General features: G+C 63.6%; 34 protein-coding genes (2 of these 34 running past the window's edge). 10 read left to right on the top strand and 24 right to left on the bottom strand.

The genetic code is table 11. The features are described 5' to 3' along the window. The 7 genes from lpdA to sdhC form a co-directional block, all read right to left on the bottom strand. Positions 1 to 498: the 5' end (the start) of a dihydrolipoyl dehydrogenase gene (gene lpdA / locus HU737_RS04830; RefSeq protein ID WP_186555706.1), read on the bottom strand. 939 nt of this gene lie to the left of the window's left edge; 498 of the gene's 1437 nt are visible here — the first part of the coding sequence; its start codon is at positions 496 to 498; its stop codon lies beyond the left edge, outside the window. Between the two features lie 92 nt (positions 499 to 590). Next, positions 591 to 1811 carry a 2-oxoglutarate dehydrogenase complex dihydrolipoyllysine-residue succinyltransferase gene (gene odhB / locus HU737_RS04825; RefSeq protein ID WP_186555705.1) on the bottom strand — a complete coding sequence of 407 codons (1221 nt, stop codon included), beginning with the start codon at positions 1809 to 1811 and terminating at the stop codon, positions 591 to 593. A 42-nt stretch (positions 1812 to 1853) separates the two neighbouring features. Next, positions 1854 to 4685: a 2-oxoglutarate dehydrogenase E1 component gene (locus HU737_RS04820; protein ID WP_186555704.1), complete on the bottom strand. Its 2832-nt coding sequence runs from the start codon at positions 4683 to 4685 to the stop codon at positions 1854 to 1856. Positions 4686 to 4931: 246 nt separating this feature from the next. Further along, a complete protein-coding gene (locus HU737_RS04815) occupies positions 4932 to 5636 on the bottom strand; it encodes a succinate dehydrogenase iron-sulfur subunit (RefSeq protein ID WP_172231853.1) in 705 nt (234 codons plus the stop codon). An 11-nt stretch (positions 5637 to 5647) separates the two neighbouring features. Beyond that, positions 5648 to 7420, bottom strand: coding sequence for a succinate dehydrogenase flavoprotein subunit (sdhA, locus tag HU737_RS04810; RefSeq protein WP_186555703.1), 1773 nt, complete (start codon positions 7418 to 7420; stop codon positions 5648 to 5650). Positions 7421 to 7423: 3 nt separating this feature from the next. Further along, positions 7424 to 7792, bottom strand: a complete 369-nt coding sequence (gene sdhD / locus HU737_RS04805) for a succinate dehydrogenase, hydrophobic membrane anchor protein (protein WP_186555702.1) — start codon at positions 7790 to 7792, stop codon at positions 7424 to 7426. Further along, positions 7786 to 8172, bottom strand: a complete 387-nt coding sequence (sdhC, locus tag HU737_RS04800) for a succinate dehydrogenase, cytochrome b556 subunit (RefSeq protein WP_186555701.1) — start codon at positions 8170 to 8172, stop codon at positions 7786 to 7788. Before sdhC ends, sdhD begins: the two co-directional genes overlap by 7 nt. Before the next feature lie 351 nt (positions 8173 to 8523). Here sdhC and gltA point away from each other — a divergent pair, with 351 nt between their 5' ends. Next, a complete protein-coding gene (gene gltA, locus HU737_RS04795) occupies positions 8524 to 9813 on the top strand; it encodes a citrate synthase (RefSeq protein ID WP_186555700.1) in 1290 nt (429 codons plus the stop codon). Between the two features lie 71 nt (positions 9814 to 9884). On the opposite strand, the gene HU737_RS04790 is transcribed toward gltA, so the two are convergent. The 9 genes from HU737_RS04790 to HU737_RS04750 all read right to left on the bottom strand — a co-directional run bounded on the left by HU737_RS04790 (position 9885) and on the right by HU737_RS04750 (position 16931). Beyond that, positions 9885 to 10490: an START domain-containing protein gene (locus tag HU737_RS04790; protein WP_186555789.1), complete on the bottom strand. Its 606-nt coding sequence runs from the start codon at positions 10488 to 10490 to the stop codon at positions 9885 to 9887. 33 nt (positions 10491 to 10523) lie between these two features. After that, positions 10524 to 10778: a YkgJ family cysteine cluster protein gene (locus HU737_RS04785; protein ID WP_186555699.1), complete on the bottom strand. Its 255-nt coding sequence runs from the start codon at positions 10776 to 10778 to the stop codon at positions 10524 to 10526. Between the two features lie 116 nt (positions 10779 to 10894). Next, the gene (locus HU737_RS04780) at positions 10895 to 11401 is read right to left on the bottom strand and encodes a hypothetical protein (protein ID WP_186555698.1); all 507 of its coding nucleotides are present in this window, start codon (positions 11399 to 11401) and stop codon (positions 10895 to 10897) included. A 107-nt stretch (positions 11402 to 11508) separates the two neighbouring features. Continuing rightward, on the bottom strand, positions 11509 to 12951 hold the full coding sequence (locus HU737_RS04775; RefSeq protein WP_186555697.1) for an aminotransferase-like domain-containing protein: 1443 nt from the start codon (positions 12949 to 12951) through the stop codon (positions 11509 to 11511). A gap of 232 nt (positions 12952 to 13183) precedes the next feature. Further along, positions 13184 to 13993, bottom strand: a complete 810-nt coding sequence (locus tag HU737_RS04770; RefSeq protein ID WP_186555696.1) for an OmpA family protein — start codon at positions 13991 to 13993, stop codon at positions 13184 to 13186. After that, positions 13990 to 14343, bottom strand: coding sequence for a DUF4398 domain-containing protein (locus HU737_RS04765; protein WP_186555695.1), 354 nt, complete (start codon positions 14341 to 14343; stop codon positions 13990 to 13992). Before HU737_RS04765 ends, HU737_RS04770 begins: the two co-directional genes overlap by 4 nt. A 10-nt stretch (positions 14344 to 14353) precedes the next feature. Beyond that, on the bottom strand, positions 14354 to 15175 hold the full coding sequence (locus HU737_RS04760) for a substrate-binding periplasmic protein (protein ID WP_186555694.1): 822 nt from the start codon (positions 15173 to 15175) through the stop codon (positions 14354 to 14356). A gap of 76 nt (positions 15176 to 15251) precedes the next feature. Further along, positions 15252 to 16181: an electron transfer flavoprotein subunit alpha/FixB family protein gene (locus tag HU737_RS04755; protein ID WP_186555693.1), complete on the bottom strand. Its 930-nt coding sequence runs from the start codon at positions 16179 to 16181 to the stop codon at positions 15252 to 15254. Next, complete coding sequence (locus HU737_RS04750) at positions 16182 to 16931, bottom strand: electron transfer flavoprotein subunit beta/FixA family protein (protein WP_186555692.1); 750 nt, start codon at positions 16929 to 16931, stop codon at positions 16182 to 16184. Positions 16932 to 17474: 543 nt separating this feature from the next. On the opposite strand from HU737_RS04750, the gene HU737_RS04745 reads away from it, so the two are divergent. After that, positions 17475 to 19139: an electron transfer flavoprotein-ubiquinone oxidoreductase gene (locus tag HU737_RS04745; protein ID WP_186555691.1), complete on the top strand. Its 1665-nt coding sequence runs from the start codon at positions 17475 to 17477 to the stop codon at positions 19137 to 19139. 120 nt (positions 19140 to 19259) lie between these two features. On the opposite strand, the gene HU737_RS04740 is transcribed toward HU737_RS04745, so the two are convergent. The 3 genes from HU737_RS04740 to HU737_RS04730 form a co-directional block, all read right to left on the bottom strand. Next, a complete protein-coding gene (locus HU737_RS04740) occupies positions 19260 to 20585 on the bottom strand; it encodes an MFS transporter (protein WP_186555690.1) in 1326 nt (441 codons plus the stop codon). 69 nt (positions 20586 to 20654) lie between these two features. Next, positions 20655 to 21140, bottom strand: a complete 486-nt coding sequence (locus HU737_RS04735; protein ID WP_186555689.1) for a histidine kinase — start codon at positions 21138 to 21140, stop codon at positions 20655 to 20657. Between the two features lie 167 nt (positions 21141 to 21307). After that, a complete protein-coding gene (locus tag HU737_RS04730; RefSeq protein ID WP_186555688.1) occupies positions 21308 to 21784 on the bottom strand; it encodes a sigma-70 family RNA polymerase sigma factor in 477 nt (158 codons plus the stop codon). Between the two features lie 208 nt (positions 21785 to 21992). On the opposite strand from HU737_RS04730, the gene HU737_RS04725 reads away from it, so the two are divergent. The 3 genes from HU737_RS04725 to HU737_RS04715 are packed head-to-tail and all read left to right on the top strand — an operon-like array spanning position 21993 to position 26552. Continuing rightward, complete coding sequence (locus HU737_RS04725; protein ID WP_186555687.1) at positions 21993 to 23171, top strand: efflux RND transporter periplasmic adaptor subunit; 1179 nt, start codon at positions 21993 to 21995, stop codon at positions 23169 to 23171. Next, positions 23172 to 25136: a MacB family efflux pump subunit gene (locus HU737_RS04720; RefSeq protein ID WP_186555686.1), complete on the top strand. Its 1965-nt coding sequence runs from the start codon at positions 23172 to 23174 to the stop codon at positions 25134 to 25136. A 3-nt stretch (positions 25137 to 25139) separates the two neighbouring features. Then, positions 25140 to 26552 (top strand): efflux transporter outer membrane subunit, encoded by a 1413-nt coding sequence (locus HU737_RS04715; RefSeq protein WP_186555685.1) that lies wholly within the window; start codon positions 25140 to 25142, stop codon positions 26550 to 26552. Between the two features lie 27 nt (positions 26553 to 26579). Here HU737_RS04715 and pvdP read toward each other — a convergent pair whose 3' ends face one another. Next, the gene (pvdP, locus tag HU737_RS04710) at positions 26580 to 28208 is read right to left on the bottom strand and encodes a pyoverdine maturation tyrosinase PvdP (protein ID WP_186555684.1); all 1629 of its coding nucleotides are present in this window, start codon (positions 28206 to 28208) and stop codon (positions 26580 to 26582) included. 222 nt (positions 28209 to 28430) lie between these two features. Between pvdP and pvdM the strand changes: the two genes are divergently transcribed. The 5 genes from pvdM to HU737_RS04685 all read left to right on the top strand — a co-directional run bounded on the left by pvdM (position 28431) and on the right by HU737_RS04685 (position 36252). Continuing rightward, complete coding sequence (gene pvdM, locus HU737_RS04705; protein ID WP_186555683.1) at positions 28431 to 29774, top strand: pyoverdine-tailoring dipeptidase-like protein PvdM; 1344 nt, start codon at positions 28431 to 28433, stop codon at positions 29772 to 29774. Positions 29775 to 29788: 14 nt separating this feature from the next. Beyond that, positions 29789 to 31075, top strand: a complete 1287-nt coding sequence (gene pvdN, locus HU737_RS04700; protein WP_186555682.1) for a pyoverdine-tailoring periplasmic protein PvdN — start codon at positions 29789 to 29791, stop codon at positions 31073 to 31075. A 47-nt stretch (positions 31076 to 31122) separates the two neighbouring features. Then, positions 31123 to 32022, top strand: a complete 900-nt coding sequence (gene pvdO / locus HU737_RS04695; protein ID WP_186555681.1) for a dihydropyoverdine dehydrogenase — start codon at positions 31123 to 31125, stop codon at positions 32020 to 32022. A 34-nt stretch (positions 32023 to 32056) separates the two neighbouring features. Beyond that, positions 32057 to 33715, top strand: a complete 1659-nt coding sequence (locus tag HU737_RS04690) for a cyclic peptide export ABC transporter (protein ID WP_186555680.1) — start codon at positions 32057 to 32059, stop codon at positions 33713 to 33715. An 89-nt stretch (positions 33716 to 33804) separates the two neighbouring features. Then, a complete protein-coding gene (locus HU737_RS04685; protein ID WP_186555679.1) occupies positions 33805 to 36252 on the top strand; it encodes a TonB-dependent siderophore receptor in 2448 nt (815 codons plus the stop codon). Between the two features lie 73 nt (positions 36253 to 36325). Here HU737_RS04685 and HU737_RS04680 read toward each other — a convergent pair whose 3' ends face one another. The 4 genes from HU737_RS04680 to HU737_RS04665 all read right to left on the bottom strand — a co-directional run. Further along, complete coding sequence (locus HU737_RS04680; RefSeq protein WP_186555678.1) at positions 36326 to 37282, bottom strand: alpha/beta hydrolase; 957 nt, start codon at positions 37280 to 37282, stop codon at positions 36326 to 36328. Positions 37283 to 37342: 60 nt separating this feature from the next. Continuing rightward, positions 37343 to 47746, bottom strand: a complete 10404-nt coding sequence (locus tag HU737_RS04675) for a non-ribosomal peptide synthetase (protein WP_186555677.1) — start codon at positions 47744 to 47746, stop codon at positions 37343 to 37345. Between the two features lie 170 nt (positions 47747 to 47916). Then, entirely contained in the window at positions 47917 to 55803 is a 7887-nt protein-coding gene (locus HU737_RS04670; RefSeq protein ID WP_186555676.1) for a non-ribosomal peptide synthetase, read from the bottom strand. A gap of 2 nt (positions 55804 to 55805) precedes the next feature. Further along, positions 55806 to 57671, bottom strand: the 3' end of a protein-coding gene (locus HU737_RS04665; protein ID WP_186555675.1) for a non-ribosomal peptide synthetase. Its footprint extends 4671 nt past the window's final position; the window shows 1866 of its 6537 coding nt (coding positions 4672-6537); the start codon falls outside the window, past its right edge; its stop codon occupies positions 55806 to 55808.

Below are 57671 nucleotides of genomic sequence, written 5' to 3'. Positions count from 1 at the left end.
GTTCTGGTCGACCGGAGCCGGCGGAATGTCGATCGGGCGCGAGCCGGAAGCGAGAATGACGTTCTCGGCTTCGATGACTTCGGTGCTGCCGTCAGGCTTGGTGACTTCGACTTTCTTGCCCGCCAGCAGTTTGCCGTGGCCTTGGATCGAAGTAACGCCGTTGGCCTTGAACAGGGTGGCAACGCCACCGGTCAGGTTCTTGACGATGCCAGCCTTGCGGCCAACCATCGCAGCCACGTCCATCTTCACTTCACCAGTGGAGATACCGTGAACGTTGAAGCTCTCTTTGGCTTCCTTGTACTTCCAGGAGCTGTCCAGCAGAGCCTTGGAAGGAATGCAACCCACGTTCAAGCAGGTACCGCCCAGGGCCAGTTTGCCCTCGGCGTCGGTATATTTCTCGATGCAGGCGGTGCTCAGGCCAAGCTGAGCGGCCTTGATCGCGGCTACATAGCCGCCAGGGCCTGCACCAATCACTACCACGTCGAATTTCTGGGTCATAAAAGATTCCTTTTAAGCTTCAAGCGGCAAGCCTCAAGCGGCAAGTGGCGCACTCCCCCTGGAGCTTGCCACTTACCGCTTGCAGCTGCGTTTTAGATGTCCAGCAGCAGACGAGCCGGGTCTTCCAGCAGGTTCTTGATGGTCACCAGGAAGGTTACCGCTTCCTTACCGTCGATCAGGCGGTGATCGTAGGACAGCGCCAGGTACATCATCGGGCGAATGACCACTTGGCCATTGATCGCCATCGGACGCTGGATGATGTTGTGCATGCCCAGAATGGCCGCCTGCGGTGGGTTGACGATCGGGGTCGACATCATCGAGCCGAATGTACCACCGTTGGTGATGGTGAAGGTACCACCGGTCATTTCTTCGATGCCCAGCTTGCCGTCACGTGCCTTCTTGCCGAAGGTGGCGATGCCGTTCTCGATTTCCGCCAGGCTCATTTGCTCGGCGTTGCGCAGTACCGGTACCACCAGGCCACGGTCGCTGGAGACGGCGACGCCGACGTCAGCAAAGCCGTGGTAGACGATGTCGTTGCCGTCGATCGAGGCGTTGACTGCTGGGAAGCGCTTGAGGGCTTCGGTAGCGGCCTTGACGAAGAACGACATGAAGCCCAGGCGTACGCCGTTGTGGGACTTCTCGAACAGGTCCTTGTACTTCGAACGCAGGGCCATGACTTCGGTCATGTCGACTTCGTTGAAGGTGGTCAGCATGGCCATGTTCGACTGGGCTTCGACCAGACGCTCGGCGATCTTGGCGCGCAGGCGGGTCATCGGCACGCGCTTCTCGGTGCGATCGCCGGCGGCGGTCACAACTGGGGCGGCGGCGGCAGGCTTGGCAGCAGGTGCTGCGGCAGGTGCGGACTTCTTGTTGGCAACGGCTGCAACCACGTCTTCTTTAGTGACGCGACCGCCTTTGCCAGTGCCAGCGACCGACGCCAGGTCGATGCCGTTTTCTTCAGCCAGTTTGCGTGCGGCAGGCGCAGCAACTGGATCGTCTTCGCCAGCATCGGCAGCAGCGGCCGGAGCAGCGGCGCCGGCAGCCGGGGCGGCAGCAGGCGCAGCGGCAGCAGCGCCGCCTTCAACGATCGAGCCCAGGACTTCGTCGGACAGGACGGTGTCGCCCTCGCCCTTGACGATTGCGCCCAGCACGCCGTCAGCGGTAGCCAGCACTTCCAGAACGACTTTGTCGGTCTCGATGTCGACGATCAGCTCGTCACGCTTGACGGCTTCGCCCGGCTGTTTGTGCCAGGTGGCAACGGTGCCATCGGCAACCGATTCCGGGAAGGTTGGGGCTTTGATCTCGATAGCCATTATCAGTGTTTCCTTAAATTCGGTTTCAGGTGCGCGAAAGCATTAAACAGTGAAGGCGTCTTGCAGCAGTTTCTCTTGCTGCTCGGCGTGCTTCGATGCGTAACCACAGGCTGGCGCGGCGGAAGCGTCGCGGCCGGCGTATTCCAGGACCAGTGCCTTGTTGTGGCGGCCCAGGATACGGCGCATGTGGTGCTGGCTGCTGTACCAGGCGCCCTGGTTCATCGGCTCTTCCTGGCACCACACTGCAGCCTTGAGGTTGCTGTACGGGGCAAGGATTTCCACCAGGTCGTCCTCAGGGAACGGATACAGCTGCTCGATACGCACGATGGCGATGTCTTCGCGGCCTTCGGCACGGCGTTTTTCCAGCAGATCGTAGTAGACCTTGCCGCTGCACAGGACGATGCGTTCGACCTTGGCCGGATCGAGCGTGTCGATTTCCGGGATCACGGTCTGGAACGAGCCTTCGGCCAGGTCTTCCAACGTCGAGATGGCCAACTTGTGGCGCAGCAGCGACTTCGGCGTCAGGACCACCAGCGGCTTACGCAGCGGACGGATCACCTGGCGACGCAGCAGGTGGTAGATCTGGGCTGGGGTGGTCGGTACGCAGACCTGGATGTTGTGCTCAGCGCACAGCTGCAGGTAACGCTCCAGACGCGCCGAGGAGTGCTCAGGACCCTGGCCTTCGTAGCCGTGCGGCAGCAGCATGGTCAGACCGCACAGACGGCCCCACTTGTGCTCGCCACTGGTGATGAACTGGTCGATCACCACTTGCGCACCGTTGGCGAAGTCGCCGAACTGGGCTTCCCAGATCACCAGCGCGTTTGGCGTGGTGGTCGAGTAGCCGTATTCGAAGGCCAGTACCGCTTCTTCCGAGAGGAAGGAGTCGTACAGGTCAAAGCGCGGCTGGCCCGGGAACAGGTTCTGCAGCGGCACGTAGGTGCTGGCGTCCTTCTGGTTGTGCAGCACCGCGTGGCGGTGCGAGAAGGTGCCACGGCCGATGTCCTGGCCGGTCATGCGGATCGGGTGACCTTCGAACTGCAGGGTGGCGTAGGCCATGGTCTCTGCATAACCCCAGTTGATCGGCAAGCCACCGGCTTGCATCTTCTGGCGATCTTCGTAGATCTTCGCGACCTGACGCTGAACGACGAAGCCTTCCGGCAGCTCAAGCAGCTTGGCCGACAGGTCCTGCAGGGTCTTGAGGTCGAAACGGGTGTCGTGACGCGCGGTCCAGGCATGGCCCAGGTATGGACGCCAGTCGACGAACAGCTCGCGGTTCGGCTCCTTGACCAGGCTCTTGACCACATGCAGGCCGTTGTCCAGGGCGTTGCGGTACTCGTCGATCTTGGCCTGAGCGCGCTCGGCGTCGATGCGACCGGCCTGGATCAGCGCCTCGGCATACAGCTCACGGGTGGTGCGCTGCTTGCTGATCTGCTGATACATCAGCGGCTGGGTACCGTTGGGCTCGTCGGCCTCGTTGTGGCCGCGACGACGGTAGCAGACCAGGTCGATGACCACGTCACGCTTGAACTGCATGCGGTAATCGATGGCCAGCTGGGTCACGAACAGCACCGCTTCCGGATCGTCACCGTTGACGTGCAGGATTGGCGCTTGAATCATCTTGGCAACGTCGGTGGCGTACTCGGTGGAACGCGAGTCCAGCGGGTTGCTGATGGTGAAACCGACCTGGTTGTTGATCACGATGTGCACGGTACCGCCGGTCTTGAAACCGCGGGTCTGCGACATCTGGAAGGTTTCCATGACCACGCCTTGGCCGGCGAAGGCCGCGTCGCCGTGGATCGAGATCGGCAGCACCTTGTCGCCAACGGTGTCGTTGCGGCGGTCCTGACGGGCGCGCACCGAACCCTCGACCACTGGCGATACGATTTCCAGGTGGGACGGGTTGAACGCCATGGCCAGGTGAACTTCGCCACCGGTGGTCATCACGTTCGAGGAGAAGCCCTGGTGATACTTCACGTCACCGGAGCCCAGCTCGTTCATCTTCTTGCCTTCGAACTCGTCGAACAGCTCGCGCGGGTTCTTGCCGAAGGTGTTGACCAGCACGTTCAGGCGGCCGCGGTGGGCCATGCCAATCACGACCTCCTTGGTGCCGTAGGAGCCGGAGCGCTGGATCATTTCGTCCAGCATCGGGATCAGGCTTTCGCCGCCTTCAAGACCGAAGCGCTTGGTGCCTGGGTACTTGGTGCCCAGGTATTTTTCCAAGCCTTCGCCTGCGGTCACGCGCTCAAGCAGGTGCGTTTGCACATCAGCGGAAAATTCCGGACGCCCACGCACGCTTTCCAGACGCTGCTGGAACCAGCTGCGCTGCTCGGAATCGACGATGTGGGTGAACTCGGCGCCGATGGTGCGACAATATGTCTTCTGCAGCGCATCGAGGATTTCGCGTAGGCTCGCTTCCTCTTTGCCGATGAACAGGTCGCCGGCACGGAAGGTCGTATCAAGATCGGCATTGGTCAAGCCGTAGTGATTGATCGACAGGTCTACGGGCGCAGGACGCTGCCACAACCCCAAGGGGTCGAGCTTGGCAGCTTGATGGCCGCGCATACGATAGGCCTGGATCAGTCGCAGAACTTCAACCTGCTTCTTCTCGTGTTCACTGCTCACGCTCCCGGCGGAAACCGGTTGGGCGCGGCGCTGGTTCTTCGCCAGCAGTACGAAATGGTCGCGGATTGTCGAGTGCGATACATCGGTAGCGGTGCTGCCGTCGGCGGGCAACTTCTGGAAGTAGGTGCGCCACTCTTCTGGCACAGCGTTAGGGTCGTGCAGGTAGAGCTCGTAGAGCTCTTCCACATATGCAGCGTTACCACCTGAAAGGTGGGCGCTTTCCCACATGCGCTGCATCACGCTTTCTTGCATGCTTGGTCACCCTCGTTCGGGGACGGATCGGCAAGCGCCTCAGCACACATGAGAAAGCCCGAGAACAGCGACTAACCACGCCACCGAGGATCCTGCAGATTTTCCGGGTACCAGCCCGGAAAGCCCCTGCTGGTCTCATATCTTCATAGGTAATGAGCGCGGGCTTTGTGGGCCCTTGCTCGGGTTTCACCTCAGCGCGGGCTCACCACCCGCGCCTTGGTGTCTTGCACTTGCAACAGCTTTGAATCAGGTGCCGCTTTGCAGCAGCATGTTACGTACGTGACCGATTGCCTTGGTAGGGTTCAGACCTTTCGGGCAAACGTTTACGCAGTTCATGATCCCGCGGCAGCGGAATACGCTGAACGGGTCATCCAGGGACGCCAGGCGCTCCTGGGTTTTGGTGTCACGGCTGTCGGCCAGGAAGCGATAAGCCTGCAGCAGAGCAGCTGGACCGAGGAACTTGTCTGGGTTCCACCAGAACGACGGGCAGGAAGTCGAGCAGCAAGCGCACAGGATGCACTCGTACAGACCGTCCAGCTTGTCGCGATCTTCCGGCGACTGCAGACGCTCGATGGCCGGAGCCGGGGTGTCGTTCTGCAGGAATGGCTTCACCTTCTCGTACTGCTTGTAGAAGATGCTCATATCGACCACCAGGTCACGAATGACCGGCAAGCCTGGCAGCGGACGCAGAATCAGCTTGTTGCCCTTGACCACGCCCGACAGCGGGGTGATGCAGGCCAGGCCGTTCTTGCCGTTCATGTTCATGCCATCGGAACCGCACACGCCTTCACGGCAGGAGCGACGGTACGAGAAACCCTCGTCCTTTTCCTTGATCAGTGCCAACACGTCCAGCACCATCAGGTCTTTGCCGCCGGTATCGACGTCGAACGACTCCATCTTGGGCGCCGAGTCGGTGTCGGGGTTGTAACGATAAACTTCGACTTTCAACATAGCAGCCACCCTTAGTAAGTCCGGATTTTTGGCTCGAAGGCCGGAACGGTCTTCGGCGCAAAGTTGACGCCGCGCTTGGCAACGCGCTTCTCACCCGGGTAGTACAGGGTGTGGCACAGCCAGTTTTCGTCGTCACGGTCTTCGAAGTCTTCACGGGCGTGAGCGCCGCGCGACTCTTTACGGGCTTCGGCCGCGATGGCGGTAGCTTCGGCGACTTCCAGCAGGTTCTGCAGCTCCAGCGCTTCGATACGCGCGGTGTTGAAGGCCTGGGACTTGTCGTTGATCTTCACGTTGGCGATGCGGTCACGCAGGCCAGCCAGCTGCTCGATACCCTTCTGCATGTATTCGCCAGTACGGAATACACCGAAGTAGTTCTGCATGCAGCTCTGCAGCTCGCGCTTGAGGCTGGCAACGTCTTCGCCAGTGGAGCGCTCGTTGAGTTTGTTCAGGCGGTTCAGGGCAACTTCGATGTCGGTGTCGCTGGCGTCGAGATGCTCGATGCCGTCGCTCAGCGCCTTCTCCAGGTGCAGGCCGGCAGCACGACCGAACACCACCAGGTCGAGCAGCGAGTTGCCGCCCAGGCGGTTGGCACCGTGAACCGATACGCACGCCACTTCACCTACGGCGAACAGGCCTGGGATGATGTGATCCTTGCCTTCTTCGTCCATGGTGATGGCCTGGCCATGGATGTTGGTGGCAACGCCACCCATCATGTAGTGGCAGGTCGGGACAACCGGAACCGGAGCGACGACCGGGTCGACGTGGGCGAAGGTCTTGGACAGTTCGCAGATACCTGGCAGGCGGCTGTGCAGCACTTCCTCGCCCAGGTGGTCCAGCTTCAGCAGTACGTGGTCCTTGTTCGGGCCCACGCCGTTGCCGGCGATGATTTCCTTGACCATGGAACGGGCGACAACGTCGCGGCCGGCCAGGTCTTTCGCGTTCGGCGCGTAACGCTCCATGAAGCGCTCGCCGTGGGCGTTGATCAGGTAACCACCTTCACCGCGGCAACCTTCGGTGACCAGTACACCGGCGCCGGCGATGCCGGTCGGGTGGAACTGCCACATCTCGATGTCCTGCACCGGTACACCGGCACGCAGGGCCATGCCGATACCGTCACCGGTATTGATCAGGGCATTGGTGGTGGAGGCGTAGATACGGCCCGCACCGCCAGTGGCCAGAACGGTGGCCTTGGACTTGATGTACATGGTTTCGCCGGTTTCGATGCAGATTGCGATCACACCGACAAAGGCGCCTTCCTGATTCTTCACCAGGTCAACGGCGTAGTACTCGTTGAGGAAGGTGGTACCGGCTTTCAGGTTGCCCTGGTACAGGGTGTGCAGCAGCGCGTGACCAGTACGGTCGGAAGCAGCACAGGTACGGGCGGCCTGGCCACCTTTACCGAAGTCCTTGGACTGACCACCGAACGGACGCTGGTAGATACGGCCGGTTTCGGTACGCGAGAACGGCAGGCCCATGTGGTCGAGCTCGAAGACCGCAGCCGGGCCTTCCTGACACATGTATTCGATAGCGTCCTGGTCACCGATGTAGTCGGAACCCTTGACGGTATCGTACATGTGCCAGCGCCAGTCATCGTTCGGGTCGGCCGAAGCGATGGCGCAGGTGATGCCGCCCTGGGCGGATACAGTGTGCGAACGGGTCGGGAAGACCTTGGTCACGACGGCAGTCTTGTGACCGCCCTGGGCCAGCTGCAGCGCTGCGCGCATGCCGGCGCCGCCGCCACCGATGATGATGGCGTCGAAGGAAATGGTTGGAATGCTAGCCATGGATCAGATACCCCAGAGAATCTGCACACCCCAGACGAAGTACGCGAACATTGCAACGCCGCATACCGCCTGGAACAGGAAACGAATCGCAGTCGCCGACTTGCCGAACGCCATTGGCGTCAGGTAGTCAGTGGCGATGGTCCACATGCCGACCCAGGCGTGAGCGCCCAGGGCCACCAGGGCCAACAGACTGAAGATACGCATCGCGTTGTTGGAGAACAGGATGTGCCACTGGGCGTAATCAATGCCCGGGTGCACCACCAGGTAGCCGATCAGGAAAATGAAATAAGCCGCGAGAACGACCGCAGAAACGCGCTGCGCCATCCAGTCATAGAGGCCCGAACGCGACAGGTTCGTGACATTGGTTACCATACCCAAACTCCCGCCAGAACGATCACCACCACGGAGATGACAATCACGATTTTCGAGCCCAGCTTGCCGCCTTCCAGCGTCTCACCGATGCCCATGTCCATGATCAGGTGGCGCACGCCTGCCACCAGGTGATACAGCAGGGCGGATAGCAGGCCCCAGGTCACCAGCTTGGCCAGCGGGCTGGTCAGACACGCTTTCACCTCAGCGAAGCCTTCCTCGGATCCGAGCGACTTGCCCAATGCATAAAGCATGATGGCAATACCCACGAAGAGGATGACACCGGAGATACGGTGAAGAATGGACGTGTATGCGGTGACAGGGAGCTTGATGGTCCTTAGGTCTAGGTTTACAGGTCGTTGGCTTTTCACGGCTTTTTTCACACTGAAGAGCCCCTAGCTAACAGGGCAAAGTTGTTGGTAAGTGTACTGGTCAGGTACCCACCACCCAGAGAACGGCGACCCCCATCAGGTCGGGCTTGCAAGCCCCTGGCGGTCGGCTGCCGAGTATAGACAGTTAGGCTGCTTATGACAACGTGAGGGGCTAGCCCAAATAGCGCATTGCCTTTAGCGAGCAAAAGGCGTAAATGGGCGACAATTTCGTGAAAAATCAGGGCTTAGAGGGCATTTCAACCAGCCTTTAGGCAAATTGACATTCGAATTTATCCCTCTATAGTGGTGCGGGCCCTGCGTGGGGGGTCTGTCTGATGATTTCTAGCATTAATAGGAGGCCACATGGCTGACAAAAAAGCGCAGTTGGTCATCGAGGGCGCTGCCCCCGTCGAGCTGCCCATTTTAACCGGCACCGTTGGTCCCGATGTAATCGACGTCCGCGGGTTGGGGGCTACCGGTCACTTCACCTTCGACCCTGGTTTCATGGCGACTGCCTCGTGCGAGTCGAAGATCACCTATATCGACGGCGACAAGGGTGTCCTGCTGCACCGCGGCTACCCGATCGAACAACTCGCCGAGAAATCGGACTACCTCGAAACCTGCTACCTGCTGCTCAACGGCGAACTGCCGAACGCTGAGCAGAAGGCCCAGTTCGTCAGCACCGTGAAAAACCACACCATGGTCCACGAGCAGCTGAAGTCCTTCTTCAACGGTTTCCGCCGCGACGCTCACCCAATGGCGGTGATGTGCGGTGTGGTTGGCGCCCTCTCGGCGTTCTACCACGACTCCCTGGATATCAATAACCCGCAACACCGCGAAATCTCCGCGGTGCGCCTGGTCGCCAAGATGCCGACCCTGGCCGCGATGGTTTACAAGTACTCCATGGGCCAGCCGATGATGTACCCGCGCAACGACCTGTCGTACGCGGAGAACTTCCTGCACATGATGTTCAACACCCCGTGCGAGATCAAACCGATCAGCCCGGTGCTGGCCAAGGCAATGGACCGGATCTTCATCCTCCATGCCGACCACGAGCAGAACGCCTCCACCTCGACCGTACGTCTGGCCGGCTCTTCCGGTGCCAACCCGTTCGCCTGTATCGCAGCCGGCATCGCCGCACTGTGGGGCCCGGCACACGGCGGCGCCAACGAAGCCGTACTGACCATGCTCGATGAGATCGGCGATGTGTCCAACATCGACAAGTTCATCGCCAAGGCCAAGGACAAGAACGATCCGTTCAAGCTGATGGGCTTCGGTCACCGGGTCTACAAGAACCGCGACCCGCGCGCCACCGTCATGAAGCAGACCTGCGACGAAGTCCTGCGCGAGCTGGGCATCAAGAACGACCCGCAGCTGCAACTGGCCATGCGCCTGGAAGAGATCGCCCTGACCGATCCGTACTTCATCGAGCGCTCGCTGTATCCGAACGTCGACTTCTACTCGGGGATCATCCTCAAGGCGATCGGCATTCCAACCAGCATGTTCACCGTGATCTTCGCCCTGGCACGTACTGTGGGCTGGATCTCGCACTGGAAAGAAATGCTCTCCAGCCCGTACAAGATTGGCCGCCCGCGCCAGCTGTACACTGGCGAACCGCAGCGTGACATCGTCAACCTGACGGATCGCAAGTAAGCTCATCGAGCTGAACGCAAAAAGGCTGCCCTCGGGCAGCCTTTTTTGTTCGTCCGGTTCGCAGCCCCGTCTCAGGGCTTCTCAGCGCGCTCACGCAGCGCTTTGAGCGTATTGAACGGCGCATCGACCACGAACTTGTTGGCCACCATCGCCGGCACGCTGCCACCTGGCTCGGTATGCACCTGGTAGGTCACCTCAGTGCTGTCACCCTGGGGCACCAGCTTCCAGAAACCCTCGACCTTGGCCACCCGCACATAGCCCTGCTCTTCAGGGAGGTACTGCGGTTTCTCTTCCAGCTTACGGGTCAAGCTGCCGTCCGCCTCTTGAATCGTGGTCACTTGCAGGATCGAGTCGCGCGGGGTTACTGGCCACGGCGTATTGAACTGGGTATAGGTCCAGCTCTGGTCACCTTCGTGCTTGAGCAGTTTCTGCGACTTGCACTCGTGAATCCAGGCGCAGGCCCCAACCACATCCTCCTGCAACGCCTTGACCTTGGCCAACGGCGCCTTGATCACGGTCACCCCGCGATACGCCTTGTACTTGGAGCCTGCGACCTCACTGAGGGACACCTTGATGCCCTCCTCGTCCTTGGCCACCTGCCAGTTCTCGGCCCAGGCGGCAGGCGCCAGCAGGACACCCATGCCACACAGCAGTGCAATACGCTTGAACGATCTCATCATCTTTATCCTTGTTGTCGAAGATCCAGCCAATCACGCCGCCGTCATCTGCTCCAGCCAACCGAGTAATCTGATCGCCTCATCACTGTCACTGCCACACACTTCCACATCCGCCTTGAAGCCACCGCACACCGCGGGGCGCTCCGGTCGGCCGAACAGCTCGCAAAGATTCTGCGCAGTCAGATGCAGGCAACGCTCCCCGGCCGGCTTGCCGTTGGGCATGCGCGGCATCGGCGAACTGATGGAAGGGGCAATGCAGCAGGCGCCGCAACCCTCTCGGCATTTCATGAAAACAGGACTCCCTGGAACGAAACGGGACGAACGTCCCTGGATAGTAACCGCTCAAACATACGTTTGAAATTGTTGACCGGATGAAATTGCCGTGACCTGGCAGTCAGTTCCGGCTACTGGCGAAACTCAAAATCGATGGCCGCCCCTTCGACATCATGGCGACTGTCATTGCGCAGCTGCAGCTGCATTTCGTTGCTGATCAGCCGGCCATTGAGCTGGAACGGGCTGTCATCGACCGGCGGGGTCTGCGGGAACATCGACGGCAGCAAAGGCTTGCGCCGTGATTTGCCGGTGGATTTCGAGGTATTCACGTTGGGCTCGAGCTGATTGACCATTTCCAGGGGCAGACTCAGGTCGAGCTTGGGCTTGGGCAGCGGCTTGGCCACCGCCTTGCTGACCGCCTTACGTTTTGCCTTGGCCGCAGGCTTGGCCTTGTTGCGACTGACAGCCTTGACCGGGGACTTGTTAGTCTTGGTCGCGATAGGCTTTTTCGCGGGCTTGGTCGGGGCACTCTTGGCCGCTGCCGCCTTGGTTTGCGGCTGGGCAGCCTGCAACATACCGCTGGACAGGCACAGCGGCGCAAGACAGAGCAACAGGGCAAAAGAGCGAAGCGCTTTCATGGACATCAGGTACTGGCATAAAGATGCGTATGCTGTCTGTTCCGCCCGCATCTGGCAAGACAGGCTTTGTGCGAAAAGTCACCATTGGGCGACATTGCGCACAACGCCTAGAACAGCGAGCCGGTCGATTCCTTGCACAACTGATGGGCCAGCAAGCCAAGGGTGATCACCGCGCGCTCCGCCTCTTTGTTCCACGGAATACCGCAGTTCAGGCGAATACAGTGGTTGAATTGCTCGGTATTGCTGAAGATCAGCCCAGGCGCAATGCTGATGCCCTGCTCCAGCGCACGCACGTGCAAGTCCTGGGTATTGACCCGCCCTGGCAGGCTGACCCACAAAATGAAGCCACCGGTAGGCCGGGTCATCTGGGTACCTTCGGGGAAGTGCTGCTGCACCGCCAGCTGATAAGCGCTGAGGTTCTTGCGGTATTCCTGGCGAATGAAGCGCAGATGGCGATCATAGCCGCCGTTCTCCAGATAGGCCGCCACCCCCATCTGCGTCACACTGCAAGCTGAGTGGGTAGTGAAGGTCTGCAAGCGCTGGATCTCGGCCTGATAGCGCCCAGCGATCATCCAGCCTACCCGCACACCCGGCGACAAGGTCTTGGAAAAGCTTGAGCAATAGATCACCCGATCGAGGCGATCGAAGGCCTTGAGCGCCTTGGTCCGACCCTGCTCGAACATCAGCTCGCCGTAGATATCGTCCTCGACGATCTGGATGTCGAAATCCGATGCCAGGCGCAGCAGTTGCTTCTGGCGCTCTTCAGGGATGGTGCCGCCGAGCGGATTACTCAAGCGCGCGGTCAACACCAAGGCCTTGATCGACCACTGGTTAGCCGCCAGCTGCAAGGCTTCCAGGCTGATCCCGGTGGACGGATCACTGGGGATCTCGATGACTTTCAGGCCCAGCAAGTCGGCCAATTGCAGCAAGCCATAATAAGTCGGCGACTCAGCGGCGATCAGATCACCCGGTCGGGTCAACACCCGCAACGACATCTGCAAGGCATCGACACAGCCGTGGGTCACGATCACTTCACGCGGATCGACCAGCACCCCGGCATCACGCATGCGAATAGCAATTTGCCGGCGCAGTGGCTCAAAGCCGGGGCTGAACATGTAACTGAACGCCCGCGGGCTATGAAAGCGGGTGACCTTGGCCAACTGCTGATGCAGCGCCCTGACCGGCAGGTAATCCACGTGCGGCACCGCCGCGCCGAACGGAAACACGCCATCGCGACGGGCCTCGGTCAGCACTTGCTGAATGATGCTGGCACGTGTGACCAACCCGGGGCGCTCGACCCGGGCGATATCCGGGGTCTGCGCCGTCAGGGCGGGAGTCTGGTGCACGTAGTAGCCAGACTGCGGCCGGGCGCGGATCAAGCCCTGATCTTCGAGGTTGGCGTAGGCCTGCAACACCGTGGCATGGCTGACATTGAGCTGGGCGCTCATCTTGCGCACGGAGGGCACGCGTTCGCCTGGCTGGTAGACACCGCGACGGATGTCATCGGCCAGTTGCTGGGCGATGCGCTGGTAGAGCAGCAGGTTGGTCATGACGGTGTTCTCGAAGCGCGGACAGGTCGTTGTTGTTGTGCGACACACTGAGAGGCAGAGTACCGGAACAGTTGCAAAGTGTACTGGGACAGATTGCAGAATAGTCGACAACACAGTGGCGTGACCAGCGCCTCGAAGCGCCGATGTCGTGCTCAGAACAACCGAGGCGGGAGGCGTCTTGTCGCGGCGAGCTGCCGCAAAGGGGCGCCAGGCGCCCCACCCTGCTCCAAGATCACCGCGGGGCGGCGAGCTTGCCTTTATCGTCAGAGAAAACGATCTCAACCCGGCGATTCTGCGCCCTGCCCCGCTCCGAGGCATTGGCTTCGATCGGATATTGATCGCCATAGCCCTCGACCTGGATACGCTTTTCATCGACCCCCAGGTCGACCAGCATGTCCGCCACCGACTGGGCACGATCACGCGACAATTTGAGATTGTCTTGCGCAGTACCGGTGCTGTCGGTGTAGCCCTCGATTCGCACCACTCGACGCGGATTGAGCTGAAGGAACTGCACCAACTTGAGTACGGTGCGGCTAGCCGAATTCTTAAGATCCGCCCGCCCGGTATCGAACAACACATCGCCCAGGGTCATCACCAAGCCACGATCGGTCTGCTCGGAGGCCAGCGCAGCGATTTGCGCCTCAACCCACTTGCCTTGTTGCTGCACACTGGCCAACTTGGCCTCGCGCAGGGCCAGTTGCAGGCGCTGGCGATCCAGGTCGAGCTTGGCGATACGCTCCTGATTGAGCGCAAGCTTGGCATGCTCAGCGGCAATCTCACTGTAGCGCTGGCTCAGGTAGGCGTAGTGACGCACATCGGCACCGGTGCCGATGTAGCTGGACAGGCGCTCGGCCCGGGCCAGCGACTCACCGGCACGGATCACATCACGCGGCGCACTGCGCAGCACGTTGGAATCGTCCTTGACCTTCTGGAACGCCGCACTGGCCTCATCCAGGGCCGACTCGCTGCGCTGACTGGCGCAGCCCTGCAAGCCGACCAGGGCCAGCAAGGTCAGCGCGGCCATTGGCTTGTAGCGCATCATGGCTGCACCTCCAGCTGTTTGCGCAAGCGTTTGACGCGCGACTGCAGCAGTTCGAGCTGCTCCTCACTCTTGTGGGTCAGCACCCGCGCCTCGGCCAGGCGTGCATCGAGCTCGGCCTGTTCGGCGCGCATGCGCGCATCGCGATGGTCTTCGGTGGCCAAGTTGCTCTTGGCTCGGGCCAGCTTGTCTTCGGCCAGCTTGAGCTCGGGCACCTGCTCGGTGGCGCCGACCGCCTTGGCCTGTTCCAGCGCCTGCTCGGACAGGCGCAACTGTTCATTGGGCGCCGGGTCATTGGCGCAACCGGCCAGGCCGAGTGCGGCCATCGCCAGAATCAAGGGTTGGATTCTCAACGCAATCTTCCTACTGTTTGGGGGCGTCCAGCGGCGCCTGCATCTGCGCCTTCCAGCGCTCGACATTACGTTGCAGGACAGCCTCGGACGCACCGGAGATCGGCAATTCTGTCAGCTTTTTAGCCAGTTGTCCGCGCAACCAGCTGTCGTTGCAGGCCGAATTGTGCGACAGCGCCAGGTACAAGCCCGGCCGATCCACCGGCAGGCCGCGGGCGATCAGGTCATTGGCCATGCCCAGCCCCTGCACCATGGCCATGCCCGAGTAGCGGCCAGCCAGCACATAATCGACCTGGCCCAGCACCAGCTTCTGGAATGCCTGGGTCAGGTTCTGCGACGGCGTCAGCTTGAGCTGGGCCTTGGCGAAGGCATCGAAGGCCGGCGTCAGCCGAGCGCGCTCGGACAGGCTGCCCTGGTACTGGGCCAGGTCCGCCGGGCCGTCGAACTGCACATTGCCATCGTGGCGAGTCCACACCAGGTATTCGTTCAGTTGCAGGGGCGGATGGATGTAGTCCAGTGCGGTCAGCTGCTGCACTTGCATGGGCGTGTCGAGCAACAGGTCCATGCGCCCGCTGCGCACTTCTTCCAAGGCCTGATCGCGCTTGCCGGCATGTAGCACTTCGACCGTCACCCCCAGCTCACTGGCAACTTGGCGCAGCAAATCGACATTGGCGCCGATCAGATGGCGAGGGTCTTTTGGGTCTTGCCAGGAATAGGGGGGAGCATCCGGGCTGCCGGTCGCCACCAGGTGCTCGCATTTACCCGCCGCCATCGCCAGCGGCGACAGCAACGCCGCCAGGCAAGCCAGCAGCGGGCCCGTTCCGCGATACTTCATGCGCTACTCCTTGCAGCCATAAAAAAAGCCCGACCCTCGATGAGGGCCGGGCTTCTTTATAAGTGAAGCAGGCGAATCAGACCAGCTTTTCCAGCTCTGGAACGGCTTCGAACAGGTCCGCGACCAGGCCGTAGTCAGCCACCTGGAAGATCGGCGCCTCTTCATCCTTGTTGATCGCAACGATCACTTTGGAATCCTTCATGCCGGCCAAGTGCTGGATTGCGCCGGAGATGCCGACCGCGATGTACAGCTGCGGGGCGACGATCTTGCCGGTCTGGCCGACCTGCATGTCGTTGGGCACAAAACCTGCGTCGACCGCGGCGCGCGAAGCACCGACTGCGGCGCCAAGCTTGTCGGCCAGGGCATACAGGTGCTTGAAGTTGTCACCGTTGCCCATGCCACGGCCGCCGGAAACGACGATCTTGGCAGCGGTCAGTTCAGGACGGTCGGACTTGGCCAGCTCTTCACCGACGAACGCCGATTTGCCCGCATCGTGCGCCGAGGCAACCGCCTCGACCGCAGCCGAACCACCCTCGGCGGCGACAGCGTCGAAGCCGGTGGTACGCACGGTGATGACCTTGACCGCAGCGCTCGATTGCACGGTGGCAATGGCGTTACCGGCGTAGATCGGACGCTTGAAGGTATCGGCCGATTCAACCGAGATGATCTCGGAGATCTGGTCGACATCGAGCAGCGCAGCAACGCGTGGCAGGATGTTCTTGCCGTTGGTGGTGGCGGGGGCCAGCACGTGGCTGTAGCCCTTGGCCAGCTCAGCTACCAGCGGCGCGACGTTTTCCGGCAGCAGGTGGGCGTAGGCTGCGTTATCGGCAACCAGCACCTTGGCCACGCCAGCGATCTTGGCCGCAGCCTCAGCGACGCCACCGACGTTCTGGCCTGCGACCAGCACATTGACATCGCCACCGATCTTGGCAGCAGCGGCGACAGTGTTCAGGGTAGCCGGGGCAACGGCACCGTTTTCGTATTCAGCGACAACCAGGATAGTCATTTAGATTACCTTCGCCTCGTTCTTCAGTTTCTCGACCAGTTCGGCCACCGACTTGACCTTGATGCCAGCGCTGCGAGCAGCCGGCGCTTCAACTTTCAGGGTCTTGGTGGTGGAGGCGGTGGAAACGCCCAGCGCGTCTGGAGTCACGGTTTCCAGCGGCTTCTTCTTGGCCTTCATGATGTTGGGCAGCGACGCGTAGCGCGGCTCGTTCAGACGCAGGTCGGTGGTGACGATCGCTGGCAGGTTGAGCGCAACGGTCTGCAGGCCGCCATCGATTTCACGGGTGACGTTGAGCTTGTCGCCAGCCACTTCGACCTTGGAGGCGAAGGTGCCTTGGGCGTAGCCCGTCAGCGCCGCCAGCATCTGGCCGGTCTGGTTGTTGTCACTGTCGATGGCCTGCTTGCCGAGGATCACCAGCTGTGGCTGCTCCTTGTCGACCAGGGCCTTGAGCGCCTTGGCCACGGCCAGCGAGTTCAGCTCGTCGCTGGTCTCGACCAGGATGGCGCGATCAGCACCCAGCGCCAGCGCGGTGCGCAGTTGCTCCTGGGCTGCGGTCGGGCCGACGGCGACGGCGACGATCTCGGTCACAACGCCCTTCTCTTTCAGGCGCACGGCTTCTTCCACGGCGATTTCGCAGAAGGGGTTCATGGACATCTTGACGTTTGCAAGGTCGACGCCGGAGTTGTCCGCCTTGACGCGAACCTTGACGTTGTAGTCGACCACTCGTTTGACAGCTACAAGAACCTTCATGGATTCCTCGTTACTCTCCGGTGAAAAGAATGTCGCCTGGGGCTGGCCCGGCGATTGCGCGTGGGTACAAGGGCACCTCTAAAAACGTTGCGGGGCGAGCGATCTTCACAGTGACCAATCAGTCTTGTTCAGACCCTGCCGGCAAAACCCGCGAGTCATTTTCTGTCGTGGCGTGTAAACTCCACTACACAACGGGTTTTAGCCTCAAAACCCTGCTCTACGCCTGGTCTTTAGGGGTGCACCTGCGCCCGACGGTCAGCCTACGGCGAGCGTAAAACCGCTCGTATCTTGACCGTAACACCCATCCCGGTCAATACGGCAAATCGGCCAGCCTCCAGCCGCGTACCTGTGATTTTACTGGGCTGCGGCAAATTCAAACAAACGTTTGTATTGGACCCGCCGAGTGGTGTAGATATAATGCGCGCCAAGACAAAACGGTGTAGTCCGCCATCCGCAAAGCTACAGCATAGATAGCTGCGAGTGACCCACCGATAAAACCCACAAGACAAGCAACAGCGATGAGCCTTGAGTAGGAGAGAACCAGTGGAACGCGAATACATGGAATTCGACGTGGTCATTGTCGGCGCCGGGCCGGCAGGCCTGTCCGCCGCCTGCCGCCTGAAGCAGAAGGCCGCCGAAGCCGGTAGCGAGATCAGCGTCTGCGTGGTCGAGAAAGGCTCCGAAGTCGGTGCGCACATCCTCTCTGGTGCGGTGTTCGAGCCGCGCGCGCTCAACGAGCTGTTCCCCGATTGGAAAGAGCTCGGCGCGCCACTGAACACCGAGGTCAAGCGCGACGACATCTATGTGCTCAAGGACCAGGGCAGTTCGGTCAAGGTACCCGACCTGTTCGTGCCCAAGACCATGCACAACCAAGGCAACTACATCATCTCGCTGGGCAACCTGTGCCGCTGGCTGGCCCAGCAGGCCGAGAACCTGGGCGTGGAAATCTACCCAGGCTTCGCAGCCCAAGAGGCGCTGTTCGATGAAAACGGCGTGGTTCGCGGCATCGTCACCGGCGACTTGGGCGTCGACCGCGAAGGCAACCCCAAAGACGGCCTGTACACCCCAGGCATGGAGCTGCGCGCCAAGTACACCCTGTTTGCCGAAGGCTGCCGTGGCCACATTGGCAAGCAGCTGATCAAGCGCTTCAACCTCGACAGCGAATCCGACGTCCAGCACTACGGCATCGGCATCAAGGAAATCTGGGAAATCGACGCGGCCAAGCATGAGCAAGGCCTGGTGGTGCATACCGCCGGCTGGCCGCTGGATGTGGTCAGCAGCGAAAACACCGGTGGCTCGTTCCTGTATCACCTGGAAAACAACCAGGTGGTGGTCGGCTTGATCGTCGACCTGTCCTACGCTAACCCATACCTGTCGCCGTTCGACGAGTTCCAGCGACTCAAGCACCACCCGGTGATCAGCCAGTACCTCGAAGGCGGCAAGCGCATCAGCTACGGCGCCCGCGCCATCTGTAAGGGCGGCTACAACTCGCTGCCCAAGATGGTCTTCAACGGTGGCGCGCTGATCGGTTGCGACCTGGGCACGCTGAACTTCGCCAAGATCAAAGGCAGCCACACGGCGATGAAATCCGGCATGCTCGCCGCCGATGCAGTGGCCGACGCGCTGATCGCCGATAGCGAGGGCGGCGATGCGCTGACCACTTACGTTGACGCATTCAAAGCCAGCTGGCTGCATGACGAGCTGTTCGCCAGCCGTAACTTCGGCCCGGCCATGCATAAGTTCGGCCCGCTGTTTGGCGCAGCCTTCAACTATGTCGACCAGAACTGGTTCGGCGGCAAGCTGCCGTTCACCCTGCGCGACACCAAGCCCGATTACGCTTGCCTGAAGCTTGCGGCCGACTCCAAGAAGATCGACTACCCCAAACCCGACGGCAAGCTCAGTTTCGACAAGCTCAGCTCGGTATTCCTCTCCAGCACCAACCATGAAGAGGAACAACCCTGCCACCTGAAGCTGACCGACCCGAACATCCCGATCGCCAGCAACCTGCCGCTGTACGACGAGCCGGCTCAGCGCTATTGCCCGGCCGGGGTCTACGAGGTGGTCACCCAGGAAGACGGCACCAAGCGCTTCCAGATCAACGCGCAGAACTGCGTGCACTGCAAGACCTGCGACATCAAGGACCCGGCCCAGAACATTACCTGGGTCACCCCTGAAGGTGCCGGTGGGCCGAACTACCCGAACATGTAAGTGCATCGCGCTGTATGAAAAAGCCCCCTGGCCGTGAGGTCAGGGGGCTTTTTCGTACTCAAGGCGGTGGGCCGCATGCAGTGGTGTCTACGTCGCTCGTGAGAGCGAGCGCCACCCGCGTTACTTCTCAGCACACATGACCGGCACCGCCTGCGAATCGAACACCAACCGCTCCCGCCCCTTGAAATACAGAGCCGTAAGCAAGCCGACCATGCCCATCAGCAGACAAAAGCCGACACACACCCACGGGCTCCACGGCATCAAGGCAATCAGCGCCAGCGGCGTGGTACTGGCCCACAAGGCGTAGGCGACGTTGTAGGTGAAGGAAATACCCGACACGCGGATCTGCGCCGGAAACAGCCCGACCATCACCGACGGCACCACGCCGACCACCCCACAGCACAGTCCGGCCAGGGCATAGGCCGGCCAGATCAGGCTCCACTGCCCCACCAGGCTGGCATACAGCGCGCCAATCCCAACAGGCAGCAACAGGCTGTAGATCTTCAGCGCCCGCCAGGCGCCCAGGCGGTCGACCAGCAACCCGGCCAACACGCAGCCGATATTCAAGAACACGATGCCAACGCTGCTCAAGGCAAAGGTCTGCCCGGCCGCAATGCCAAAGCGCTGCTGCATCACGGTTGGGGTGATCACCACCAACACCACCACCGCCGAGGTCAATACGCAGGTCAGCAACGCCGCCGGCAGCAACGCCCGGCGATGCTCGCGCAACACCTGGCGCAGCGGGAACGCCACCGGCTGCTCGCGACGCTCGCGCAAGGCAAGAAATACCGGCGTCTCGCTCAGCCAGCGGCGCAGCCATACGCCGATCACCCCAAACACCCCGCCCAGCAGGAACGGATAGCGCCAGGCGTAATCGAGAATCTCCTGCGGGCTGAACAGTTGCGCCAGCAAGGTCGCCGTCAGCGCGCCCAGCAGGTAACCGAAGGTCAGCCCCGCCTGCAGAAAGCCCAAGGCATAACCGCGCCGCCCTTCGGGCGCATGCTCGGCGACAAAGGTCCAGGCACTGGGCACCTCCCCGCCCACGGCGGCGCCCTGCAAGATACGCAACGCCAACAGGATCAGCGGCGCCGCGTAGCCGATATCGGCATAGGTCGGCATCACCCCGATCAACAGGCATGGCAGGGCCATCATCAGGATGCTCAGGCTGAACACCCGCTTGCGCCCCAGATGATCGGCAAAGTGCGCCATCAGGATGCCGCCCAACGGGCGCGCAAGATAACCGGTGACGAAAATCCCGAAACTCTGCAGCAGGCGCAGCCACTCGGGCATCTCAGGCGGGAAGAACAATTGGCTAAGGGTCAGGGCGAAGAACACGAAAATGATGAAATCGTAGATCTCCAACGCGCCGCCCAACGCCGCCAGGCCCAGGGTCCGGTGGTCGCCACGGGTAAACCGGGGCTGGCGAGCGGTATCGATGGCAGTCATGGCAGGGGTCCGCAGATCGGCAAAGGGCAAGAGGATAGCAAATGCCCGCGGCCTGTTGCCGCATGCCGTTCAGCTTGAGCGACTGAATACCGTCTGGGCGAAGTTCAGCCGCTGGCGCGGATAGGCCGAATGACCGGACAGGCCCGGCGGCAGAGCCACCTGCCCGACCACCACCGGCAAGTCGATGATCGACATGAACGACTCCAGCGCCTCGCTATCTGGCACCTTGGGCAGGCTGATGCTCACCGCCTTGCGCTCGCTCTGCGCGACCGCCGGTACTTTCAGATGTTGCGAGTGATACAGCAAGGCGTGCTGAATCTGCGTGCTGACCCGGCAAAAACGCGCCAGGTCGACACCGGCATGGCTGGCCAGGTCTATATTGCCAATCAGCAGGTTGAACGGCTGCAAAGCGCATTGCACCAGGCGCTGCAGGTCATCGAAGTTGTCTACCGGGGCGATCCGGTAATAACCCAGGGCATTGAGCATCTTCTCCAGCTGCAAGCGTTGGCTGGGGTGCTCGTCGGCGATGAGGATGCGCATGCATTTGTTTGGCATCGATCGAACCTGGGCAGCAAGGTGATGGAAACTCCCTGACCATACTGCGCCAGTACAGGCAATCGCCAGGGCGATGCCTGGAGAGGGTCTTCATTGATAGTTGTCCTGAAACCCGGAGAAATCAAGTCGCCAGCACCGGGATTTGTCGCCCATCGCCCAGGTTTTGCTCAGGATTCCCACTGACGCATGCGCACCCGGCAGTGCTTCATGGCATTGACGATGTGCTTTTCCACGAGACTGCGCGAAATACCCAGGTGTTCGGCGATCTGCTGGTGCGACATGCCGTCGAGTTTACGCAACAGAAAACTGTCACGACACGGCGCGCTGAGCTCATCCAAGGCACGCTGCATCAGCGCCAGACGCTGGTTCAATTGCATGCTCTGGGACGGGGCCGGGCTGTGCCAGCGCTCGTCAAGGTCGAGCACCTCCAGCGGTTCGGCCTTGCGTACCAGGTGGCGCCGATGGCGATCGATCACCAAGTTCATCGCCGTGCGATAGAGGAAGGCGCGCGGGTTCTCGATCTGCTCAGGCTCGTTACGCTCCAGCACCCGCAGGTAGGCATCATGGATAACATCTTCCGCCGCCTGACGATTACCCAGGCGCGCACTGAGGAAGCTCACCAACTCGCGATAGTAATGTTCCACGACGGCACCTGGCATGTCCCTGCACAACGGCGAAGGAGGAAAAGCTCGAAGGAGTGATATCAAGCTGGAATCTTACAAATTATAATGATTCTCAGCAACAGACAGGCACTCGCCTAGGCTAAATCATCTGCACTGCGCTTCGTTTATCTGGGACCTCCGTGCGCATCCACTTGGCAGCGCGTGGCCATCCTTCTGGCTGGAAGTCCACATGAGTCGCACATCCAATACCCGCCGTCGCATCCTCCTCGGCGGCCTGGGCCTGCTTGGCCTGGGCAGCCTGCTGGCGTGGCAGGCGCTGCCCTTCGGCGCCCTGCCCGTCAGCACCGTCGCCGTGACCCGCGCCGATATAGAGAGCAGCGTCACCGCCCTTGGCACCTTGCAACCCAGGCGCTATGTCGATGTCGGCGCGCAGGCATCCGGGCAGATTCGCAAGCTGCACGTAGAAGCCGGGGATGAGGTGCGCCAAGGCCAGCTACTGGTCGAGATCGATCCTTCCACCCAGCAGGCGAAATTCGACGCCGCCCGTTTTGCGATCGACAATCTCAAGGCGCAACTGGCCGAGCAACGCGCCCAGTTCCAGCTGGCTCGCCAGCAGTACCAGCGCCAGCGCAGCCTCGCCGCAGCCGGCGCCAGCCGCGATGAAGACCTGCAGATCGCCGATGCCCAGCTCAAGGTGACCCAAGCGCGGATCGACATGTACCAGGCGCAGATCCACCAGGCCCAGGCCAGCGTGCGCAGCGATGAGGCCGAACTTGGCTACACCCGCATCTATGCCCCCATGGACGGAACCGTGGTCGCAGTGGATGCCCGCGAGGGCCAGACCCTCAACGCCCAACAGCAGACCCCCCTGATCCTGCGCATAGCCAAGCTCTCGCCAATGACCGTCTGGGCCCAGGTTTCCGAGGCCGACATCGGCAAGGTCAAACCCGGCATGACTGCCTACTTCACCACCCTTGCCGGCGGCAAGCGGCGCTGGACCAGCACGGTCAGGCAGATCTTGCCGATCCCGCCCAAGCCGCTCGAGCAGACCAGCCAAGGCGGCGGTAGCCCGATCAGCGCTAGCTCCGCAGGCAGCGCCAGCCAGGTAGTCCAGTACACCGTGCTGTTGGACGTGGACAACCCCGATGGCGCCCTGATGGCTGAGATGACGACCCAGGTGTTCTTTGTCGCAGGTCACGCCAGCCAAGTCCTCACGGCGCCGTTGGCCGCCCTCGACGACAGTGATGGCGACGGCCTGCGCCTGGCCCAGGTGCTCAACCGCCAGGGCAAGATCGAACAACGGCAAGTGCGCACTGGCCTAAGCGACCGGCTGCGGGTGCAGATCCTCGATGGCTTGAGCGAAGGCGAGCAACTGGTCATTGGCGCGCCTCGCGCCAGTGGAGGATAAATGTCAATTCCCCTGATCGAGCTGAGCGACATCCGCAAATCCTATGGCGGCCTCGACACCCCCACCGTCGAGGTGCTGCGCGGGGTCAGCCTGAGCATCTACCCTGGCGAGTTCGTCGCCATTGTCGGTGCGTCCGGCTCCGGCAAGTCGACTCTGATGAACATCCTCGGCTGCCTCGACCGACCCACCAGCGGCAACTATCGCTTTGCCGGCAAGGATGTTGCCGAGCTGGGCAGCGACGCGTTGGCCTGGCTCAGGCGCGAAGCCTTCGGCTTCGTGTTCCAGGGCTATCACCTGATCCCCTCGGGATCAGCCCAGGAAAACGTCGAGATGCCAGCCATCTATGCCGGCATCCCACCTGCCCAACGCCACAGCCGAGCCAGCGCCCTGCTCGAACGCCTGGGCCTGGCCAGCCGCACCGGCAACCGCCCCCACCAGCTCTCCGGCGGCCAGCAACAGCGCGTGTCGATTGCCCGGGCCTTGATGAACGGCGGCCACATCATCCTCGCCGACGAACCCACCGGCGCCCTGGACAGCCAGAGCGGCGCCGAAGTCATGGCCCTGCTGGACGAATTGGCCAGCCAAGGCCATGTGATCATCCTGATCACCCACGACCGCGAGGTGGCGGCCCGTGCGCACCGGGTGATCGAGATCCGTGACGGCCTGATACTCAGTGATTCGGCCGCAGATCAGCTGCCCGGCGCGCGTCACCCCGGCCTGCAAGCGCAGGAGCTACGCCAGCGCCTGGACCGCGGCGCGACCTTGCGCGGCGCCTGGAAGGGCGAACTGCTCGAAGCCCTGCAAGCCGCCTGGCGGGTGATGTGGATCAACCGCTTTCGCACCGCCCTGACCCTGCTCGGCATCGTCATCGGCGTTGCCTCGGTGGTGGTGATGCTGGCCGTCGGCGAAGGCAGCAAGCGCCAAGTCATGGCGCAAATGGCCGCGTTCGGCTCGAACATCCTCTACCTCAATGGCGCACCGGCCACCCTGCGCGAGCCCGCCGGCACCATCACCCTGGACGATGTCGCCGCCATCGGGGAACTGCCCCAGGTCAAGCACATCATGCCGGTCACCGGCGAGAAGATGATGGTCCGCCACGGCAACAACAGCCAGCAGTTCTACGTGGGGGGCAACAACACCTGGTTTCCCGAGATCTTCAACTGGCCGGTGGTCGAGGGCGCTTTCTTCAGCGAAGCCGACGAAGCCAGCGGCGCCGCTGTTGCAGTGATCGGGCAGAAAGTCCGGGAAAAAATGCTCGACCCCCAGGCCAACCCGCTGGGTCAGTACCTGCTGATCGGTAACGTGCCGTTCCAGGTGGTCGGCATTCTCGCCGGCAAGGGCGCCAGCTCCGGCGACCAGGATAGTGACGGGCGAATCGTCATACCCTACTCGTCGGCGGCCATGCGCCTGTTGGGTCATCGTGACCCGGACTACATCACCATCGCAGCAGCCGACTCCAGCCGGGTAAGCGAAACCGAGCGCGCCATCGATCACCTGCTGCGCCAGCGCCACCACGGCAAGCACGACTTCGAACTGACCAACGACGCCGCCCTGATCCAGGCCGAGGCCCGTACCCAGAACAGCCTGTCGCTGATGCTCGGCGCGATTGCCGCCATCTCCCTGCTGGTGGGTGGGATCGGCGTGATGAACATCATGCTCATGACGGTGCGCGAACGCACCCGCGAGATCGGTATCCGCATGGCCACCGGCGCACGCCAGCGCGACATCTTGCGCCAGTTCCTCAGTGAGGCGGTGATGCTGTCGATGGTCGGCGGCGTGACCGGTATCGTCCTGGCGCTGAGCGTCGGCGCCGGCCTGATGCTGGCCGGCATCCCGGTGGCGTTCGCCCTGCCCTCGATCCTCGGCGCCTTTGCCTGCGCCGTGATTACCGGCGTGCTGTTCGGTTTCATGCCTGCCCGCAAGGCCGCCCGCCTCGACCCGGTCAAAGCCCTTACCAGCGAATAACCTATGACATTGCCAAGCCGCATCAGTCTGCTGACCCTGAGCCTGTCCCTGGCCGCCTGCAACAGCTCCCCTGCCCCCAGCGCCGCCATCGAGCCGCCCGCCACCTGGCAGGCGGCAACTGACCAGACGGCAGTCGCGCTTGTCGATGCCCAGTGGTGGCAAGCCTTTGCCAGTAGCGAGCTGGATCAGCTGATCGAAAGCGCCCGGCGTGACAGTCACGACCTGGCAGCCGCCGCCGCCAGGGTGCGGCAAGCCCAAGCGCGGGCGACGATCGCCGGCGCACCGCTGCTGCCAGAACTGCAAGCGGGCCTGGACAGCAGCCGCCAACACCTGCTGCATGGCCAAGGCTACGAACAGCTCGATGTCGATAGCAGCGAACGCACCAGCACCTCGTTCGATACCCGCCTGAGCGCCAGCTACGAGATCGACTTCTGGGGCGGTGTACGCGCCGCCCGCGACAGCGCGCTGCGTAGCCTCGACGCCAGCCGTTTCGATCGCCAGACCGTCGAGTTGACCCTGCTCAGCTCGGTTGCCAACAGCTACCTGAGCACCCTGGCGCTGCAGGAGCAACTGCGCATCGCCCGGCTGAACCTGGACAACGCGCGCAACGTCCTGCGCTTGGTCCAAGCGCGGCACAATTCAGGCTCGGCCACCCGCCTGGAACTTGCCCAGCAGCGTAGCCTGGTGGCGGCACAAGAACGCCAACTGCCCCTGTTGGAGCAACAGTGGCAAGACAGCCGCGTCACCCTGGCCACCTTGCTCGGCCAACCGGTTCAGCAGCTGGGGCAAAGCCAAGGGTCGATCAACGCGCTGCGCTGGCCCCGAATCGGCAGCGGCGTGCCCAGCGAGTTGCTGGCGCGGCGCCCGGATATCGCCGCCGCCGAAGCGCGCCTGGCCGCTGCCAGCGCCAATGTGCAGGTCGCCAGGGCAGCCATGCTGCCCAAGCTGACCTTGGGTGCAGACCTGGGCAGCGGCGCACGAACCCTGGTCGATGTCTTCAGCAGCCCCTACTACACCTTGACCGCCGGTCTTGCCGCACCCATTTTCAACAACGGCCGGCTGCGCGCTTCGCATCAATTGGCGCAGGCCGAGCAAGCAGAGCTGCTCGAAGACTATCGCGCCAGCATTGTCGCCGCCTTCGCCGATGTGGAAAAAGCCCTCAATGCCACCCATGGCGTCGAGCGCCAGAGGCAGTGGCAGGATCAAGAAGTGGAGCAATCGCGCATTGCCTTCGACCTGGCCCAGCAGCGTTACGCCGCCGGCGCCGAAACCCTGCTGACGGTGCTGGAAAGCCAACGCACCCTGTATCAGGCCCAGGACCAGCAGGCGCAGTTGCAGCTGAGCCAACTGCAGGCCAGCGTGGCCCTGTACAAAGCCCTCGGCGGCGGCTGGCAGGCCGCCCAGGCGCCACGCTAGCGCGCCTATCGGTGGCTGTCGCCTGGGTCAGAGCGAGCGTTGCCTGACCTTCAGGTGCCGCGCATACCAAGGGCGGCGCGGCACCTTGCGCAGCAGGCCGTCAAAGCGCTCTTCGTCGGCGTAGATGATGCGCAGGGCCAGCTTCATGGTTTCCGGGTCCATCTCCACGCTGCGCCCTGGGCGCAAGCCCGGGACGCTGCTGCAGCCATGGGTGTCGGGCCCCAACCAGGGATCGGCCACCTGCACCCAGCGCCCCGCGGCGAACCAAGGCACGCCATTGACCTGCACGCGCACCACCTCACCCGGGTGGAAACGTTCATGGGCGCGAAACCAGTCCTCGATGCGATCGTCGATCCAGCCATGGAAGCGCCAAAACACCGGGTTCACATGCGACGAGAACGGGTCGCCAAGAAAGTCGTTTTCGGCGCCGTACCAGCGCCCTGCGAAATCATCCGGCGTGCGCGCCATCGGCACCGGCATGCCGTTGACCGGGTCGCGCGGCACCGAAGCCCAGCGCATGTGCAACCAGTCATGCAGGCCAAGCTCAAGCTCCGAGCCGAACTGCCCCAAGGTCAGTTTGGACAGGTATTGAGGGTCCGAGTAACGCGACTCCCAGACCTCGAAGTTGCCGTGAAAGGTCTCGGCGCTCTTGATGTCCCTGACCCACTGGGTGTACTCGTCATCGTCCGAGGCCAGCCAGGTCGGGGGCAAGGCATTGCCATCCTGGTTGTCGAAGTAACGCGCGAACCCCTGTCGATCACGCTCAAGCTCAGGCTGGGGTAGCGGGAACCGGGTCCATGACGGCAGGTCCTGGATGGCCCGCGCCGCGCCGAGCATGTGCCGGTGCATGAACAGGAAATCTTCCCCCGAGCCATTGCGGTCTTTATGTCGACCACGGGCGTCGCGCTCGCGCTCACGTGGCCCCGGCTGCCAACCCAGGCCACGTAGCGCCTGATGCTTATCCTTGGCCAGCTTGTGCCACTTGTCTCGCGATGCATGCCATAGCTGGTGGAACAGTCGATGCTCAGGCGTGATCAGCCACTCGACCAGTGATGCAGACAGCGCCGTGCGCTCGCGCGCCTCGGGAAACACCTGCTTGCTGGCCAGGAAGCGGTTGTCCTGCTCGGGCAACGCCAGTGGCCGATCCAAGCGCAGGATCCGCCCATTGAGGGTCGCCGGGCCGGCATTGCCGAACTCGCCCCAGACCTCATCCAGCACCACCTGACACTCATAGCGTGGCAGCTGCCCCCCATCGTCGAGGGCAAACAGGCGCCAGCGCAGGGTCCCCGGCTTGTCTGCAGGCAGGTCACCGACGACCCGGTAGCGCGGCTGCTGGTCACTGCGCAAGCGCTCGGGCGTGTCCAGGAAGCCACGAATGGCCCGGCCGCGCTGGGCAACATCGAGAAACAACTCCAATGGCTGATGCTCAAGACCCTCAAGGCCTGCATCGCTGCCCTTCAAGGTCCAGCGCCAGATCCCGCGCAAGGTATCGCCCAATTGCTGACCCGGCGTATCGGCAAGCTCCACGACCGCCTCGCCGGCTGTTTCGGGAAACTCATCATCAGCTGTGAGCTGGCGCTGCGCGTACCACGCTCCAGGTACCGCAACACCTGCCAGCGCCACACTTGCGATGAAGCCTCGTCGGGAAATCGTCATTGAACTACCTGTGCCAGTCGTTATGGCCGCAAGCACGGCCCATCGAAGGCTAAAACGTTGTGCGCAGGGGAAAATTTAACCCTGCCCGGCCTCTGCGCAGGCACACGCCCACGCTGCCCCCAGCCCACCGCCGAGCGCTAAATTTCTTGCCTTTGCGCTCGTTCTCTCCAGGTAGCAATGGCCTCGAGCCCGAACCTCTGCGGCGAACCTACTGAGACCGAGATGACGACACCACGCTGGAAAAAAGCCCTGTACATCAGCCTGGCCACTACCCTGACCGTAAGTGCCGGGCTTGCCGCCTGGTACTACCTGGACAAGGACGGTTACCCCAAGGAGGTGGTGCGCCAGGCCAATGATCTGCAGGAGCGGATTATTTCGTTTGATAGCCACATCACCCTGCCGCTGAGCTTCGGCACCGAAGGCAATGAAGCCGACCAGGACGGGCCGGGGCGCTTCGACCTGGTCAAGGCTGCCCGTGGGCGACTGTCCGGCGCCGCACTGACGATCTTCGCCTGGCCGGAATCCTGGACCGGCAACAATGGCCCGCACCGCCCTACCGACGGTTTTGTCGACGCCGCCCGGCACACCCAGGAGGTGCGCTACAACGCCATCACCGCCATGGTCCGCGACTTCCCCAACCAGGTTGGCATCGCCTATACCCCGCAGGACATGCGCCGGCTGCATGGCGAAGGCAAGTTCGCGGTGTTCATCAGCATGCTCAATGCCTACGCCCTGGGCGATGACATCGACCTGCTGGACAAGTGGGCCGCACGCGGTGTGCGCATGTTCGGCTTCAGCTATGTCGGCAACAACAGCTGGGCTGACTCTTCGCGCCCGCTGCCGTTCTTCAATGACACCGTCGACGCGCTGGGAGGCCTGTCCCCCTTGGGTCGCCAGGCGGTTCAACGGCTCAATGACCTGGGTGTGATCATCGACGTGTCACAGATGTCGGACCAGGCCCTGAGCCAGGTCGCCCAGCTCAGCCGCGCCCCGCTGGTGGCCTCGCACTCGGCGCCCAGGGCCGCGGTAGATATCCCGCGCAACCTCAGCGACAAGGACATGCAGCTGATCAAGGACAGCGGCGGCGTGGTGCAAATCGTCGCCTTCGGCACTTACCTGAAGCCGCTGAGCGAAAAATCCCAGGATCGGCTCAATGCCCTGCGGGCACGCTTCAGCCTGCCGCCATTGCCTAACCAGGCCTACGCACTGATGCCCGGCGACCCGATCATCGCCGGCTGGCCGGAGCAGAAAGTCGGCGAGTATGCCGAAGCGCTGTACGCCATCCTCGATGAGGAACCGCAGGCAACGCTCAAGGACTATGGCGACGCCATCGACTACGCGGTGCGCAAGATCGGTATCGACCATGTCGGCCTCAGCTCCGACTTCAACGAAGGTGGCGGGATCGCCGGCTGGAACGATGCCAGCCAGGCACGCAACGTCACCGCGGAGCTGATCGCCCGGGGCTACTCGGAGGCCGACATCACCAAGCTCTGGGGTGGCAACTTCCTGAGGGTCTGGGAGCAGGTGCAACACGCTGCCCGTCCGACCACCACCTCCTCCCGTTGAACTGCGAGCCTTGCATGAACGATCGCCGTACTTTTCTCAAGCATGCCGGACTGCTGGCGGCCAGCCTGCCCTTGGCCAGCCCGTTGCTGGGCTCGGCCCAGGCCACCCCAAGGCCAACCACCGGCAGCGACCCGTGGGCCGCTTTTCGCCAGCTGTTCGACCTCGACCCTGACTACGCCCACTTCGCCAATTTCCTCATCACCTCACATCCCAAGCCTGTGCGCGAGGCCATCGAGGGCTACCGGGCCAAGCTCGATCGCCACCCGGCGCGCTGGGTTGACTGGGACACCCAGGAAGACTGGAAGCGCGAAGCCGAGGTCCGCGACTGGGCCGCTCGCTACCTGGAGGTCAAGCCGCGCCAGATCGCCCTCACCGGCAGCACCACCGAGGGCCTGGGGCTGATCTACGGCGGCCTGCGCCTGGCGCCTGGGCAAGAGATCCTGACCACCGAGCACGAACACTATTCAACCCGCAACATCCTCGCCTACCGTAGCCAGCGCGAAGGCACGCCGGTGCGCAAGGTGCGCCTGTTCCAGGATCCGGCCAAGGTCTCCGACGACGAAGTGCTCGGCACCATTGCCGCAGCGATCCGCCCGCAGACCCGGGTGCTGGGCATGACCTGGGTGCACTCAGGCAGCGGCGTGAAACTGCCGGTGGGCGAAATCGGCGCACTGGTGCGCGAGCTCAACGGCAAGCGTGACGATAACCAGCGCATCCTCTACGTGATCGATGGCGTGCACGGCTTTGGCGTCGAAGACATGCGCTTCGATGACCTGCAGTGCGACTACTTCATCTCCGGCACCCACAAGTGGATGTTCGGCCCCCGCGGCACCGGGATCATCTGCGCCGCCTCCACCGAGCTCAAGCACCTGACGCCGACCTTCGCGACCTTCTCGGAAAACGAAGACTTCGCCACCACCATGACCCCCGGTGGCTACCACGCCTTCGAACACCGCTGGGCACTGGGCAAGGCATTCGAGCTGCACCTACAACACGGCAAGGCCGCGATTGAGGCGCGCATCCACGGCTTGAACGACTACCTCAAGGAGCGCCTGGCCGAATTCCCCGCCATTGAACTGGTGACGCCACGTAGCGCCCGGCATTCGGCGGGTTTCACCTTCTTCCGGATCAAGGGCCAGGATGCCGACGCCGTGGCCGCCGAGCTCAACCGCCAGCGCATCGTGGTCGATGCGGTCGATCGCGATGTCGGCCCGGTCGTGCGCACCGCCCCTGGCTTGCTCAATACCGAGACAGAAATCGATCGCCTGATCGAGGCGCTGCGCCAACGCCTGCGCAGCTGACTTTTCCACCCTTTTTCTTGTAGCCAAACGCTGACGGAAACCACTCCATGTCCGACGAACGCTTCACGTCATTGCCCTCTCCCGCGCGAACCTTGCGCCAGCTCAGCTGTTGCGCCGTCCTCGGCCTTGCCGCCAGCGCCCAGGCTGCGGACAGCCCCAAGCCGGGTAGCGTGTTCCAGGACTGCAAGAGCGCCTGCCCGCAAATGGTCGTGCTGCCTGCCGGCAGCTTCCTGATGGGCACTCCAGAGGATGAGCTCGGCCGCGAAGGCGATGAAGGCCCACAGCACACCGTGACCTTCGCCAAACCCTTTGCCATCAGCCGCTACCACGTCACTGCCGGCGAGCTGGATGCCTACATCCGCGAAAGCGGGGTGAAAATCGCCGACGGCGATACCCGCCCTGGGCGCTTCTGCGCAGCCAGCAAACCCACCTACAAGCAGGGCCCGCGTCAGCCCGCGGTGTGCGTCAGTTGGTTCGATGTACAGGATTACGCCAAATGGCTGTCGAAAAAGACCGGGCATAACTACCGCATGGTCAGCGAAGCGCAGCGCGAATACGCCGCACGCGCAGGCTCCGCCGGCCCGTTCCCATTCCCCTTCGATAACAACGACCCGAGCAAATACAGCATCGCCCAGCACGCCAACACCTACGGCCCCACCGACGGCTACTCCTACACCGCTCCCGTTGGCAGCTACCCGGCCAATGCGTTCGGCGTCCATGACATGCACGGCAACGTCTACGAGTGGGTCGCCGATTGCTGGAACGATGGTTACCAGGGCGCCCCGGCCGATGGCAGTGCCTGGACCACCGGTGACTGCAGCGTGCGGGTCATGCGCGGCAACGACTGGGGCGAAGCGCCGGTGTTCTCGCGTTCCGGCAACCGCAACAACCGCGCCCCTGACGTGCGCGGCGATTTCCTGGGCTTTCGGGTCGTTCGCGAACTCTGATGACCCTTAACCCCGTGTGATTCAGGAGATACCAATGACCCGCAAACCTCGTGGCGCCGTCAGGGAACTGTTCGGCCTGCTCAAACCCTTCTGGCCCCTGGTGACGGTATCGATCGCGCTGGGCATGGTCGGCGGCCTCAGCGTCACCGCGCTGCTCGCCACCATCAACAGCGCCTTGCACAGCGACAGCGGCCTTACCCAGGGCGTGGTCCTGGGTTTTGCCGGGCTGTGCGTGCTGGCGCTGTTCAGTTCGATCTTCTCCGACATCGGCACCAACTATGTCGGCCAGCACATCATCGCCAGGCTACGCCGCGAGCTGGGTGAAAAAGTCCTGGCCGCGCCCATCGACCAGATCGAGCGCTATCGCAGCCACCGGCTGATCCCGGTGCTGACCCACGACGTCGACACCATCAGCGACTTCGCCTTCGTCTTCGCGCCGCTGGCGGTCTCGCTGACCGTGACCCTGGGTTGCCTGGGCTACCTGGCGAGCCTGTCGTGGCCGATGTTCCTGGTGATCGTGGTGGCGATCGGCCTGGGTTCGGTCATGCAGTTCATCGCCCGCTCGTGGGGCGTGCGTGGCTTCGAGAGCGCGCGCGAGGCTGAGGACGACCTGCAAAAACACTACAGCGCCATTGCCGAAGGCGCCAAGGAGCTGCGCATCCATCGCCCGCGGCGCAAGCGCATGTTCAGCCATGGCATCCAGGACACCGCCAACCGCATCTGCGCCACCCAGGTGCGTTCGATCAACATCTTCGTGGTCGCCAAGGCCCTCGGCTCGATGCTGTTCTTCGTGGTGATTGCCGTGGCCCTGGCCATGCAATCGTTGTGGCCCAGCGGCGACAAGAGCGTCACCAGTGGCTTCGTGCTGGTGCTGCTGTATATGAAAGGCCCGCTGGAACACCTGATCAGCACCCTGCCGATCATCAGCAAGGCGCAGATCGCCTTTCGCCGCATCGCCGAGCTATCGCGCCAGTTCTCCTCGCCCGAACCGCACCTGCTGCTGGACGACAGCCGCCCTTCGGCAAAAACCCTCGACAGCCTGCAGCTCAAGGACGTCAGTTATACCTTCCCACGGGTAGAAGGCTGCGAGCCGTTCCAGCTAGGCCCGGTGAACCTGACCATCAAGCAGGGCGAAATCGTCTTCGTGGTGGGTGAGAACGGCTGCGGCAAGACCACCCTGATCAAGCTGCTGCTGGGCCTGTATGCGCCGCAATCGGGCAGCGTCGTGGTCGATGGCCAGCCAGTGAGCGCGCAGAGCCGGGACGACTACCGCCAGCTGTTCACCACCATCTTCGCCGACTACTACCTGTTCGACGACGTCATCCAGGGCGACCAACCGGTGCCAGAGGATGCCACTGACTATCTCAAGCGCCTGGAGATCGATCACAAGGTCAGTATCCGCGACGGCGTGTTCAGCACCACCGACCTCTCCACCGGCCAACGCAAACGCCTGGCCCTGGTCAGCGCCTGGCTCGAAGAGCGGCCGGTATTGGTGTTCGACGAGTGGGCGGCCGATCAGGACCCGACCTTCCGCCGGATCTTCTACACCGAGCTGCTACCTGACCTCAAACGCCTGGGCAAGACCATCATCGTGATCAGCCACGACGACCGTTACTTCGATGTCGCCGACCAGCTGATCCACATGGCCAATGGCAAGGTCAAGCTCGAATCACGGGTTGCCGATTGCATTTAGTTTTCCGGTTTTAGCCGATGGGTGCGTCCTAATCAATAACAAGAATCACTCACACTTAACACCAGACACCTACATAGAGCTTTCGATAAATGCCTACACAACGCCTTCGTCCCCAGGCCTTGGCCCTGGTCATTCGCCGCACCCTGCGTCAAGCGGCGCCTGCCGCACTGGGCCTGAGCGCCCTGATGCCGCTATCGGCCATGGTCCAGGCCCAGCAGGTGCAATTCAACATTCCGGCGCAGTCGCTGGCCAGCGCATTGCTGGCGTTCGGCTCGCAATCGAACCTGCAGGTGCTGTATAGCCCGCAGGACGTCGAAGGCAAGCGCAGTGCCGCCATCTCCGGCGCCATGGAGCCAGCCCAAGCGCTGCCCAAGTTGCTCCAGGGCACCGGCGTCAGCTACCAGATCGAAGGCAACCAGGCCACCATCCATGCCCGGGAGGGGGGCAATGCGGTGGAACTGGGGGCAACCAACATCAATAGCCAGGGGTTGGGGCAAACCACCGAGAACACCGGTTCCTACACCACTGGCGCCATGCAGACCGCGACCAAACTGCCGCTGACACTGCGCGAAACGCCGCAGGCGGTCACAGTGATTACCCGCCAACGCATGGATGACCAGTCGATGCGCAGCCTCGACGACGTGGTCCAGGCCACCCCAGGCCTGCGCATGTCGGCGGCGCGCCCGGCCAACAGCGAGTACTTTTCGCGCGGTTTCCCCATCAGCAACCTGATGTTCGATGGCCTGCCGACCACCTACAACGCCGACTGGGTCGCGGCGGCCGACATGGCCCCCTACGACCGCGTCGAGATCGTCCGTGGGGCAACCGGCATGATGCAGGGTGCCGGCAACCCGTCGGCGGCCATCAACATGGTGCGCAAGCGTCCCACCAAGGAGTTCCAGGGCAGCGTTACCGGCTCCGCGGGCAGCTGGGACAACTACCGTGGCGAGCTGGACCTGAGCGGCCCGCTCAATGACAGCGGCAGCGTGCGTGGCCGTTTCGTCGGTGCCTACAACGACAAGGACAGCTTCCAGGACTATGCCGGCCGCGAGCGTGGCTTGTTCTACGGCATCACCGAGTTCGACCTGACCGACGACACCACCCTCACCGTGGGTGCGTCGAACCAGAACGACAACAACAACATCAACTGGGGTGGCCTGCCGGTCAACCGTGATGGCAGCCATGTCGGCTACTCGCGCTCCACCAACGTCGGCTACGACTGGAGCTATCAGGACATCAACAACACCACGCTGTTCGCCGAAATCGATCATCACTTTGCCAATGACTGGCGCTTGCATGTGGCGGCGTCCAAGAACTGGTCCGATTTCGCTTTGCAAGGCGCCGTGTTCGAGCGCGAACTCAAATCGGGCGTTGAATCATTCCGCCAGCGCGTGTTCAACCAACGCCGGGACTACGACCAGTCCAGCTACGACATCTACGCCAATGGCCCTTTCAAGCTGTTCGATCGCCAGCATGAACTGGTGGTCGGTGCCAGCAAACGTGAAGTCAAGACAACCGCACACGGCGGTACGGTGTTCATTCCGGTCGACAACCTGTTTGCCGTCAACCCAAGCGGTATCGCCCGACCCAATGTCCCCGACGAGTACGACCTGAGCGAGCATGTCGAGCAGGAAGGTGTCTACGTCACCACGCGGCTGAACATCGCCGACCCCCTGAAGGTGATCATCGGCGCGCGCCTGGACTGGTATGACAATCAGTCAACCTACAACGCAATCGCCGACGGCTACTACACCAATAGCGATTACAAGATCACCCGTAACGTTACCCGTTACGCCGGGGTGATCTACGACCTGGATGACAACCACTCGGTGTATGCCAGCTATACCGACATCTTCATGCCGCAATCGGAGCAGGGCCAGGGCCGCTCCATCATTCGCCCGATCGAGGGCAAGAACTACGAGATCGGTATCAAGGGCGAGTATTTCGACGGTGCCCTCAATGCCAGCGCGGCGATCTTCCAGATCGACCAGGAAAACCGTGCAGCGGAGTCTGCCAATCAAAGGGGCTGCACTGACTACATCTGCTACGAGGCCTCCGGCAAGGTCAGGACCCAGGGTATCGACCTGGAACTGATGGGCGCGCTGACGCCAAACTGGCAAGTGGGTGCCGGCTATACCTATTCGCAAACCAAGTTCTTGAAAGATGCCAACAAGGCCAAGGAAGGCAGCAAGTTCGACAGCGATCTGCCCGAGCACCTGTTCAAACTCAGCACCACCTATACCCTGCCGGGTGAGCTGAACCAGTGGCGTGTCGGCGGTAACGTCTACGGCCAGAGCGGCATCTTCAACAAAGGTAGCAATGCCTTCGGTAACTACCGGATCGATCAGGGCTCGTACGCCGTGGTCGGGCTGATGGTGGGCTACAAGGTCAACAAGAATCTCGATACCCGCCTCAACCTCAACAACATCTTCGACCGCAAGTACTACCAGGGCATCGCCGGCAACAATACCTGGAGCCCGTACGACGTATACGGCGACCCACGCAACTTCACCCTCACGGCCAAGTACAGCTTCTAAGCAGCGCCTGGGGTAAAAAAAATCCGCATCCCTCACAGGATGCGGATTTTTCATTTGCGCTTCGTGGGCGATCTCACAGCCTTTCGCGCAACGCCTCCACCACCAGCGCCAGCCCCTCTTCAGCCTCCTCGATGATCAAGCCCATGCGCATGAAGTCATGGGTCACGCCCGCCATCACCTGCAAGCTCACCGGCACCCCGCCCTCCTCCAGGTGACGCGCATAAGCCACGCCTTCGTCATGCAAAGGATCGCACTCGGCCACCAGCAGCAAGGCCGGCGCCGCCTGTGGCGATACCGCGCCGAGCAACGGCGAGAAGCGCGGGTCGAGACGGTCCGCAGGTTGCCGGGCGTACTGTCGATAGAACCATTCGAGGGTCTGTTGTTCGAGCAGATAGCCGCTGGCATAGCGCTGCGTCGAAGCGCGGCTGCGGCTGGCATCGGTCACCGGGTAGACCAGCACCTGCAGCCGTGGCGCGGGCAGCTGCGCCTGCTCAGCCAACTGGCTTGCCAGCACGGTGGCCAGGCTGGCGCCGACGCTGTCGCCCATCACCGCCAGACGGTTGCGCTCGATGCCCAGCTCAGCGGCGTTGTCGACCAGCCAGCGCCAGCCATCCAGCGCATCGTCGACCGCCGTCGGGAAACGCCACTGTGGCGCCAGGCGATAACCTACCGACAGCACGGGCACGCCCGCCTCTTGGGCCAGGTTCCAGCACAAGGCATCGTGGGAGTCGAGGCTGCCTACCACGTAGCCGCCACCATGCAGGTACATCACCGCCGCGCCCAACAGGTGCGGATCGGCCTCCGGTGGCCGGTAGAGGCGCGCCTGCAAGGCATGGCCATCGCGCGCGAGCAAGGTCAGGTTGTCGATCTGCTCGGGCTCCTCGGCCTTCGGCGCCATCAGCGCCGAGGACTGCTCGAATTGCTCACGGGCTTGATCTGGGGTCAGCGCATGCATCGGCAGCACCTTGCCAGTCGTGCGGCCCTCCTCCACCAATTTCAGGTAGGCAGCCAGGTCAGGGTTCAGCGACATCGGTATTCTCCAAAAGGGGCTGCACCCGGCAGCCCCGTCAGCTCAAGTAACAGCAACAGTTCAGGCCTGGCCAGTGCTCGGCAAGCGCCCAAGGGCATGCTCCAGCGCGTCCAGCACGGCGGCGTCATGAGGAACCTGGAAGTGCCCGCAGGACAGCATCGGTGCATGGTCCAGCGACTGCCCGAGCTGGGCGGCCAGCGCCGCACGCTCATCCTCACGGCCAGCGACCCACCAGCTGCGGGGCAGTACCTTGACCCCTTCGCACACCTGCAGCTCACGTGACAGGCGCTTGAGGGTGCGCGCGGTGAGGAACACTTGAAGCAGCTCCTCGACCCCCAAACCTGCGCCTTCGGGCACATCGCCAAGGGCCTGGACGATCAACTCACGGGCGCCAACCGCGCTCTCTTGACGCGGATCGCCGCGATCTACCGTACGCGCTGCCGGTAGCGTGGCCTGGAGCAGTTCGTTCAAGTCATCCAGCCAGTGATCCGCCTGCTGGGCGGATTCGCGGCTCGGCACGAAGCTGTCCAACAGCGCCAGCAATTGCACCTGTTCACCTTCGCCCTCCAGCTGCGCCGCCATCAATGCAGCCAAGGTGCCACCGAGCGACCACCCCAGCAGCCGGTAGGGCCCTTGCGCCTGGCGCTCGCGCAGGCAGGCCACGTAGTCACGCGCCAAGGCCTGCAACGATGCCGCCTGCCAGCTTGCATCGAGCAACTGCCGGGCCTGGATGCCGATCACCTGGCAGCGGCCGTTGAGTCGGCGTGCCAGTGGCTCGTAGTCGAACACCGTACCGAAGCCGGCATGCACGCAGAACAGCGGTGCCTGCCCGGCGACTTCGCCATTGAACGACAACAGCGGCGTCTGCTTGGCAGAGGCGGCGGTGAGCTGGGCGATGCTTGGCTTTTGCATCAAGTCACGCAGACGCAGGCTGAAACCATGTTTCTTCAAGGCCCGCGACTTGGCCACCACCTGCATGCTGAGGATCGAGTCGCCACCGAGCTCGAAGAAGTTATCGGTGATACCGACCTGCTCGACCTTCAGCACTTGCTGCCAGATCTGCGCGATGGCCCGCTCCAGGTCGTTGCGCGGCGGGACATGCTCGCTGCACGCCTCGATTGCCGGCAGCGCGTTACGGTCCAGCTTGCCATTGGGGCTCAGTGGCAACTGCTCCAGTACCATCAGTTGGGCCGGCACCATGTACTCGGGCAACTCCCGCTTCAGCCGCTCGCGCAACTGCTCGGCAAGGTTGCCTTGCGCGTTGCCGACCAAGGTCACATAGCCCACCAGCTGTTTACCGCCCGGGCCCTCCCTGACCACCACTGCGGCCTGGCGCACCTCCTCCATCTCGCTCAGGCGTGCCTCGATCTCACCCAGCTCGATGCGAAAACCCCGCACCTTGACCTGATTGTCCAAGCGCCCGAGGTAGTCGAAGGTGCCGTCAGGGCGCTGGCGCACCAGATCGCCAGTGCGGTACAGGCGCTGCCCCGGGCTGTTCGGGTCGGCCACGAATCGCTCTGCGGTAAGCCCTGGACGATTCAGGTAACCCCGTGCCACGCCCACTCCGCCCAGATACAGCTCTCCGGCCACACCGGGCGGCAGTGGATTGAGATCGGCATCCATGACATAGCCGCTGCGCTGGCCGACCAGGTGGCCAATGGGCGCGTAGACTGCGCCGCAGGGTTGCTCGGGGCCGGCTTTCCAGATCAGCGGGGTGACCACGGTCTCGGTCGGCCCGTAGCCGTTGATGATGTAGCGCGGCCGGAGGAACTGGTGGGCCTGCTCATAGCTGGCCTGCGGCACCGCATCGCCACCGAAACAGTAGATGCGCATCGCGGGCGGGTTGCCATCCTCGCGCACCTGCTCGATCAACTGCTGCAAATACACCGGTGGGAAGGCCGCCACGGTGACGCCATGGCGATGCATGGCCTGGCAGGTCTGCTCCGGCGTCCATAGCTCATCACCGCGCAGCAGCACGCTGGCGCCGTGGGTCAAGGCGGTCAGCCAGCGTTCATGGGCGCCATCGAAGGCAAACGACATGAACAATAGCTCGCAGTCCGCCGGCGTCATCTCATAACGCTCGCCCACTGCCTGGCAGTGCATGGCCAACGCCCCCTGGCTGACCACCACGCCCTTGGGCATACCGGTGGATCCGGAGGTATAGATCACGTAGGCCAGGTTCTCAGGATCGACCGTGACCTGCGGCGCATGCTCCGGCCATTGCTCAGCCGCGAAATCGTCCAGATCAAGCGTGTGCAGGGTCGCCACTTTCGGCAAGTGGGCGATGGCCGCGGACTCGCAAAGCAACAGGGCGATACCCGAATCCTGCATCAGGTAGCTCAGGCGCTCCTTGGGGTAGGCAGTGTCGATCGGCACATAGGCCGCACCGGCCTTGAGCACCGCCAGCAACGCTACGATCAGTCGTTCACTGCGCTGCAAGGCAACCCCGACGCGAACCTCCGGGCCGACCCCTTCGGCGATCAAGGCATGGGCCAATTGGTTCGCCGCGCGATCGAGCTCGGCAAAGCTCAGGCTGCGCTGATCGACTTTGACCGCGGTGGCCGCGCCGTGTTGGGCTGCCCAATCCGCGATGCGCTGATGCACCAACTGCGCCGGCTGCGCGTGCTCGACCGGGGCCGGGTTCGCAGGTGCCTGAGCCAGCAACCCGAGGTTGCCCAGCGGCGCTTGCGCATCGAGGGTCAGCGCCTGCAACAGCGCCTCCATGTTCGCCCGGATACCTTCGACCGCCTCATCGCTGAAGCACTGGCGCAGGTACATGTACTCGATGATCAGCTGCTCCTCGACAATCACCATCAGGTCCATCGGGAAGTCAGTCAGGCCTGATCCGCCGACATCGCCGAACTGCAAGGTATCGTCCTGCCAATCACGCAGGGTGCGATCAAGCGGCTGGTTCTCGAAGACGATGATGCTGTCGAACAATGCCTGGCCACTGCGACCCGACCAGCGCTGCAGATCGCCCAGCGGCGTGTACTCGTGATCGCGCAGCTCCAGGTTGATCCGCTGCAGCTCTTGCAGCCACTGGCCGACCTGAGCTTGCGGGTCGACCTGGTGAATCACCGGCAAGGTGTTGATGAACAGCCCAAGCATGCTCTGCGCCCCTGGCAACGCTGCAGGGCGTCCCGCCACGGTGGCGCCGAAGGTGACGCTGCGCTGGCCACTGTAGCGACTGAGCAGCAACAGCCAGGCGCCTTGCACCAGGGTGTTGAGGGTAATCCGCTGATCCTGGGCGAACGCCTTCAACGCCTCGGTCTGCTGCTGGCTGAACCGGCTGTAGAGGGCGTGGTGTCCGCTGCCACGCTCACCACTTGCGAAGGCGTCCGCCAGGTAGGTTGGCTCCTGCAGAGCGGCCAGTTGCTGGCGCCAGAACACCTCGCTGTGGCGCGGGTCCTGCTGGCGCAACCAGCCGATGTAGTCGCGGTAGGGCACCACCTCGCCCAACGCCTGCCCCGAGTAGCAGGCGAGCACTTCGCCCATCAACTGCGAGGTGCTCCAGCCATCGAGCAGGATGTGGTGATAGGTCCAGATCAGTTGCTGACGATCCTCGCCCAGGCGCACCAGCAACAGGCGCTGCAGCGGCGGCTGGTCAAGATCGAAGCCACGCTGGCGCTCTTGCTCGGCCAGGGCTTTGAGGGCGTGCTCGGTATCGTCGCGCCCACGCCAGTCCAGTTCGCGCAGCGGCACTGGCAGCTCGCGCAGGACGAACTGCAGCGGCTCGTCCAGGTCCTGCCAGAGCAAGCCGGTGCGCAAAATATCGTGGCGCGCCATCACCTGCTGCCACGCCTTTAGCAGACGCTCTGCCACCAACCCCTGCACCGGTACGCTCAGCTGGTTGACGTAAAGCTCATCCTCGCGACTGGCGTTCAGGCTCAGGAACAGCATGCCCTGCTGCATCGGCGACAGGCTGTACAGCCCATCCACCTGCGCATGCTCAAGCGGCAGCGCTTGCACCTGGGCCTCGCTCAAGCCATGCAGGGCCACCGGCTGCTGGGCAACCTCGCGCCATTGGCTGACGCTGTCGGCCAACTGCTCGATGGTCTGCTTCAGGAACAGGTCGCGGGGGGCGATGTCCAGGCCCATTTGACGGGCCTGGCTGACCACCTGGATGGCGATGATCGAGTCACCGCCCAGGGCGAAGAAGTTGTCCTGGATACCGACCTGCGGCAGATCCAGCACCGTTTGCCAGATGTCCACCAGTTGCTGTTCCAGCGGCGTACGCGGCGCCACGTGCGCGGCCCTGGCAGCGCTGAAGTCGGCTGCCGGCAGCAGATTGCGCGCCAACTTGCCATTGGCCGTCACTGGCATGCTAGCCAGCAGCAACAGGTGCGCCGGCACCATGTAGTCGGGCAAGCCCTGAGCGAGGAACTGGCGCAGCGCCTCGCGCCATTGCCGCCCAGCCTCGCTGTCATCGGCGACCCGCTGCGGCTGGACCGGCACCAGGTAGGCGACCAACTGCTTGCCGCTCGGCCCGTCCTGGGCCAGCACCACCGCCTCGCGCACCTGCTCGTGCTCCATCAGGCGTGCCTCGATTTCCCCCAGTTCGATGCGCAGGCCGCGGATCTTCACCTGGTGGTCGATCCGCCCGACGTAGTCGATCACGCCGCCCTCGCGGTAGCGCGCCAGATCGCCAGTGCGATACAGGCGGCCACCCTGGGCGTCGAAGGGGTTGGGGACAAAGCGCTCGGCGGTCAACGCCGCACGCCCATGATAACCGCGCGCCAGCCCCACACCGGCCAGGTACAGCTCACCATTGACCCCACGCGCTGCCGGGCACAGGTCGGGCTCGAGGATGTGCGTGCGCAGGTTATCGATCGGTTGGCCGATCGGCACGCTCGCGCCCTGCTTGCCGGCGCAGGTCCAGTGGGTCACATCGATTGCCGCCTCGGTCGGACCGTACAGGTTGTACAGGCCAGCCTGCGGCAAGCGCTCCAGGCATTGCTGGGCCAGCGGCGCCGACAACGCCTCACCGCTGCAGACCACCCGGCGCACGCTACGGCACCGCTCCACGTCTGTGCTGGCCATGAACGCCTGGAGCATCGACGGCACGAAATGCAGGGTAGTGACTCGATGCTCGATGATGGTCTGGCACAGCCGCTGCGGATCACGGTGGTCACCCGGCAGGGCAATGGCCAGGCGAGCACCGGTCATCAGCGGCCAGAAGAACTCCCAGACCGAAACATCGAAGCTGAACGGGGTTTTCTGCAGCACCGTGTCGCTGGCATCCAGCCCATAGGCGCGCTGCATCCACTGCAAACGGTTGAGCAAGGCCTCGTGGGTATTGCCAGCGCCTTTCGGTCGCCCGGTCGAACCCGAGGTGTAGATCACATAGGCCAGGTTGCCCGGCGCCAGCGTCAGCTGCGGTGAGCTGTCGACATAGGCCGCCAGCCAGCCTGGCGGCTGGTCCAGGCACAGGCTACGTACCGTGCTCGGAATGGGCAGGCGCGCGACCAGCGCCTGCTGGGTCAGCAGCAGGCCGATGCCACTGTCCTGCATCATGTACGCCAGACGATCAGCGGGGTAATCCGGGTCCAGCGGCACATAGGCGCCGCCTGCCTTGAGCACGGCCAGCAAGCCGATCACCAACTCCAGGCTGCGCTCCAGCGCAACCCCCACCAGCACTTCCGGGCCAACCCCTTGTTCGCGCAGCTTGTGTGCCAGGCGGTTGGCGCGCTGATCGAGCTCGGCGTAGCTCAGGGTCTGCTCTGCGAACAGCAGCGCGGGCGCATGGGGATGGCGCTGGACGTGGTCCTCGAACAGCTGATGGACCAAACGCTCACCAGGATAGGCCACTTGGGTTCGGTTCCACTCGCCGACGATGCGCAGCTGTTCGGCCTCATCGAGCATCGGCAGTTGCACCACCGGCAGGTGCGGGTCGCGGCTCACCGCCTGCAGCAGGTTGCGCCAATGCCGCGCCATCTGCTCGATGGTCTGGCGATCGTACAGTTCGGTGGCAAAGGTAAACGCCGCAGCAATGCCGGCGGCATGTTCGACGGTGTCCAGGGTCAGGTCGAACTGGGTGCTGTGCAGCGCCCAGTCCACCGCCTCGATACGCAGCCCACTGACCTCACGCGGCGCGCCCTTGGCCTCGGTCTGGTGGTTGAACATCACCTGGAACAATGGGCTGTGGTTGAGGCTGCGCTCCGGTTGCAGGGCATTGATCAACTGCTCGAAGGGCAGGTCCTGATGAGACTGGGCATCCACGGCCGTCTGGCGCACCTGTTCGAGCAGCTCGCTGAAGCGCTGGCGCAGGTGGAACTGGGCCTTGAGCACCTGGGTGTTGACGAAGAAGCCGACCACCCCCTCGGTTTCGCCCCGGGTGCGGTTGGCCACAGGCACCCCCACGCGGATATCCTGCTGCGCCGAATAGCGGTGCAACAAGGCCTGGAAGCTGGCCAGCAACAGCATGAACACCGTCACGCCTTGGGCTCGCGCCTGGGCCTTGAGTGCCTGCACCAGTTCATCGTCGAGCACCAGCCGCACCTGGTCGCCCGCTCGACTCGGTTGCGCCGGGCGTGGACGGTCGGTCGGCAGCTCCAGCACCGGCTGCTGGTCACCCAACTGGCCCAGCCAGTAATCCAGCTGCCGCGCTTGCTCGCCGGCCTCCATCCACTGGCGCTGCCAGGCGGCGTAGTCGGCGTACTGTACCGCCAGCGCGGCCAAGCTGACCTCGCGGCCCTGGCTGTAGCCCTGGTACAGGCTGACCAGTTCGTCGACCAGTACCGCCATCGACCAACCGTCAGTGATGATGTGGTGCAGGTTGAGCACCAACACGTGCTCCTGCGCGCCCAGACGCAGCAGGTCGACCCGCAGCAGCGGGCCGCGCTCCAGATCGAACGGCTGGCGGGTCAGCGTTTCCACTGCCTCGCGCAGTCCATCGGCGGACACCTGCGCGTGGCCGATCTTCCACTCGAACGCCTGTGCTGCATGGATGACCTGGCGCACTTCGCCGGCCTCCTGGGCGAAGGTGGTGCGCAGGCTTTCGTGGCGTGCCAGCAAGGTCTGGAAGGCACGGCTGAGCGCAGCAACGTCCAGCGCCCCTTGCAGGCGCAAGGCCGAGGCGATGTTGTAGGCGCTACTGTGCGGCTCCAACTGCCACAGCACCCACTGCCGTTGCTGGGCGTAGGACAGCGCCAGCGGCGCACCGCGCTCGAGCGCGACCATCGCCGGCTGCGCTTGGCTGCCACCGGCGCGGGCGACCCGCTCGGCGAAGCCGGCCAGGTCCTGGGCCTCGAACAGGCTGCGCAGCGGCACTTCGATGGACAGTTGCTGACGCACCCGGCCGACCATCTGCGAGGCCAGCAGCGAATGGCCACCCAGCTCGAAGAAATTGTCGCCAAGGCCGACCTGCTCAACCTTGAGCACACTGGCCCAGATCGCCGCCAGCTGCTGCTCAAGGGGCGTACGCGGCGCCTGGTGCACACGCTGCTGACGACTGAGGTCGACCGCCGGCAGCGCCTTGCGGTCGAGCTTGCCGTTGGGCGTCAGCGGCATGCGCTCGAGGAACGTCAGGTAAGTCGGCACCATGTAGTCCGGCATCTGCCCCAGCGCATGGGTTCTGAGCGCCTGGCGCAAGACCTCCAGTTGCGCATCCTCAAGCTGCAAGGTGGCCGGCTCATGCGCGACGATGTAGGCCGCCAGTTGCTTGCCCAGCGGTCCATCGACATCGATCACGGCAATCTCGCGCACGGCCTCGTGCGCCTGCAGGCAGGCCTCGATTTCGCCAAGCTCGATGCGGAACCCGCGAATCTTCAACTGATGGTCGATACGCCCCATGTACTCGAGCACACCGTCATCACGATAACGCACCAGATCACCCGTGCGGTACAGACGTCCGGCACCGAACGGATCCGGGATGAACCGCTCGGCGGTAAGGCCTGGGCGGTTCAGATAACCCCGTGCCAAGCCATCGCCAGCGATGAACAGCTCGCCGCTGACCCCCACCGGAACGGCCTCGAACTGGGCATCGAGGACATGGAAGGCGGTATTGCCGATCGGCCGTCCCAGCCACACCTGGTGGCTGTCGCTGACCCGTTCGAGCCCCGACCAGATGGTGGTTTCGGTCGGGCCGTAGAGGTTCCACACATGCCCGGCCTGGTCGATCAGGCGCTGGGCCAGTTCGCCGGTCAATGCCTCGCCGCCGCTGAGCAGCTTCTTGCCGCGCAGCGCTTGCGCCGGCGCATTGTCCAAGAGCATGCGCCAGGTCGAGGGCGTCGCCTGGATGACGCTGACCGCCTGCTGCTCGATAACCTTGAGCAGGGCGAAAGGGTCCTTGTTCTGCTGCTCGGCCAGCAGCACCACGCTGGCCCCATGCAGCAACGGCAGGTACAGCTCCAGCCCGGCAATGTCGAACGACAGCGAGGTCAGCGACAGCACACGATCGCTGGCGTCGATGCCGGGTTGCTCGGCCATGGTCCAGAGGAAGTTGACCAGCGCGCCGTGCCGCACACTGACGCCCTTGGGCCGGCCGGTGGAGCCGGAGGTGTAGATGACGTAGGCCGGATGATCCGCGGCTACCTCGATGGCCAGGTTGTCGCCCGGGTTGTGCGCGAACTGCTCTGCCTGGCTGTCCAGGCACAGGCAGGCCACCTGCGCCGGTACCTGTAGCCTCGCCACCACCGCGCTTTCGCTGAGCAGCAAGGCCAGGCCGCTGTCCTCCATCATGTAGGCCAGGCGTTCGCTCGGATAGTCTGGATCGAGCGGCACATAGGCGCCGCCTGCCTTGAAGATCGCCAGCAGGCCGATGATCATCCGCGGGCCGCGGGGCATCGCCACCCCCACCAGCACCTCAGGCCCCACGCCCTGCTCGCGCAGGGCGTGGGCCAACTGATTAGCGCGCAGGTTCAGCTCGGCGTAGCTCAGCGTCTGCTCGCCCCAGCGTAACGCCGTGGCATCCGGGGTGCGCTGCACCTGCTGCTCGAACAGGCGATAGACACTCTGCCCGACCGGGTAGTCCATCGCCGTCTGGTTCCATTGCGCCGAGATCCGCTGGCGCTCGTCGTCTTCGAGCAGGGCCAACTCGATGACCCGCTGCCCCGGCTCACGACATACCGCCAACAGCAGGTTGCGCCAGTGGCGGCCCAACTGTTCGATGCGCGAGGCATCGAACAAGTCGGTGGCATAGGTCAGGGATGCAAACAGGCCGTCGGCATGCTCACTGGTGTCCAGGGTCAGGTCGAACTGGGTGGTGCGTGAATCCCACTGCAAACCCGCCACATCAAGGCCGCTGACCTGCGCCTGGACGGCGCTGCTGCGCGTCTGGTGATTGAACATGACCTGGAACAGCGGGCTGTGGCTCATGCTGCGCTCGGGCTGCAACGCCTCGACCAACTGCTCGAACGGCAGGTCTTGATGGGTCTGGGCCTGCAGGGCGGTCTCGCGCACCTGCTGCAGGACATCGACAAAGCGGCTGTGCACGTCGAAGTCGGCCTTGAGCACCTGGGTATTGACGAAAAAGCCGATCAGCCCCTGGATCTCGCTGCGGTTGCGGTTAGCCACTGGCACCCCGACACGCACCTGCGGCTGGCCGCTGTAACGGTGCAGGAGGGTCTGGAACGAGGCTAGCAGGAGCATGAACAAGGTCACCCCCTGCGCTTTGGCCAAGGCCTTGAGCGCCTGCAGCAGGTCGGCATCGATGTCGAGCGTGATCCGCTCGCCGCGCCCGCTGGGCACCACCGGGCGGCTGCGGTTGGTGGGCAGGCTCAGTACCGGTTGCTCACCGCCGAGGGTGTCCTTCCAATAGGCAAGCTGGCGCTCCTGCTCGCCAGCTTCCATCCAGTTGCGCTGCCAGATGGCGTAGTCGGCATACTGCACCGCCAGCGCCGGCAGGTTGACCGCCCGGCCCTGGCTGAAGCCCTCGTAGAACTGCACCAGATCGTTGATCAGGATGGGCATCGACCAGCCATCGGCGGCGATGTGATGCACGCTCAGCACCAGCACATGCAGGTTGGCGGCCAGTGGCAGCAGATGCATACGCAGCAACGGCCCCTGCTCAAGGTCGAACGGCTGGCCGATGCACGCCTCGACCTGCTGCCTGAGCCCTTCGTCGGCAGCCTCAGGCGCAGTCGGCGGCAGTGGCTCGAGCTGCAGTTGGAAAGGCATCTGAGGATGGATGACCTGCACCACCCGTTCGCCGTCCTGGCGGAACGTCGTGCGCAACACCTCATGGCGCTCGATCAGCGCCTGACAGGCGCGTTGCAAGGCTTGAGGGTCCAGTTCACCGGCCAGTTGCAGCGCCGCACCAATGTTGTAGGCGCCACTGCTCGGGTCCAGTTGCCAGAGAAACCATTGCCGCTCCTGGGCGTAGGACAACGGCGTAGGGTCGGCACTGTCACGGGCGAAGATGCGCGTGACCCCATAGAGGTTGACACCCTGCCGCTTGAGCAAGGCGGCCAGGGCCTTGCGCTCCCGTGACGACAATGACTCTACGGAATCGAGCAATGCTTGCACTAGAACATCTCCTACCAGGGCACCGGTCCCCGCCTGCGAGCCAACCAGCCCGCGACATGCCGACGATGCTGCCGAACAAATGAAAGAGCCGGACAGGAGCCGGCTCTGGGTGTACTGAAGTTGACGAGCCAGGCCAGGCCCAGGGTGTTTCCTGGGCCTGGCCAACCGCGCTACAGGGTCAACTCGTCGATCTCCTCTGCAGTAAGACGTTTCAAGGCTGCCAAGGATTTAGCCAACTCGTCCTGAATCGACTCGCCATGCCCCTGCCGGGCCGCAACGACCTCGCTGAACGCCGCCAGCGTCGGCTGCTCGAACAACTCGCGCAGGCTGACTTCGGTATTCATCTGGTTGCCTACCCGGGCCACCACCTGCACCACCAGCAGCGAATGCCCGCCCAGCTCGAAGAAGTCGTCGTCAAGGCCGATGCGCTCAACGCCCAGCACCTCGCTCCAGATCTGTGCCAACTGCTGTTGCACGGCGGTGACCGGCGCCTGGTACTGCTGCTGCGAAGTGCTTGCATCCGGCGCTGGCAAGGCCTTGCGGTCAAGCTTGCCGTTGGCGGTCAACGGCAGGCTGTCGAGCATCACCCACAAGCCGGGGACCATGTAGCCCGGCAGGCTGCTACGTAAGTGCTCGGCGAGCACGGCGCGCAGCTCCATCGCCTGCGCGCTCACCTGCCGGGGCACCCAATAGGCGACCAACTGCTTGCTGCCGGCCACCTGCACATCCACCACCACGGCGCTGTGCACCGCCTCGTGGGCCAGCAGCCGCGACTCGATCTCGCCCAGTTCGATCCGGTAACCGCGAATCTTCACCTGGAAGTCGGCCCGCCCTACGTACTCCAGCACCTGGCCATCGGCGCGCACCCGCGCCAGATCGCCGGTGCGATACAAGCGCCCACCCGGGCTGTGGCTGAACGGATCGGGCACGAAGCTCAAGGCAGTGCGCACCGGGTCGCCCAGGTAGCCGCGCCCTACCCCCACGCCGGCCACATGCAACTCGCCGGTAGCACGCGCCGGCATGGGTTCGAGCAGGTCGTTGAGCACGTACAGACGGTTGTGATCGGTGGCCGTGCCGATCGGCAGATGCACGGACGGGGCATCATCGAGCACGCGGTACAGCGCCACGTCATCGGAACACTCGGCCGGCCCGTAGGCATTGACCAACTCGATCTGCGGATAGCGCTCGCGCCAGCGCCGGGCCAGGGCCGGCGGCATGGCTTCGCCCGTGGTCAGCAGGTAGCGCAGGTTGGGCAGCGCACGGGCCGGCAGTTCCAGCATCGCCTGGATCATCGCCGGGACGCACTCAAGCACCGTCACCCCCGTGGCCTCGACCTGCTGCAACAATGCCTGTGGGTCCTGGGCGACAGCGTCGGGGAAGATCTCCACACGACAACCGCGCAGCGCTGCCGTGAGCAACTGCCACACGCAGATGTCAAAACTCTGCGAGGCCGTCTGGGCGATGACGTCATGCTCTTGCAGCCCCAGATAGGGCAACTTGCTCAACTGGTTGTTGAGCATGCCGGCCTGCTCCACCATCACCCCCTTGGGCACACCGGTCGAGCCGGAGGTGAAGATCACGTACGCCAGCAACTTGCCGGCTGCCTCGGGCGATGGCTTGAGCGGTGCAAGCGAGGCGAGCGTCTGCACCTGCTCCCACACCAGCAGCGCCGGTGGCTGGTCCAGCTCGGCGAGCAGCGCTTGGGCCAACGGCGCGCAGCGCTGGTCGCAGACCAACAGCGCCGCGCCACTGAGGCCGAGCACCTCGCTCAGGCGCCGCAGCGGCAGCGAAGGGTCCAGCGACAGGTAGCCCGCACCGGCCTTGAACACACCGACGATCATGCCCAACAGCGACAGGTCGCGCTCGCCCAACACCGCAACCAGGCCATCGGCGCCGACCCCAGCGGCCTGCAACCTCAGCGCCAGACGGCTGGCCTGCACATCCAGCTCCTCATAGCTCCACTGGCGCCCACTGCAACGGGCTGCCGGCAGTTGCGGCACCCGCGCCACGGTGGCATCGAAGAGCCGCGCATAGCCCTGCTGCAGCGCTTGCGGCAAGGCCTCTGGGGTCACCCGGGCCTGCTCCTGAAGCCGCGCTGCTACCTGGTGGAAGTCCGCATCCAGCTGCTCGCTCAAGGCCAGCAACAGGGCCTGGAAGTCGGCCAGCAATACCGCGATGGTGTCGCCATCGAACAGGCGCTGGTCATACGACAGGTGCAGGCCCAGCACTTCTCCTGGATAGACCACCACCGTGATCGGGTAGTTGGTGTGGGTGCGCGAGCTGCCCGCCTTGACCTTCATGCTCGACGCCTGCGCACCGACGCTGGACTCCACCGGCGCGTTCTCGAACACGAACAGGCTGTCGAACAACGCCTGGCCACTGCCGATCTCGCTGCACGCCTGGATGTCGACCAGCGGCAAATGCTCGTGCTCACGCAGGTTCAGGTTGTATTCGAGCAGCGACTTGAGCCAAGCCTTGGCGCTCAGGCCTGCTTGCGCCCCTGGCAGTTTCACCCTGAGCGGGATGCTGTTGATGAACAGCCCGACCGTGGTCTGCATCTCTGGGAACTCGACCGGTCGGCCCGCCACAGTCACCCCGAACAGCACATCCCGATCACCGCTGTAGCGCTGTAGCAACAGCGCCCAGGCGCCTTGCACCAGGGTATTGACCGTCAGTTGCGCCGCCTGGGCGCGCTGCGCCAGCTGGGCACTTTGCTCACGGCTCAGGTACACCAGTTGGTCAGCGACGCTGCCCTGAGCCTGCTCGCGCGACGGCGCGCGGTCGAACGGCAGCGCGGTGGGACGCTCGAAGCCCGCCAGCTCCTGGCGCCAGAAGCCGCGCGAAGCGTCACGGTCCCAACGCTGCAACCAGGCGATGAAATCGCGGTAACGCGGCGGCGTCGGCAAGTGCACCGTCTGCCCGCCCAGCAAGCCCTGGTAGACCTTGAAGAACTCATCGACCACCCCCATCCGGCACCAGGCATCGAGCAGCACGTGGTGGTTGCTGAAGACAAAGCCGAAGCGGTCCGCCCCCAGCTGGATCAGGCGCAGGCGCAACGGCACTTCTTTGTCCATGGCAAAGCCGCGCTGCAACTCTTGTTCAAGCTCGGCCTGCAGCGCCGGCTCGTACTCGGCGGGCGACAGGTGGCGCCAGTCGAGCACCCGCAAGGCAGGCTCGGTACGCCGATGGACAATCTGCACCATGCGCTCGCCCAGGTCCCAGCAGAACGAGGTACGCAGGACATCATGGCGGGCGATGACCGTCTTCCAGGCCTGGTTGAAGGCGTCGATGTCGATTGCATGGTCGACCTGGTAGCAGTACTGCATCAGGTAGATACCCGACCCCGGTTCCAGCAGGGTGTGCATCAACAGCCCTTCCTGCATGGGCGACAAGGGGTAGATATCTTCGATGTCGCGCGCCGCCACCGGCAGGCGATCGAGTTGTGCCTGGCTCAGGCCGGCCAACGGGAAATCAGCTGGGGTCACGCCCTGGGCGCCATCCTCCAGGCAGTGCATGATCACCTCTTCCAGCGCCTGCTCAAGGGCGCGGGCCAAGCCCTGGATGGTCTCGGCGCGGTACATCTCGCGGCTATAGGTCCAGTCCAGACGCAGTTCGCCGTCATAGACCTGGCCGTTGACGCTGAGCCAGTTACCCAACGGTGCATCCTCGCCCTGGCTGCGCCCGGCGCTTTCCCCGGCCGGCACGAACAGCGCACCGGAATCCTCGCTGAAGCTGCCGTCGAACTGCCCCAGGTAGTTGAAGGTCACCCGTGGCTGGGCGACGTCGGCCAGCTGGCGAGCGAACTCGGCATCCCCCAGGTAGCGCAGCACCCCGTAGCCAATCCCTTTATTGGGCACCTGCCAGAGTTGCTGCTTGATGCGCTTGATGCTGTCGCCGACACTGCCTTGCGGGCTCAGGCGCACCGGGAACAAGCTGGTGAACCAGCCGACCGTGCGGCTCAGGTCCAGGTCGTCGAACAAGTCCTCACGGCCGTGGCCTTCGAGCTGAATGCTCACCGCTGGCTGTCCGCTCCATTGGCACAGTACGCGGGCCAGGGCGGTGAGCAGCAGGTCATTGACCTGGGTGCGATAGGCCGCCGGGGCAACCTTCAGCAGCTTGTGGGTCAGGGCCTTGTCCAGGCGCGAACTGGCATGGGCTGCCTCCCGCAAGGTGGCAGCAGCGCCAGGCGTGTCGCAGGGGAACTGCGCATCCTCCTCACTCAAGGCCTGCAACCAATAGCTGCGCTCGGCCAGCAAGGCATCGCTGCGCGCATACTCGGTCAGCCGCTGCGCCCACTGCCTGCAACTGGCAGAACGCCCCGCCAGGCTGATCGGCTGGCCTTGGCTGGCCTGCTGGTAGGCGCTTTGCAGGTCTTCGAGGAGGATCCTCCAGGACACCCCATCGACCACCAGGTGATGGATCGCCAGCAGCAGCCGCTGCTGACCGCCAGGCAGTTCGAACAGCACGGCCCTGACCAATTCTCCACGCTCCAGGCTGAGGCTGGCTTGGATCTGGGTGGCGTGCGCTTCGAGCGCCGACGGCTGGTTCAGCGTGACCACTTGCAACAAGGCTTCGATAGCCTGCCGACGTGGCTCGACGTGCCACTGGCGGTCATTGCAGGTGAAGCTCAGGCGCAAGGCTTCATGCTCGTTGAGCACTGTCGTCAGGGCCTGGTCCAGCGCCTTGGGCTGCAAGCGCTGCAATGGCGTGAGCAACACGGCCTGATTCCAGTGGTGGCGCTGTTCGATGGCGGTGTCGAAGAAGCGCGCCTGGATCGGCAACAGGGCGATTGCCCCGCCCGCCTCTGGCGTTGCGACAGTGGCGGGTTTGGGCTTGTCTTGCACCAGCTTAGCCACCTGGGCCAGCGCGGCGATGGTCTGCTTCTCGAACAATTGCTTGGGCGACAGCTTGATTCCCTGGCGCTTGGCCCGGGCGATGATCTGCAGGCTGAGGATGGAGTCGCCGCCCAGTTCGAAGAAGTTATCGCCCGTGCCGACTTGTTCCAGCTTGAGCACATCGGCCCAGATCGCGGCGAGCTTTTCTTCTATTTCACCGACCGGTGCCACGTAAGCCTTGCTGGCAATTTCCGGCTTGGGCAAGGCGCGTTTGTCGAGCTTGCCGTTGGCGGTCAGCGGCAGACACTCAAGCAGTACGAGGTGGGCGGGCACCATGTAGTCAGGCAGGCGCGCTTGCAATTGGCTCAGCAACTCAGTTGCCGAGCTCGCGGGGGCTACCACATAGGCGAGCAGTTGCAGGCGATCCGGGTCGCCCTCCAGCGCCATCGGCACGACCACCGCGTCCTGCACGCCGGGCAGGCCACGCAGCAACTCGCCGATCTCGCCGGGCTCGACCCGATAGCCACGGATCTTCACCTGCTCATCGGCGCGGCCAAGAAACTCCACCTTGCCCTGCTGCAAACGGGCGCGGTCGCCAGCACGGTACAAGCGCGTGCCCTGGCCGGTTGGGTCGGGGACAAATCGCTCGGCAGTCATCGCCGGCCGGCCCAGGTAACCCTGGGCCACACCCTTGCCGCCCAGATACAGCTCACCGGCAACCCGCTCGGCAACCGGGTTAAGCGCCGAATCGAGCAAGCACACATGGCTGTTGGGCAAGGGCTTGCCGACCGGCACGGTGCGCGTACCGGGCTCAAGCTCGGTGACCTCGTGGCTGAGAATGCCGACGGTGGTTTCGGTAGGGCCATAGTGGTTGACCAGCCGGCAGTCGGGCCTGAGCTGAGCGACCTTTTCCACCAATGACCATGGACAGGCCTCGCCCCCGACGATCAACAGCTGGCGCGGCAGCACCTTCTGCGGCTCGCTGGCCTGCAGAAGCCCTTGCAGGTGGCTTGGGACGATTTTCAGCACATCGACCTGATGCTCGGCCATGTAGCCGGCAAACGCGTCCGGATCGAACGCGTGCTCGCGCGACAGCAGATGCAGCAGCCGGCCACCCGCCAGCGCCCCGAACAGCACGGTATGGCCCAGGTCGGCGGCCACGGTGGAAACCATCGCCATGCTGGCGCCTGCTGGCAGCTGCAAGCGCTGCTCGATGCCCTGCACATAGTTGGCCAGGGTGCCATGCGCCACCACCACGCCCTTGGGCTGGCCGGTGGAGCCTGAGGTGTAGATCACATAGGCCGGCTGGGCAGGCACCACGGCGGTATCGAGCGGCGAATTCGGGCAATGCCGCCAGGCGTCAGCATCGAATGGCATCGCCGGGCAAGCCTCAAGACCGCTCAGGGCAACCTGCGGATCTTGCAGCAGCAGGACCGCACCACTGTCGCCGACCAGCTGCGCCAGCCGTTCGACTGGCTGGGCGCTGTCCAGCGGCAGGAATGCGGCGCCGACCTTGAGCACCGCCAGCAAGCTGATCACCCATTCGACCGAGCGCTCCTGGCACAGGGCAACCAGGTCACCCGGTGCCACCCCCAGGGTTTGCAGATGGTGGGCCAGCTGGTTGGACTGCCGGTCAAGCTCGCTGTAGCTCAGTTGCTGGGCGCCAGCACGCACTGCGGGTCGCTCGCCAGCGCCCTGCACGGCCTGGCGCCACAGGGCCAGGACGTCTTCACAGGGGAACTCGGCCTGCTCACCTGGCAGCAGTGCCCGCTGGCCTTCGGTATGAGCCAGCAAGCGGCTGGAGGGGGTATCGACCAGGCGCTGCAGCAACGCATGCAGCGCGCCGACCATGCGTTCGATCGTGCTGGCCTTGAACAGGTCGGTGGCATAGGTGAAGTACGCCTGGATCTGTTCGCCGCTGTCGGTAAAGTCGAAGGCCAGGTCGAACCGGGCGTCGGCGCCGCTCAGTGGATACTCCTCCACGCTCAGGCCGCTGAGGGTCTTGCTCTGCTCGCTGCCGGCCGCCTCGCCAGCGACATTCTGGTTGAGCTTGAACTGGAACAGCGGGTTATGGCTCAGGTTACGCTCAGGCGCCAGCGCATCGACCAACTGCTCGAAAGGCAGCTCCTGGTGCGACTGGGCCTCGGCCACCACTTGGCGGACCTGCTCGAGCAGGCTGTCGAAGGTCGCCTGTTCATCGACCTGGACCCGCAGCACTTGGGTATTGATGAAAAAGCCAATCAGGCCTTCGAGGTCTTTGCGATTACGCCCAGCGTTGGGCACGCCGATGCGAATGTCGTCCTGACCGCTGTAACGCGACAGCACCACCGCCAGCGCCCCGAGCAGGACCATGAACACCGTCTGCCCCTTGCTCTGGGCCAGGCTGCGCAGCGCGCTGGAGAGTGCCGGCGGCAGGTCGGCGCGAACCACCGCGCCTTGATAGCTGGGCTGAGCCGGGCGTGGAAAGTCCAGCGGCAGGTCCAACAGCGGCTGTTCGCTGCCCAGCTGCGCCTGCCAGTACTGCAACTGCCGCTCGCCTTCGCCCGCTTCGAGCCAGGCGCGCTGCCAGATCGCATAGTCGGCGTACTGAATCGCCAGCGGCTCGGGGTTGACCGGCTGGCCGGCGACCAAGGCATCGTAGAACGAGACGAAGGTCTGCACCATCAGTTCGCTGGACCAGCCGTCACTGATGATGTGATGCATGCACACCGTCAATACATGATGGCTGGGGTCGACCTGGAACAGCTTGACCCGCAGCAAGGGCTCATTGAACAGGTCGAACGGACGGCGCAGCTCGTCGCGTACCAAAGTATCCAGGTCAGCTGCGGCCACCTTGACCTGCGCCAGGGCCACCGGCGACTGGTCGAGGATCTGCTGGTAGCATTCGCCCTCCTCCATTACCAGGCGGGTGCGCAGGGTTTCATGGCGTTGCACCAGCAATTCCAGGGCCTTGGCCATGGCCGCAACGTCCAGCTCACCTTCCAGGCGAACCGCCATCGGCACATTGTAGAACGCGCTGGTCGGCTCCAGTTGCCAGAGGAACATCAGCCGTTGCTGGGCATACGACAGCGGGATCCGCGCGACCTCGTGGCGGGTGGCGGCAATCGGCAGCAGCTTGAAGCTCTGGCCACTGGCGCTCATCTTGTCGAGCACCTGGCGACGTTGTTCCAGCGGCAGTGCGACGAAGCGCTTGGCAATTCGTTCAGCAGTTGTCTTGTCCATGTTCAAGCCTCCGTCAATTCATTCATCAGTTGCTCGATATCGGCGAGGCCTTCTTCGCTCAGGGACTGGCCGGCGCTTTCCAGCGCCAGGGCAAATGCCCCCAGTAGCGGGGTTTCGAAGATGAGGCGGATCGGCATATCGATGCCCAATTGGCTGTTGATACGTGAGATGGCCTGGGCCGCCAGCAGCGAATGGCCGCCCAGTTCGAAGAAGTTGTCGTCCAGCCCGACGCGCTCGACGCGCAGCACATCGGCCCAGATCGCCGCCACCTGCTGTTCGGTGGCGGTCTGCGGGGGCACATAGCGGGCCTGCAGCTGGGTCAGGTCGGGGCGCGGCAAGGCCTTGCGGTCAAGCTTGCCGTTCGGGCTCAGCGGCAGTTCTGCCAACCAGATCAGGCAGGCCGGGACCATGTAGTCCGGCAAGCTGCCCTGCAGCTGCGCGCGCAACTCTGCCAGCAGCGCCTGCTGGGTCTGCGCGTCGGCCTGGGCCACGGCAGGGTCGGCAGGCACCAGATAGGCGACCAGTTGCTTGCCCAGGGCACCCTCGATGTCGATCACCAGCGCGTCGCGCACACGCTCATGCTCGATCAGGCGCGCGCCAACCTCGCCCAGCTCGATGCGAAAACCGCGGATCTTGACTTGATGATCGATGCGCCCGGCGTATTCGATGCTGCCCTGCGCCAGGTAGCGAGACAGATCGCCGGAGCGGTACAAACGGCTGCCGTCGGCGCCGAACGGATCAGGGATGAAGCGCTCGGCAGTCAGTGCGGGGCGACGGTGATAACCCCTTGCCAGCAGATCGCCGCCAATCATCAACTCACCAATGGCGCCGTTGAGTACCGTGCCGCCACTGTTGTCCAGCAGGTGGATGGAGCGTCCGGCCAGTACCGCACCGATCGGCATGACCGACGGCAACGCAGGCGCCGGATCACCCAGATAAGGCGTGCAGTCGTGGGCGGTGACCGTGACCGTTGCCTCGGTCGGACCATAGGTGTTGAGCAGGTGCACATGCCCCAGGCCTGCCGCTTTCCACGCCGCCAGCCCCTCTGGCGGCATCGCTTCGCCGCCGGCATGGAACTGATGCAGCCGCCCGTAATCGCGCGGCCCACGCTCAGCGAAGTCTTTGGCAAGCATGAACCAGTAGGCCGTGGTGACGTCAACCACGCTGATGTCGTTGGCGATCAGCTCGCGGTAGAAGCGCTCGCTGTCCCACAGCTCAGGTCCGCGAATAACCACCGAGGCGCCACAGATCAGCGCCGGATACAACTGCTCGACGAAGCCGTCGAAGTTGAACGTGGCGAACTGCAGGATCCGATCGCGGGCTGTGAGATTGAAAAAGCCCAACGACACCTGCGCATGCTGGCTCAGCGCACCCTGGCTGATCGCCACGCCTTTGGGGCGGCCGGTGGAGCCTGAGGTGTACATCACATAGGCCAGCGAAGCCGGCTCGATCAGCACGCTCGGGTTGGTTTCGATGGCGCCCTCGAAGGGCTGATCCAGGCACAGTCGAGTGACCCCAGCGGGCACCGGCAAACGCTCGCTCAGGGCAGTTTGGGTGAGCAGCAAGGCCAGGCCACTGTCTTCGATCATGTAGGCCAGGCGCTCGGCCGGGTAATCAGGATCCAGCGGCACATAGGCCGCGCCGACCTTGAGGATCGCCAACAGCCCGGCGACCATCTCCAAGCCCCGCTCCAGCGCCACCCCGACCAGCACCTCAGGGCCTGCGCCCAAGGCCTGCAGGCGGTGGGCCAGGCGGTTGGCGCGCCGGTTGAGTTCGGCATAGCTCCAGTGCTGGCCATCATGCAGCACGGCGATGGCGTCGGGGGTCTGCGCGACCTGCGCCTGGAAGCGGTGCGCCAACGCGGTGTC

Origin of the sequence: Pseudomonas urmiensis (genome assembly GCF_014268815.2) — a bacterium.
GTDB lineage: Bacteria > Pseudomonadota > Gammaproteobacteria > Pseudomonadales > Pseudomonadaceae > Aquipseudomonas > Aquipseudomonas urmiensis.
This window is presented reverse-complemented; position numbering and strand designations above follow the sequence as displayed.

Excerpts from the sequence above, each read along its gene's own strand:
- odhB (WP_186555705.1), bottom strand. The coding sequence starts at position 1,811 with ATGGCTATCGAGATCAAAGCCCCAACCTTCCCGGAATCGGTTGCCGAT.
- HU737_RS04820 (WP_186555704.1), bottom strand. The coding sequence starts at position 4,685 with ATGCAAGAAAGCGTGATGCAGCGCATGTGGGAAAGCGCCCACCTTTCA.
- HU737_RS04815 (WP_172231853.1), bottom strand. The coding sequence starts at position 5,636 with ATGTTGAAAGTCGAAGTTTATCGTTACAACCCCGACACCGACTCGGCG.
- sdhA (WP_186555703.1), bottom strand. The coding sequence starts at position 7,420 with ATGGCTAGCATTCCAACCATTTCCTTCGACGCCATCATCATCGGTGGC.
- sdhD (WP_186555702.1), bottom strand. The coding sequence starts at position 7,792 with ATGGTAACCAATGTCACGAACCTGTCGCGTTCGGGCCTCTATGACTGG.
- gltA (WP_186555700.1), top strand. The coding sequence starts at position 8,524 with ATGGCTGACAAAAAAGCGCAGTTGGTCATCGAGGGCGCTGCCCCCGTC.
- HU737_RS04790 (WP_186555789.1), bottom strand. The coding sequence starts at position 10,490 with ATGAGATCGTTCAAGCGTATTGCACTGCTGTGTGGCATGGGTGTCCTG.
- HU737_RS04785 (WP_186555699.1), bottom strand. The coding sequence starts at position 10,778 with ATGAAATGCCGAGAGGGTTGCGGCGCCTGCTGCATTGCCCCTTCCATC.
- HU737_RS04780 (WP_186555698.1), bottom strand. The coding sequence starts at position 11,401 with ATGAAAGCGCTTCGCTCTTTTGCCCTGTTGCTCTGTCTTGCGCCGCTG.
- HU737_RS04775 (WP_186555697.1), bottom strand. The coding sequence starts at position 12,951 with ATGACCAACCTGCTGCTCTACCAGCGCATCGCCCAGCAACTGGCCGAT.
- HU737_RS04770 (WP_186555696.1), bottom strand. The coding sequence starts at position 13,993 with ATGATGCGCTACAAGCCAATGGCCGCGCTGACCTTGCTGGCCCTGGTC.
- HU737_RS04760 (WP_186555694.1), bottom strand. The coding sequence starts at position 15,175 with ATGAAGTATCGCGGAACGGGCCCGCTGCTGGCTTGCCTGGCGGCGTTG.
- HU737_RS04755 (WP_186555693.1), bottom strand. The coding sequence starts at position 16,181 with ATGACTATCCTGGTTGTCGCTGAATACGAAAACGGTGCCGTTGCCCCG.
- HU737_RS04750 (WP_186555692.1), bottom strand. The coding sequence starts at position 16,931 with ATGAAGGTTCTTGTAGCTGTCAAACGAGTGGTCGACTACAACGTCAAG.
- HU737_RS04740 (WP_186555690.1), bottom strand. The coding sequence starts at position 20,585 with ATGACTGCCATCGATACCGCTCGCCAGCCCCGGTTTACCCGTGGCGAC.
- HU737_RS04735 (WP_186555689.1), bottom strand. The coding sequence starts at position 21,140 with ATGCCAAACAAATGCATGCGCATCCTCATCGCCGACGAGCACCCCAGC.
- HU737_RS04725 (WP_186555687.1), top strand. The coding sequence starts at position 21,993 with ATGAGTCGCACATCCAATACCCGCCGTCGCATCCTCCTCGGCGGCCTG.
- HU737_RS04720 (WP_186555686.1), top strand. The coding sequence starts at position 23,172 with ATGTCAATTCCCCTGATCGAGCTGAGCGACATCCGCAAATCCTATGGC.
- HU737_RS04715 (WP_186555685.1), top strand. The coding sequence starts at position 25,140 with ATGACATTGCCAAGCCGCATCAGTCTGCTGACCCTGAGCCTGTCCCTG.
- pvdP (WP_186555684.1), bottom strand. The coding sequence starts at position 28,208 with ATGACGATTTCCCGACGAGGCTTCATCGCAAGTGTGGCGCTGGCAGGT.
- pvdM (WP_186555683.1), top strand. The coding sequence starts at position 28,431 with ATGACGACACCACGCTGGAAAAAAGCCCTGTACATCAGCCTGGCCACT.
- pvdN (WP_186555682.1), top strand. The coding sequence starts at position 29,789 with ATGAACGATCGCCGTACTTTTCTCAAGCATGCCGGACTGCTGGCGGCC.
- pvdO (WP_186555681.1), top strand. The coding sequence starts at position 31,123 with ATGTCCGACGAACGCTTCACGTCATTGCCCTCTCCCGCGCGAACCTTG.
- HU737_RS04690 (WP_186555680.1), top strand. The coding sequence starts at position 32,057 with ATGACCCGCAAACCTCGTGGCGCCGTCAGGGAACTGTTCGGCCTGCTC.
- HU737_RS04685 (WP_186555679.1), top strand. The coding sequence starts at position 33,805 with ATGCCTACACAACGCCTTCGTCCCCAGGCCTTGGCCCTGGTCATTCGC.
- HU737_RS04680 (WP_186555678.1), bottom strand. The coding sequence starts at position 37,282 with ATGTCGCTGAACCCTGACCTGGCTGCCTACCTGAAATTGGTGGAGGAG.
- HU737_RS04670 (WP_186555676.1), bottom strand. The coding sequence starts at position 55,803 with ATGGACAAGACAACTGCTGAACGAATTGCCAAGCGCTTCGTCGCACTG.